The following is a 56183-nucleotide window of genomic DNA, read 5'->3' as shown; positions in this document are numbered from 1 at the left end:
GCGGGCTCCCATCCCCTCCCCTCCTACCTCCAGGCCGACAACCTCGGCCCCTGGGGCAACTACCTGCAGCAGGTCGACCGCGTCATCCCGCACCTGGGCAGCCTGGCGCGCTGGGCTGAGACGCTCAAGCGGCCCAAACGCGTGCTGATCGTCGACGTGCCCATCCACATGGACGACGGCACCGTGGCCCACTTCGAGGGCTACCGCGTGCAGCACAATGTCTCGCGCGGCCCGGGCAAGGGCGGTGTGCGCTTTCACCAGGACGTCACGCTGTCGGAAGTGATGGCCCTGTCGGCCTGGATGTCGGTCAAGAACGCGGCGGTGAACGTGCCTTACGGCGGCGCCAAGGGCGGCATACGCGTCGACCCCAAGAAGCTCTCGCGTGGCGAACTCGAGCGCATGACGCGCCGCTACACCAGCGAGATCGGCATCATCATCGGCCCCAACAAGGACATCCCGGCGCCCGACGTCAACACCAACGACCAGATCATGGCGTGGATGATGGACACCTATTCGATGAATACCGGCTCCACCTCGACCGGCGTGGTCACCGGCAAACCAGTCGACCTGGGCGGCTCGCTGGGCCGGCGTGAAGCCACCGGACGCGGCGTGTACACCGTGGGCGTGGAAGCGGCCAAACACATCGGCCTGGACATCGCGAGCTCGCGCATCGCGGTGCAGGGTTTCGGCAACGTGGGCGGCGTGGCGGGCAAGCTGTTTGCCGAAACCGGCGCTCGCGTCGTGGCCGTGCAGGACCACGGCGGCACGATTTACCGCGAGGCCGGCCTCGACGTGCCGGCGCTGCTCAAGCATGTGGAAGCCAACGGCAGCGTGGCCGGCTTCGCCGAGGCCGAAGTCATCGCCAACGACAAATTCTGGGACGTGGAGTGCGACATCCTGATCCCCGCCGCGCTCGAGCAGCAGATCACCGAAGCCAATGCCGGCCGCATCAAGGCGCGCATGATCATCGAAGGCGCGAACGGCCCGACCACGCCGGCCGCCGACGACATCCTGCACGACCGCAATATCCTGGTGTTGCCGGACGTGATCGCCAACGCCGGCGGCGTGACGGTCAGCTATTTTGAATGGGTGCAGGATTTCTCCAGCTTCTTCTGGGACGAGGAAGAAATCAACAAGCGCCTGGTCAAGATCATGAAAGACGCCTTCGCCGGCGTCTGGCACGTGGCGCAAGACCAGAAGGTCAGCCTGCGCACCGCGACCTTCATCGTGGCCTGCAAGCGCATCCTGCACACGCGCGAACTGCGCGGCCTCTACCCCTGATGGCCGAAGCGCCCAGCGGCCCTGGCGGGCGGCCTGCGATGGCCGCTTTTCGCTTGCCCGCGGCCGCGCTCTTTCTGGGTGCCTTGGTAGCGGCCCTTGCGGCGCTGCTGGGGCCTTTGCTCGACGGCCCGGCTGTCGCGCGCTGGACCGTGCAAAGCTACGAAGAAGAAAACCTGCGGGCGGCCTTCGCGCTGGTCGGCATTCGCCACCTGCCGATGTTCCTGCTCGCGGTGGCGGCCGGCAATGCCGTTTTCAGGCTGCTCAAAAGCACCTCGCCCGCGATGGTGGCGGTGAGCGCCCTGCCCTGGTTGCTCTACGTGGTTGTGACCGGCACGATGGAATCCATGGCCGTCGATGAAAGCCCGTTCAGCTGGATGGGCTACGAACCGGCCTATTTCATCTGGCCGCATTTCGTCGCCATCCCCCTGGGCCTGTATGCGGCCAGCCGCATGGTGCGGCGGCGCAGTGCAATGCCAGCGCCCGGCTGAGCGGCTACTGCAGCGTTTCCTTGAGCGCCGCCGGCAGCGGCAAGGGCATCACGTCAATGCCCTCTTCCAGCAATTCGGCGGCCTCACGCACGCTGGTCTGGCCGCGAATGCTGCGCGCCTCCTGCTCGCCATAGTGCATGCGGCGCGCCTCGTCGGCAAAACGCGTCCCCACGTCCTCGGTGTTGGCCAGCACATGGCGCACAGCCTGCAGGAATGCGGCCTGTTGGGCCTGGCTTACGCCGGACGGTGTTCCGGCGACCGCGGTCAGGCTGCGTGTCGCAGCGCCTTCTTCAGTCTTCACGACTGTCGAAGATGGCGGATGGCCGGAGACATCCGGGTCCTGGCGCCCGCCGAGGTTGAGCCGCGGCGCACTCGGGAGTTTTTGCACGCTTTTGTCGGCGCACATCGGGCATTCGACCAGACCGCGTGACAGCTGGCCCTGGAAATCGTCTTCGGACGCAAACCAGCCTTCAAACGAATGCTGGTGCGAACACTGGAGATTCAGGACTTTCATGCGCGGATTATCGCCCCGCAGTCACGAAGCGGCGGCTTGCCAGTCCAATGCCCATGCGCCCGACAGCACGTTCTGCAGCCAAAGCGTGCCGGTCAAGGTTTTTGCATCGGTCACCTGGCCGTTGGCGCACCAGGCCAGCAGCTCGGCGGGTGTGGCGGTGAAGACGTCGAGAAATTCGCCGGCATCGAGCTTGCGAGGGCCAGGCACCAGCCCGCGCGCGAACCAGATGTCGATGAACTCGGTGGAATAGGAAATCACGGGATGCAGCACGCCGGCCCGGGCCCACTCGCGTGCGCTGTAGCCGGTTTCCTCGAGCAGTTCGCGCTGCGCGCAGGCCAGCGAGTCTTCGCCGGGGTCGAGCTTGCCGGCGGGGAACTCGACCATGACGGCCTGCACGGGGTAGCGGTATTGGCGCTCCAGCACCAGGCGGCCGTCGTCGCCTTGGGCCACGATCATCACGGCGCCCGGATGGATGACGTATTCGCGCGTGGCCTGCGTGCCGTCGGGCAGGCCGACGGTGTCGCGCATGGCGTGCAGGAAGTGGCCCTTCAAAATCTCCGTGGAAGCCAGCCGGGTCTCCACAAGGTGCGCATCAGCCGGCTTGCCGGCGTCATCAGGGCCCGGCGGGGTTTTCATGGGCGGTGCTTGAAGAGATAGCGCCAGGTGAAACCGGGAAAGGCAAAGGTGATGAAGAGCGCGCCGGTGATGGCGTAAAACTCCCAGCCCTGCGGCGCGATCTGGCCGGTCCGCTGCTCGAGGTACAGGCCCAAGCCGCCGACGAGAAGGTACCAGACCACCATTTCGCCCAGGCGGATGCCGAGGTTCTTGGTCTGCTTCAGGGCGTAGACCGCGAACAGCCGGTTGCTGACAAAAGGCAGATTGGCCGCCAGCAGGGCCAGCAGCACGACCAGCCAGACCGAGGCCGTCTGCGTCATGAACCCAGGGATTTGACGATGCTGCTGATGGACTGCGAGCACAGCGTCATCAGGCCGCCGGGCAGCATGCCCAGGACCAGGATGAGCGCGCCGTTGATCGCCAGCACCACCTTGGCATCCGTCGGGCCGGAGACCGGCTGGGCGTTGTGGGCCAGCGGCGCGTCAAAGTACATGACCTTGACCACGCGCAGGTAATAAAACGAGCCGACCAGCGACATGACCACCGCGAAAACCGCCAATACGATATAGCTGGCCTGTTGCGACGAGATCAGCGCCTGCAGGACGGACAGCTTGGCATAAAAGCCCACCAGCGGCGGCAGGCCGGCCAGCGAGAACATGCTGATGGCCATGACGCCTGCGTACAGCGGGCTGCGTTGGTTCAGGCCGGCCAGGTCGACGATGTCCTCTGACTCGTGACCGGCGCGCGCCAGCAGCATGATGATGCCGAAGGCGCCCAGGGTGGTGAGCACATAGGTCAGGGCGTAGAACATCGCCGCGCTGTAGGCGGACTCGGTGTTGAGCTGGTTGCCGTTGACCACGCCGGCCAGCAGGCCGAGCAGCAGGAAGCCCATCTGGGAAATGGTCGAGAACGCCAGCATGCGCTTGAGGTTGGACTGGGCGATGGCAGCCAGGTTGCCGACCAGCAGCGAACCTATCGCCATCAGGGCCAGCATCTGCTGCCAGTCAATCGCCAGCGGCAACAAGCCTTCGACCAGCAGGCGGATGCAGATCGCAAAGGCCGCGAGCTGCGGCGCGCCGCCGATCAGCAGTGTCACCGCCGTGGGCGCGCCCTGGTAGACGTCGGGCAGCCACATGTGGAAAGGCACGGCCCCCAGCTTGAAGGCCAGGCCGGCCACGATGAAGACCAGGCCGAAAATCAGCACCTGGTGTTTGACCTGACGGCTGGCGATGGCGTTGAACACCTCGTTGAGGTCCAGGGAGCCGGTCGCGCCGTAGAGCATCGACAGGCCGTAAAGCAGGAAGCCGGAAGCCAGCGCGCCCAACACGAAATACTTCATGGCCGCTTCGGTGGCCGTGGCGTTGTCGCGACGCAGGGCCACCAGCGCATAGCTGGACAGCGTGAGCAGCTCCAGGCCCATGTAGATCACCAGGAAGTTGTGGCCCGAGATCATCACGAACATGCCCAGCAGCGCGAACAGGCTCAGCGTGAAGAATTCGCCGCCGCGCAACATCTCGCGGTCCGCGGCATAAGGCCGGCCGTAGACCAGCGTGATCATCACGGTGATACAGGCAAAACACTTGAGCCAGCCACCCATGGGATCGCTGACCACCATGTTGCCGAAACCGTAGAAAGTCTGCCCGCCCACCGCGTAGGCGGCTTCCATGGCGCCCACCACGGCCAGGGTCAATAGCGTGAGCACATAGGTGAGCGTGCGCTGGGGCGTCTTGACGCCCAGGTCCACCAGCGCGATCACGCAGGCCATGGTCAGGAGGACGAGTTCGGGGTAAACCGCGATCCAGGAGAGTTTGTCTATCATCTGAATTCTTTGTAGTTGCTCGGTCAGCTTTAGTTCAGCTTGGACGTCGCGACGTGCTTGAGCAGATCGGCGACCGACGTGTTCATCACGTCCGTGAAGGGCTTGGGATAAATGCCCATGTACAGCACGGCAATGGCCAGCAGGGCCAGCATCAGGAACTCGCGGCTGTTGATGTCGGTGAGCGCCTTGACGTCCTCATTGGCCACGGGGCCCAGGTAGACGCGCTTGTACATCCACAGCGTGTAGGCCGCGCCAAAAATAAGTGCCGTCGCCGCCGCGCCGCCTATCCAGAAGTTGTATTTGACTGCGCCCAGGATCACCATCCACTCGCCGACGAAACCGGCTGTGGCCGGCAGGCCGCAATTGGCCATGGCGAACAGCAGCGCGAAGGCCGCGAACTTGGGCATGGTGTTGACCACGCCGCCGTAGCTGGCGATCTCGCGCGAGTGGACGCGGTCATACAGCACACCGATGCACAGGAACATCGCGCCCGACACAAAACCGTGGGCAATCATCTGCACGATGCCGCCGGAGACACCCAGGTCGTTGAAGATGAAAAAGCCCAGCGTGACAAAACCCATGTGGGCCACCGATGAATAAGCCACCAGCTTTTTCATGTCCTGCTGAACCAGGGCCACCAGGCCGACGTAGATGACGGCGATCAGCGACAGCGCGATCATCAGCCAGGCCCATTCGTGCGCGGCGTCCGGGGCGATTGGCATGGAGAAACGCAGAAAACCGTAGGCGCCCAGCTTCAGCATGATGGCCGCCAGCACGGCGGAGCCGCCCGTGGGCGCCTCGACGTGCACGTCGGGCAGCCAGGTGTGGACCGGCCACATCGGCACCTTGACGGCGAAAGCCGCGAAGAAGGCGAAGAACAGCAGTGTCTGTATCGTGCCGCCCAGCGGCAGCTTGTGCCAGGTCAGGATGTCGAAGCTGCCGCCCGACTTGTTGTACAGGAAGATCAGCGCCACCAGCATCAGCAGCGAGCCGAGCAAGGTGTAGAGAAAGAACTTGAAAGCCGCGTAGATCTTGTTGGGGCCGCCCCAGATGCCGATGATGAGGTACATCGGGATCAGCGTGGCTTCGAAGAACACGTAGAACAGGATGCCGTCCAGCGCCGAAAACACGCCGATCATGAGCCCGCTCAGGATCAGGAAAGAGGCCATGTACTGGTTCACGCGCGTGGTGATGGCTTCCCAGCTGGCGATGATGACCACCACGTTGATGAAGGCCGTCAGCAGCACGAACCACAGCGAAATGCCGTCGACACCCACGTGGTAATTGACGTTGAAGCGCTGGATCCAGCTGCCCTTCTCGACAAATTGCATGGCCGAGGTGCCCAGGTCGAAGCCGCCGTACAGCGGCAGCGTGACCCCGAAACTGACGACCGCGCCTATCAGCGCGATCCAGCGAACGCTGCGCGCCTGCTCGTCACGGCCCAGCGCCAGCAGAACCACACCGAAAACAATCGGTGTCCAGATCGCAAGACTCAACAAACCCATTCTTGTTCTTCCTTGATTTTGTTGAACTGATCAGCGATTGAGCCAGACGAAATACGTCATCAACACAAACACGCCAATGATCATGCCGAAGGCATAGTGGTAGATGTAGCCGGACTGCAGCCGGCGGACCATGCCGGAGACCCAGCCGATCACCTTCCAGGAACCGTTGACCAGCGCGCCGTCGATCAGCTTCTGGTCGCCGCCCTTCCAGAGCGCGGTGCCGAGGGCGCGCGTTCCGCGGGCCAGCACGTTTTCATTGAACCAGTCGAAGTAGTACTTGTTCTCGAGCAGCGTGAAGATGGGCATGAACATGCGCTTGATCGCGGCGGGCAAGGCCGGGTTGATCATGTACATATACCAGGCCAGGACGGAGCCACTCAGGGCCAGCCAGAAGGGCGGCGCCATCAACCCATGCCGGGCCATCTGGACCGGGCCGTGGAACAGCTGCTTGAGCTCTTCCATGGCGGGATGTTTTTCAAGGTTCACGAAGATCGCGCCCTTGAAGAACTCGCCGTAGAGCATGGGTTCAATCGTCATGAAACCGATGACCACGGACGGGATCGCCAGCAGGATCAGCGGCACCGTCACCACCCAGGGGGATTCGTGCGGCTCGTGGTGCTCGCCATGATGGCCGTGGTCGTCATGGCCATGGTGGTGCGCGTCGGGGTTCTGGTCGTAGCGCTCCTTGCCGTGGAACACCAGGAAATACAGGCGGAAGGAATAAAAGGCCGTCACGAAGACGCCCGCCAGCACCGCGAAGTAGGCAAAGCCGGCGCCCGCCAGGTGGCTCTCATGGACGGCTTCGATGATGCTGTCCTTGGAGTAGAAACCCGCGAACAGAGGAGTGCCGATCAGGGCCAGCGTGCCCAGCAGCGAGGTGATCCAGGTGATGGGCATGTACTTGCGCACGCCGCCCATCCAGCGGATGTCCTGGTTGTGGTGCATGCCGATAATGACCGAGCCTGCCGCCAGAAACAGCAGCGCCTTGAAGAAAGCGTGCGTCATCAGGTGGAACACCGCGACGGAATAGGCCGAGGCGCCCAGCGCCACCGTCATGTAGCCCAGCTGCGAAAGCGTGGAATACGCGACCACGCGCTTGATGTCGTTCTGGATGATGCCGAGAAAGCCCATGAACAAGGCCGTGATGGCGCCAATCACCATGATAAAGCTGAGCGCGGTGTCGCTGAGCTCAAACAGCGGCGACATGCGCGCCACCATGAAGATGCCGGCCGTCACCATGGTTGCCGCGTGGATCAGCGCGGAGATAGGCGTCGGGCCTTCCATGGAGTCAGGCAGCCAGACATGCAGCGGGAATTGCGCCGACTTGCCCATCGCGCCTATAAAGAGGCAGATGCAGATCACGGTCACCAGCATCCAGCCGGTGCCGGGAAACTTGATGCTCGAAAGTTCACCGGCCTTGGCAAAAGCCTCACCGTAATTGAGCGTACCGGCGTAAGCGGCGATCAGGCCTATGCCGAGGATAAAACCGAAGTCGCCCACGCGGTTGACCAGGAAGGCCTTCATGTTCGCGAAGATGGCGGTCGGCTTGTTGAACCAGAAACCGATCAGCAGGTAGGACACCAGGCCCACGGCTTCCCAGCCGAAGAACAGCTGCAGCATGTTGTTGCTCATCACCAGCATCAGCATGGAGAAGGTGAACAGCGAGATGTAGGCGAAGAAACGGTTATAGCCCTCGTCCTCTTCCATGTAGCCTATGGTGTAGATGTGCACCATGAGCGACACAAAGGTCACCACGCACATCATCATGGCCGTGAGGCCGTCGACCAGGAAGCCGATTTCCATCTTCAGGCCGCCGACGTTCATCCAGGCGTAGAGCGTCTCGTTGAAGCGCGCGCCGTCGATGGCCACGCTCTTGAGCGTCATCGCCGAGATGATGAAGGCTACCAGCACGCCGAGGATGGTCAGGCTGTGCGACAGGCGGCGGCCTATCCAGTTGCCGCCGAAAGAGGTGCCGAGGATACCGGCCGCCAGGGCGCCGGCCAGGGGCGCAAGCGGGACGGCCAGCAGGGCCGATGCGGAGAGGGTTTGGCTCATCTTGTTTTTAGCCCTGGAGCGTGTTGAGTTCGTCTACGTTGATGCTGGACTTGTTGCGGAACAGCAGCACCAGGATGGCCAAGCCTATGGCCGATTCGGCCGCGGCGACGGTCAGGATGAAGAACACGAACACCTGGCCGGCCATGTCGTTCAGATAGTAGGAGAAGGCCACAAAATTCATGTTGACCGCCAGCAGCATGAGCTCGATGGCCATCAGCAGCACGATCAGGTTTTTGCGGTTCAGGAAGATGCCGATGACCGACAGCGCAAACAGCATCGCGCCCAGCGAAAGAAAATGTCCCAGGGTGAGCGTCATGCCTTCTTCTCCTCGGCGGCTGCGGGGGCCGCAACCACAACGGGTGCGGGCATCACGGATTTCATCTTGACCAGGCTCACGCGGTCAGCGCGCTTGACCCGGATCTGCTCTGAAGGATTCTGGTACTTGGAGTCTTTGCGCGCGCGCAGGGTCAGCGCGATGGCGGCAATGATGGCCACCAGCAGGATCACCGCAGCGACTTCCAACGGGTAGAGGTATTCTGAGTACAGCAGCTTGCCGAGCTCCTTGGTGTTGGAGACCTGCGCGCCTATCTGGCCCGCGGCGGTCGCGACTTTGGGTGGCTCACGAAAGCCGCCCATCAACACATAAGACATTTCCAGCGCGATGATGGCGCCGACGGAGCCGGCCAGAGGGAAATGTTTCCAGAAGCCCTTGCGCATGCTGTCGATGTTGATGTCCAGCATCATCACGACGAACAGGAAGAGCACCATCACGGCGCCCACATAGACGAGCACCAGCGTGATGGCAAGGAACTCTGCCTTGAGGAGGATCCAGACGGCGGACGCCTGGAAGAACGCCAGCACGAGGTAAAGCGCCGCATGCACCGGGTTGCGCGCGGTAATCACCTTGAATGCAGCAAACAGCAGCACCGCGGCGAAAACGTAAAAAAGACCTGTTTTAGCGTCCATGTTCTTGTGGATTCTTTCTTGGGCCAGCGGCTTGGGATTCAGCGGTACTTGGCATCTGCCGCGCGGTTCGCGGCGATTTCGGATTCATACCGGTCGCCCACGGCCAGCAGCATCTCTTTGGTGAAATACAGGTCGCCGCGTTTTTCGCCGTGGTATTCAAAGATGTGGGTCTCGACGATGGAGTCGACCGGGCAGCTCTCTTCGCAGAAACCGCAGAAGATGCATTTGGTCAGGTCGATGTCGTAGCGCGAGGTGCGGCGGCTGCCGTCTTCACGCACGTCGGACTCAATGGTGATGGCCAGCGCCGGGCAAACCGCTTCGCAGAGCTTGCAGGCGATGCAGCGCTCTTCGCCGTTTTCATAGCGGCGCAGCGCATGCAGGCCGCGAAAACGCGGGCTCAGCGGGGTTTTTTCCTCAGGGAACTGGACCGTGATCTTGCGGCTGAACATGTACTTGCCGGTCAAGGCCATGCCCTTGAACAGCTCGGTGAGCATGAAGCTCGACGCAAAGTCTTTGATGGAAGCTACGGCACTCATGATGATTTCCTGCGCAACTGAGTCAGATAAGGGGTGCTCGCGAGAGGCTCTGCCCCAGCAGGGGCCGCGGAACCGGCTTTGCCGGGCCGCAGGCGCAGCGCCCCCTCGGGGGGCAGCGCATTACACGAAGTGAAAAGCGTGGGGGCCATGTCTACTTCCAGATGTTGTAGGGGGTCTGCATCCAGGCGCCAACGACCACCAGCCAGACCAGGGTCACGGGAATGAAAATCTTCCAGCCCAGGCGCATGATCTGGTCGTAACGAAAGCGCGGGAAGGTGGCGCGCACCCACAGGAACATGGTGACCACCACAAAGGTCTTGGCGCCCAGCCAGATCCAGCCGGGGATGAAGCTCAGGGCTTCGACGGGAGGCAGCCAGCCGCCGAGGAACAGCAGCACGGCCAGGATGGCAACCAGCCACATGTTGGCGTATTCGGCGAGGAAGAACATCGCGAAGGCCATGCCCGAGTACTCGACCATGTGGCCGGCCACGATTTCGGACTCGCCTTCGACAACGTCAAACGGGTGGCGATTCGTTTCGGCCAGGCCCGAGATGAAGTAGACGACAAAGATCGGCAGCAGCGGCAGCCAGTTCCAGGACAGGAAAGTCCAGCCCTTGCTTGCCAGCATGCCCTTGCCCTGGCTCATCACGATGTCGGTCATGTTCAGGCTGCCGGACACCATGAGCACCACCACCAGGCAAAAGCCCATGGCGATTTCATAGCTGACCATTTGCGCCGAGGCGCGCATGGCGCCGAGGAAGGCGTATTTGGAGTTGGAAGCCCAGCCCGCGATGATCACGCCATAGACCTCCAGCGAGGTGATGGCCATCAGGAACAGCAGGCCGGCATTGATGTTGGCCAGCGCGATCTCGGGCCCGAAGGGAATCACGGCCCAGGCGGCCAGGGCCGGCATGATGGTCATGATAGGGCCGAGCACGAACAGGCCCTTGCTGGCCGCCGTCGGAATGATGATTTCCTTGGTCAGCAGCTTGAGCGCATCGGCGATCGGCTGCAGCAGGCCGAAAGGCCCGACGCGGTTGGGCCCGAGGCGAATCTGGGTGAAGCCGATGGCCTTGCGCTCCCACAAGGTGAGGTAGGCTACGAGGCCCATCAGCGGCAGCAGAACACAGACGATCTTGATGAGCGTCCACAGCACAGGCCATACGGTGGCCGGCCAGATGCCGCCCATCAAACCCTGGCCGAAGGCGAAGATTCCATCAATCATGCCGTCACTCCTTCGAGCCTGGCTTCGAGGCCGGCCGCCTGGCGGGCATCCGCCGTCAGCTGCAGCGATGTGGCGCGCCTGACCAGCCCGTCGAGCTGGTAAATGCTGGCCACGGCAGGCGCCTGGGCGGGAGCCGCCGACAGGTCGACAGCGGCCTGGGTGCCGTTGCCGAGCTTGTCCGCGGGAAGCTGCGCCGCATCGGCGCCGGCGACCTGCTTGAGCACGTCCTGCGAGGACTCGAAATCAAAACCGGGCAAGTCCAGCAGGTTGGCCAGCACGCGCAGCACCTTCCAGGCCGGACGGGTATCGCCCAGCGGCTTGACGACGGCGTGGAAACCCTGCACACGGCCTTCGGCGTTCACAAAGGTGCCGGGGGTTTCGGTGAAAGGCGCGATCGGCAGCAGCACGTCGCTAAAAGCCATGTTGGCCTTGAAGGGGCTCAGCGTCACGACCATTTGCGCGGCGTTGAGCGTGGATTTGGCCCTGGCGCCCACGGCCGAGTCGAACTCGGGTTCGTTGTTGAGCAGGATCACGGCCTTGAGCTGGCCGTCCAGCATCTGGCCTGCGTTGAGGCCCTTGCCTGCCGGCAAGGCGCCGGCCAGCTGGGCGCCCACGGTGTTGGCGGCTTCCGTGAGGTAACCCACGGTGGCGCCGGTCTGCACGGCGATCCAGTTGGCAAGCGCCAGCAGGCTGGAGGCCTTGGCGTGGTGCGCCGCGGCATTGCCCAGCAGGATGGCTTTGCGCTCACCACCCAGCAGGGACTTGGCGATGGCCTTGGCGGCATCGGTGGCATTGCCGGCTGCGGGCGCAGCGACGCCCTTGTCGGCGGCAATCGCGGCAGCCACATCGGCCAGGGCCTGGACCCAGGCTTCAGGCGCCGTTAGCAGGGTGTTGGCGACGGGCATAGCCCACGCGTCGGCGCTTGCCAGTTCGGCGGCGGAGTTGATGGTGCTCAGCGCCCCGCCCTTGCGAACGGCCTGGCGTATGCGCTGCGCGAACAGCGGGTGGTCCTTGCGCAGGTTGGAGCCAACCACCAGCACGCGCTGCAGCTGCGACAGCGAAGCGATGGAGGTGCCTAGCCAGCGGATGGCCGAAGGCGCGGCGAACTCGGCGTTGCGCAGGCGGTAATCGATGTTCTCGCTGCCCAGGCCGCGCATCAATGAGGCGGCCAGGTAGAGCTCTTCGAGCGTGCTGTGCGGGCTGGCCAGGGTGCCGATGCTGTTGGCGCCGTGGTCGACCTTGATCTGCTTGAGGCCGTTGGCCACGTATTCGAGCGCGGTCTGCCAGTCGACGGCTTTCCATTCACCGCCCTGCTTGAGCATGGGGCTGGTCAGGCGCTCGTCGCCGTTGAGGGCTTCGTACGAGAAGCGGTCGCGGTCGGCGATCCAGCATTCGTTGACGTCTTCATTTTCGAGCGGCACGACGCGCATGACCTTGTTGCTCTTGACCTGGACGATCAGGTTGGCGCCGGTCGAATCGTGCGGGCTGACCGACTTGCGGCGCGACAGTTCCCAGGTGCGGGCGCTGTAGCGGAAAGGCTTGCTGGTCAGCGCGCCGACCGGGCAGATATCGATCATGTTGCCGGACAGCTCGGAGTCCACCGACATGCCGACGAAGGTTTCGATCTCGGCGTGCTCGCCGCGGTGCGACATGCCGAGTTCCATCACGCCGGCCACTTCCTGGCCGAAGCGCACGCAGCGCGTGCAATGGATGCAGCGGCTCATCTCCTGCATGGAGATCAGCGGGCCGACGTCCTTGTGGAAGACCACGCGCTTTTCTTCTTCGTAGCGCGATTCGCTGCCGCCGTAGCCGACAGCCAGGTCCTGCAACTGGCACTCGCCGCCCTGGTCGCAGATCGGGCAGTCCAGCGGGTGGTTGATCAGCAGGAACTCCATCACGCCCTTCTGGGCCTTGATGGCTTTATCGTTCTTGGTGCGCACGATCATGCCCTGGGTGACGGGCGTGGCGCAGGCCGGCATGGGCTTGGGCGCCTTCTCCACGTCGACCAGGCACATGCGGCAGTTGGCGGCAATGCTGAGCTTCTTGTGATAGCAAAAGTGCGGAATGTAGGTGCCGGCTTTTTCAGCCGCATGCATCACCGTGCTGCCCTCAAGCACTTCCACCTTCTGACCGTCGAGTTCTATTTCAACCATATTTTTTCTTTCCGGGACTCAGGCTTGCGCGGCGGCCGAAGCCTGGGATGCGGGAGCCTGGTGGGCTGGCGTCTTGATCATGGCTTCAAACTCATGGCGGAAGTGCTTGATCATGGCGCGCACCGGCATGGCCGCAGCATCGCCGAGTGCGCAGATAGTGCGGCCCTGGATGTTGTCGGCCACCGAGTTGAGCAGGTCCATGTCGGTCTGCTTGCCGTGGCCGTTGTGGATGCGGTCCACGACGCGCCAGAGCCAGCCCGTGCCTTCGCGGCAAGGCGTGCATTGCCCGCAGGATTCGTGCATGTAGAAATAGGACAGGCGCTTGAGCGACTCGACCATGCAACGGCTGTCGTCCATCACGATCACCGCGCCCGAGCCCAGCATAGAGCCGGCCTTGGCGATGGAGTCGTAGTCCATGGTGCATTCCATCATGATGGAAGCCGGCAGCACGGGCGCCGAAGATCCGCCGGGAATCACGGCCTTGAGCGTGCGGCCCTTGCGCACGCCGCCGGCGAGTTCGAGCAGCTTGGAGAACGGCGTGCCCATGGGCACTTCGTAGTTGCCGGGCAACTCGACGTCGCCCGAGACCGAATAGATCTTGGTGCCGCCGTTGTTGGGCTTGCCGCATTCGAGGTAGGCCTGGCCGCCGTTGCGGATGATCCAGGGCACAGCCGCGAAGGTCTCGGTGTTGTTGATGGTGGTGGGCTTGCCGTAGAGGCCGAAGCTGGCCGGGAACGGCGGCTTGAAGCGCGGCTGGCCTTTTTTGCCTTCGAGCGATTCGAGCAGCGCGGTTTCTTCGCCGCAGATGTAGGCGCCGAAGCCGTGCGAAGCATGGAGCTGGAAGCTGAAGCCGCTGCCGAAGATGTTGTTGCCCAGCAGGCCGGCGGCGCGCGCTTCTTCCAGCGCTTCTTCAAAACGCTGATAGGTCGCGAAGATTTCGCCGTGGATGTAGTTGTAGCCGACGCTGATGCCCATGGCGTAGGCGGCGATCGCCATGCCTTCGATCACGCTGTGCGGGTTGTACTGCATGATGTCGCGGTCTTTGCAGGTGCCCGGCTCGCCCTCGTCCGAATTGCAGACCAGGTATTTCTGGCCCGGAAACTGGCGCGGCATGAAGCTCCACTTGAGCCCGGTCGGGAAACCCGCGCCGCCGCGGCCGCGCAGGCTGCCGGCCTTGACTTCAGCAATCACCTGGTCGGGCGTCATGCCCTCGCCGCCGTCCTGCTTGAGTATCTTGCGCAGGGCCTGGTAGCCGCCGCGGGCTTCATAGTCCTTGAGGCGCCAGTTGCTGCCGTCGAGGTCAGCGAGGATTTGCGGGTTGATGTGCCGGCCGTGGAAGCAGGTCTGCACGCCGGTGGCCGAGAACTGGGACAGCACGCTCTGCGCGGCTGCGCTGTTAGGAGTCAGGGGTGCGAGCGTCATGGTTGCTTTGCCTCGGCGGATTGAAGGCCTTCGATGAGCTGGTCCAGCTTCTCGTTGCTCATGAAGCTGCACATGGTGAGGTCATTGACGAGCATCACCGGGGAATCCGCGCAGGCGCCCAGGCATTCGGACTGCTGCAGCGTGAAAAGGCCGTCGGCGCTGGTCTCGCCCATGGCGATGCCGAGCTTGTGCTCCAGGTGCTTGAGCGCCTTGGCGCCGTCGCGCAGCTGGCAAGGCAGGTTGGTGCAGACGTTGAGTTTGTACTTGCCAACGGGGCGCTGGTTGTACATGTTGTAGAAGGTGGTGACTTCGTGCACGGCGATCGGCGCCATGCCGAGGTATTCGGCCACGACCTTCTCGCTTTCGGCGCTGACGTAGCCGTGCTCTTCCTGCAGGATGGTCAGGCAGGCCATGACGGCCGACTGTTTCTGGTCCGCGGGGTATTTGGCGACTTCGCGGTCGAAGCGCGCTCTGGTTTGTTCAGAAATCATGGGGACTACCGGTCAATTTCACCGAACACAATATCCATGGTGCCGATCACGGCGACGGCGTCGGCGATCATGTGGCCGCGCGACATTTCGTCCATGGCCGCGAGGTGCGGGAAACCCGGCGGACGGATCTTCAGGCGATAGGGCTTGTTGGCGCCGTCGCTGACGATGTAGATGCCGAACTCGCCCTTGGGGTGCTCGACCGCCGCATAGGCTTCGCCTTCGGGCACATGGAAGCCTTCGGTGAAGAGCTTGAAGTGGTGGATCAGCTCTTCCATGTTGGACTTCATGGATTCGCGGTCCGGCGCGGCGACCTTGTGGTTGCTGGTGATCACGGGGCCGGGGTTCACGCGCAGCCAGTCGACGCACTGCTTGATGATGCGGTTGGACTGGCGCATCTCTTCGACGCGGACCAGGTAGCGGTCGTAGCAGTCGCCGGTCTTGCCGACCGGGATGTCGAAGTCCATCTTGTCGTAGACGTCGTAGGGCTGCTGCTTGCGCAGGTCCCAGGCGAAACCCGAGCCGCGGAGCATGGGACCGGTAAAGCCGAGGTTCAGGGCGCGCTCGGGCGAGACGACGCCGACACCGACGGTGCGCTGCTTCCAGATGCGGTTGTCGGTCAGCAGGGTTTCGTATTCGTCGACGTAACCGGGGAACTTGTTGGTGAAGTCCTCGATGAAGTCGAGCAGCGAGCCCTGGCGGTTTTCGTTGAGCGCAGCAATGGCCTTGGCGTTCTTGACCTTGCTGACGCGATACTGCGGCATGCTGTCGGGCAGGTCGCGGTAGACGCCGCCCGGACGGAAGTAGGCCGCGTGCATGCGCGCGCCGGAGACGGCCTCGTACATGTCGAACAGCGCCTCGCGCTCGCGGAAGCAGTAAATCAGGATGTTCATCGCGCCGCAGTCGAAACCGTGCGCGCCCAGCCACAGCAGGTGGTTGAGCAGGCGCGTGATTTCGGCGTACATCACGCGGATGTATTGCGCGCGCACCGGCACGTCGACGCCCAGCAGCTTCTCGATGGCCAGGCAGTAGGCCTGCTCGTTGGACATCATGGAAACGTAATCCAGCCTGTCCATATAGGGCAGCGACTGGATGTAGGTCTTGCTTTCGGCGAGTTTTTCGGTGGCGCGGTGCAGCAGGCCGATGTGCGGATCGGCGCGCTGGATCACTTCGCCGTCAAGCTCTAGCACCAGGCGCAGCACGCCGTGCGCTGCGGGATGCTGCGGTCCAAAGTTGAGCGTGTAGTTTTTGATTTCAGCCATGTGGGTATCTCTTGCCGGCGCTGCTTATTGCAGGCCGCCGTAGTTGTCTTCACGGATCACACGAGGAGTGATCTCACGCGGCTCGATGGTGACCGGCTGGTAAATCACGCGCTTCTGCTCGGGGTCGTAACGCATCTCGACGTGGCCAGAGGTCGGGAAGTCCTTACGGAAAGGATGGCCGATGAAACCGTAATCGGTCAGGATGCGGCGCAGGTCGTTGTGGCCTTCAAAGATGATGCCGTAGAGGTCGAAGGCCTCGCGCTCGAACCAGTTGGCCGAGTTCCAGATGCCGTTGAGCGAATCCACCACGGGGAAATCGTCATCAGGGCAGAACACCTTGAGGCGCACGCGCTGGTTGAGGCTGACCGACAGCAGGTGCGACACCACGCAGTAGCGCAGGCCGTCGTACTGGCCGTCCCGGTATTCGGAATAGTCGACGCCGCAGAGATCGATCAGTTGCTCGAAGCGGCAGCCGGGCGCATCGCGCAGCGTGGTGGCGGCCGCGAGGTAGTCGGCGGCGGAGACCGTGAGGGTAATTTCACCCAGCGCAGTCTTCAGGCTTTTGACCTTGTCGCCGAGGACGGCATGAATCGTTTCGGCGAGTTGCTCCATGGACACGGGAGAAGAGGACATGCCTTATGCCCTCGCAATCGTGTTGGTGCGGCGGATTTTCTGCTGCAGCTGGATGATGCCGTACATCAGCGCTTCGGCCGTGGGCGGGCAGCCGGGCACGTAGACGTCCACCGGCACGATGCGGTCGCAGCCGCGCACCACGGAATAGCTGTAGTGGTAGTAGCCGCCGCCGTTGGCGCAGGAGCCCATGGACAGCACCCAGCGCGGCTCGGACATCTGGTCGTAGACCTTGCGCAGGGCCGGGCCCATCTTGTTGCACAGCGTGCCGGCCACGATCATCAGGTCGGACTGGCGCGGGCTGGGGCGGAACAACATGCCGAAGCGGTCGAGGTCGTAGCGCGCCGCGCCCGCATGCATCATCTCGACGGCGCAGCAGGCCAGGCCGAATGTCATGGGCCAGAGCGAACCCGTCTTGGCCCAATTCACCACCGAGTCGTAACTCGTGGTCATGAAGCCTTCGTTGAAAACACCTTCAAGTGACATACCCGTACCTTTGTGGCGAGACCCGCCTAGAGAACCCTCGGGATTCTTAGCTTCTTATTCCCAGTCCAGCGCACCCTTTTTCCACTCGTAGACAAAGCCCACGACCAGAATGCCCAGGAAAATCATGACCGACCAGAAACCGACGGGGCCGATTTCCTTGAGCGCCACGGCCCAGGGAAAGAGGAAGGCGATTTCGAGGTCAAACAGAATGAAGAGGATGGCGACCAAGTAGTAGCGCACATCGAATTTCATGCGGGCATCTTCGAAAGCCTCGAAGCCGCATTCGTAAGGGGAATTTTTTTCGCTGTCGGGGCGCACGGGGCCCAACAAACGCCCCAGGACCTGGGGCACCACGCCGACACCCACACCGACCAGAATGAACAGGAGAACAGGAAGGTATTGATCGAGGTTCATCGTGGATTCAACTTCTGAAAAGCCACCTGCGCGGTTTGTTCAGCTTGCCGTTTAAGGCGACAGCATCGCCGGAGCGCTGCTGCCGATGCTTGTTCTGGTGCGGACGGCGAGACTCGAACTCGCACACCTTTCGGCACTACCCCCTCAAGATAGCGTGTCTACCAATTTCACCACGTCCGCGGTATTTAACTGACTGGATGGCATGAGGAAACCTTGCGGTTTTGGCTTTCCAGGCAGTCATAGAGTTTACCCTGAAATACCGCCTCCCCCGACGAGAGGCGGCAGCAAAAACACGTTATTTCGTCGGGATTTGCGCGGCGCCCGATGCGGCGGGCGCGGGTGCCGCTGGAACCGCGGCGCTGCCGCTCGCGGGTGCCGTGGTCGCGGGAATTTGGGCCGCGCCGGAAGCCGCGCCGGCGGGTGCCGGTGCACTCACCCCAGTGCCTTCCAGGACGCTGGAACCACTGCGCGGCAGCGAGCTGCCGCCGAAGTAAGCAAGCAGCAAGGTGCATGCAAAAAACAGCGCCGCGAGGACACCGGTGGTGCGCGACAGGAAGTTCGCGCTGCCGCTGGCGCCGAACAGGCTGCCCGAGCCGCCGCTGCCGAACGCCGCGCCCATGTCGGCGCCCTTGCCGTGCTGCACCAGGATCAGGCCAATCATGCCGAGCGCCGACAGCATTTGCACGGCGAGGACAATGGTCAATACTACGTTCATATCTACTCCTAAATTAATAGCGTTCTGCGCTCGTTACTTGCGGGCTGCAGCAATAATGGTCAAAAAATCGGGGGCTTTGAGCGAGGCGCCGCCAATCAGGCCGCCGTCGATGTCGGGCTGAGCCAGCAGCGTTGCCGCATTGGCAGCGTTCATGCTGCCGCCGTACAGGATTTTCACACGCGCGAACTGGTCCGTGGCGGCCTTCAACTGGGCGCGCAGCACCGCGTGCACGGCCTGAGCCTCTTCGGGTGACGCGGTCTTGCCGGTGCCTATGGCCCACACGGGTTCATAGGCCACGACGATTTCGCTGATGCAGTGGCCGTTGGTGTGGATCACCGCGGCCAGCTGGCGCTTGACGACTTCTTCGGTGTGGCCGGCCTCACGCTCGGCCAGCGTCTCGCCCACACAGACGATGGGCGTGATGCCCGATGCCAGCGCGGCTTTGGCTTTTTCGGCCACCAGCGCATCGCTTTCGCCGTGGTACTGGCGGCGCTCCGAATGGCCGACGATGGCAAAGCGGCAGCCGAAATCCTTGAGCATGGCGGCGCTCACCTCACCCGTGTAAGCACCCGAAGCTTGCGCCGAGACATCCTGCGCGCCCAGTTCGATGGACGCGAGGCCGGCCTGCGCGGAGTGCATAGCCTGCACCTGCGCCAGATAAGGCGCGGGAACGCAGACCGCCACTTCGCAAGCGGCAGGCGCGGCGGCCAGGCCTTGCGACAGTGCGTCCAGCAGGGCCGCGTTGGCGGCCAGGCTGCCGTTCATCTTCCAGTTTCCCGCAATGAGTTTTTTCATCTTTGGCTCACCAGGTCAAAACAATTTTGCCGATATGTGAATTCGACTCCATCAGCGCATGGGCTTTGGCCGCATCGGCCGCCGCAAATGTGCTGTGGATGACGGGCTTGATCCGGCCCGCCGCAAGCAGGGGCCAGACTTTTTCCTTCAGCGCTTTTGCAATCGCCGCCTTGAACTCGATGGAACGCGGACGCAAGGTTGAACCGGTGATGGTCAGGCGCTTGCGCAGCACCAGGCCGGCATTGAGCTCGGCCTTGACGCCGCCTTGCACCGCGATGATGACGAGGCGGCCGTCTTCGGCCAGGCACTCGACTTCACGCGCCACGTAGCTGCCGGCCACCATATCGAGAATGACGTTGACGCCCTGCCCTTGGGTCAGCTTTTTCACCTCTTCGGCAAAGTCGCTGTCCTTGTAGTTGATGGCGTGGTCAGCCCCCAGGGCGATGCAGGCCGCGCACTTGTCGTCACTACCGGCCGTGACCAGCACCGTGGCGCCCATGGCCTTGGCGATCTGGATGGCGGTGACGCCGATGCCGCTCGAGCCACCCTGGATCAGCAGGGTTTCACCCGGCTGCAGGTGGGCGCGCTCGAACACATTGCTCCAGACCGTGAAGAAGGTCTCGGGCAGCGAAGCCGCTTCGATGTCGCTGAGGCCCTCAGGCACCGGCAGGCATTGCCCAACGGGCGCGATGCACAGTTCGGCATACCCTCCGCCCGCCACCAGCGCGCAGACACGGTCGCCGGGCTTGAGGCCGGCAGCGGCCATAGCTTTCGCATCGCCGGAGACGATCACGCCGGCCACTTCAAGGCCCGGGATGTCGGACGCGCCCGGCGGCACGGGGTAGTTCCCCATACGTTGCAGCACGTCGGGGCGGTTCACGCCGCTGGCGCTCACGCGAATCACCACCTCTCCGGCGCCGCCGGTGGGTTCCGGGCGGACGCCCAGACGCAACACCTCGGGCGCGCCGTAGGAGGTAATTTCAACAGCTTTCATGGGGTATGCAGTTCATTTGCACCGCCGGCGCCCGATGCACGGGTGCCGGCGGCAGCAAAATCCGTCGCAGGAAGGATCAGCCGCGGTCCTGGTCCTGGGCCGGACGGTCCAGCAAGGCCTTCATCGACAGCTTGACGCGGCCTTTTTCGTCGGTCTCAAGAACCTTGACCTTGACGATCTGGCCTTCGCTCAGGTAGTCGGTGACCTTCTCGACGCGCTCGTGGGCGATCTGGCTGATGTGCAGCAGGCCGTCCTTGCCGGGCAGCAGGTTGATCAGGGCGCCGAAGTCCAGGATCTTGGTGACCGGGCCTTCGTAGACCTTGCCGATTTCGACTTCAGCGGTGATCTCGGCGATGCGGCGCTTGGCCTCGTCGGCCTTGGCGCTGTCGTTCGAGGCGATGGTGATGGTGCCGTCTTCCTCGATGTTGATCTGCGTGCCGGTTTCTTCGGTCAGCGCGCGGATGACGGCGCCGCCCTTGCCGATCACGTCGCGGATCTTCTCGGGGTTGATCTTCATGACGTAGAGGCGCGGCGCGAAGTCGGAGACTTCAGCCTTGGCCTCGCCCATGGCTTCCTGCATCTTGCCCAGGATGTGCATGCGGGCTTCCTTGGCCTGGGCCAGCGCGACCTGCATGATTTCCTTGGTGATGCCCTGGATCTTGATGTCCATCTGCAGCGCGGTGATACCGAAGGTAGTGCCCGCAACCTTGAAGTCCATGTCGCCCAGGTGATCTTCATCGCCCAGGATGTCGGTCAGCACGGCGAAGCGGTTGTCTTCCTTGATCAGGCCCATGGCGATGCCGGCCACGTGGGCCTTCATCGGCACGCCGGCGTCCATCAGCGACAGGCAGCCGCCGCAGACCGAAGCCATCGACGAGGAGCCGTTGGACTCGGTGATTTCAGACACCACGCGCATGGTGTACGGGAATTCTTCCTTCGTGGGCAGCACGGCGATCAGTGCGCGCTTGGCCAGGCGGCCGTGGCCGATTTCGCGGCGTTTCGGGCTGCCGACGCGGCCGGTTTCGCCGGTGGCGAACGGAGGCATGTTGTAGTGCAGCATGAAGCGGTCTTCGTAGTCGCCGGACAGCGCGTCGATGCGCTGCGCGTCGCGCTCGGTGCCCAGCGTGGTCACGACCAGCGCCTGGGTTTCGCCGCGCGTGAACAGGGCCGAGCCGTGGGTACGGGGCAGCACGCTGTTGCGGATTTCAATCGCGCGCACGGTGCGCGTGTCGCGGCCGTCGATGCGGGGTTCGCCGGCCAGGATCTGGCTGCGCACGATCTTGGCTTCGATGTCGAACAGCATGCCTTCAACGGCCACGCCGTCGAATTCCACACCGTCGGCCTTGAGTGCCGCCATGACGTCGGAGGTCACCACGCGGCAGGCTTGCGTACGGGCTTGCTTGGCGCGGATCTGGTAAGCGGCTTGCAGCTTGGCGCCGGCGAGTTCGTTGACCTTGGCGATCAGCGGCTCGTTCTTGGGGGGGGCTTTCCAGTCCCAGACCGGCTTGCCGGCGTCGCGCACGAGTTCATGGATCGCGTTGATGGCGATGTTGCCCTGCTCATGGCCGAACACCACGGCGCCGAGCATGATTTCTTCGGACAGCTGCTGGGCTTCGGACTCGACCATCAGCACGGCGGCTTCGGTGCCGGCCACGACGAGGTCCATCTTCGAATCCTTGAGCTGGGTCTTGCCGGGGTTCAGCACGTACTGGCCGTCGATGTAGGCCACGCGCGCGGCGCCTATGGGGCCGTTGAACGGGATGCCGGAGATCGACAGGGCGGCGCTTGAGGCGATCAGCGCGGGAATGTCGCCTTCGACTTCAGGGTTCAACGACAGTACGTGGATCACGACCTGCACTTCGTTGAAGAAGCCTTCGGGGAACAGCGGGCGGATCGGGCGGTCGATCAGGCGGGAGGTCAGCGTTTCGAATTCGCTGGGACGGCCTTCGCGCTTGAAGAAGCTGCCGGGAATGCGGCCGGCGGCATAGGTTTTCTCAAGGTAGTCGACGGTCAGGGGGAAGAAGTCCTGGCCGGGCTTGGCGTCGGTCTTGGCGACCACGGTGGCCAGCACCACGGTGCCGTCCATGTCAACGACGACGGCGCCGCTGGACTGGCGGGCGATTTCGCCGGTTTCCATCGTGACCTTGTGCTGGCCCCACTGGAAGGATTTGGTGACTTTGTTGAAAATGCTCATGTTCTTATCTCCACTAAATTCACACGCTTGAGGCAGCGCGGGAGGCCCGGAGCGGCGGCTGGCTGAACACGATGCCATTCCACAAAATGCCTGGGATCAGCGGTCTGACCGGGGCTTTTTTTGTGGAATGACACAGCGCGTGCTCGTTTTGCCTTGCTCCGAAGTAAAAAGCGCCTGAGCTAGTGAACTAACTCAGGCGCTTTCAAATCGTTTTTACCGATTACTTGCGCAGGCCAAGCTTGGCGATCAGCGCGGTGTAACGGTCGGCGTCTTTGGACTTCAGGTAGTCCAGCAACTTGCGGCGGCGGCTCACCATGCGCAGCAGGCCGCGGCGGCCGTGGTGATCCTTGGCGTTGGCCTTGAAATGGGGGGTCAGTTCGTTGATGCGGCCGGTCAGCAGCGCCACTTGAACTTCAGGGCTGCCGGTGTCGCCGGCGGCACGTGCGTTGGCCTGAACGATTTCGGCCTTGATTGATTTTGCAATCATGTTTTCTCTTTCTTGCACCGAGGTGCGCTTGCGAGCGAAGCAGCGTTCCCGACATGGGACTTGAATAAACCGCTTTCGTCGTGTTCCGGCAAGCAAAAAGCCAAAAATGGCCTCAAACTGCGCAGAGCCTTGGATTATAGCCGGAGAACCAGGTTACGGTCCAAGCCAGCGTTCCAGCCGTTCCACCCCCTGCCCCAGCCTGGCCACATCCTGGCTGGCGAAACACCAGCGCAACCAGCCCTGAGCTTCGGGCCCAGGATTGACCATGAAGGCATTTCCGGGCGCCAGGCCCAGGCCGGCCTCCACGACCAGGCGTTTGGCGGTCTCCAGGGAGTCGCCGAAGCGGGCTTGGTCTTCCAGGCGGAAAAAGGCGTACATACCGCCCTTGGCCGGGGCCAGTTGCACGCCCGGCACAGCCTGCAGCAGCGGCACCAGGGTGTCGCGGCAGGTTCTGAGGTGGGCCACCACGCGCGGCGTGATGTCGGCCGTGCGCTCAATAGCCACCTGCCCGGCCCGCTGCACAAACACCGGCGCGCAGGAGGTGTTGAACTCCACCAGCTTGCCCATGTGCGGCGTCATGGCGGCCGGCATCACCAGCCAGCCCAGGCGCCAGCCGGTCATCAAAAAGCTCTTGGAGAAGCTGTGAACCACCACCAGGCGGTCCTCAGGCGCCGCAATGTCCAGGAAACTCGGCGCACAGCCATTCGGGGTGGGCTCGTAATACAGCCGTTCGTAGACCTCGTCGGCCAGTATCCAGGTGCCGGTTTTGCGGCAGTGCGCCAGGATGGCTTCCTGCTCGGCGCGCGCCAGGGTCCAGCCCGTGGGGTTGTTGGGCGCGTTGACGATCAGCAGCTTGGTCGCCGGCGTGATGGCGGCCAGCAATTCGGCCAGGTCGAGCCGCCATTCGCCCGACACCGGCCTGAGGCTGACGCATTTGACCCGTGCGCCCATGATGGCCGGCTGGGCCGTCAGGTTGGGCCAGACCGGCGTCACCGCCACCACCTCGTCACCCGCATCGACCAGCGCCTGGACGGCCAGCATCAGCGCATTGACGCCGCCCGACGTGACCGCGATGCGTTCGGCCGTGATCGGCGCGGCGCCCGGGCAGCGCAGGCCCGTGGCATAGCCCGCAATCGCGTCGCGCAGCTCGGGCAGGCCCAGGTTGTGGGCGTAAAAGGTCTCGCCCTGCTGCAGCGAGGCGGCCGCCGCGTCACGGATAAAGGCCGGTGTGACCTCGTCACTCTCGCCAAACCAGAACTTGAGCACGTCGCTGCGCCCCATGCCCGCATTGGCGACCTGGCGGATCATCGACTCTTCAAGGTTTAAAACGGCCTGTCTCATGGAAATGTTCGATCTGCCTGCCGGCGTCAGTCAATAAGAAAAGGAATAAAAGCTCAGGGCCGGACCATCTTGCAGCTGCTGGGCTGCTCGGCCCGCTCGGGCGAGATCGTCTTGATGACGCGAAAGCCGTAACCTGAGCCTTCCACGTCGAACTTCACGCCCGGCGAGCCCTGCTTGCCCATCAGCGCCACCAGCAGCGGTTGCTGGAACTGGTGGTCCAGCGCACGCATCGCGCCCTGATGGCCCGCGAAAGTGACGGCGCCGCGCTCCAGCTGCGCCGCCAAAGCGCCGGCCTCGGCGCTGCCGGCCTTGTCCAGGCTTTGGGCCAGTGCCTCAACCATCAGCTGCATGCGCATGTGCACATAGTCGTCCTGCGGTTTGGGGAAACGCTGGCGGAAGGACTGGTAAAAGGCCTCGGACTGCGCACCCGCCTCGTTCGGGAACCAGTCGGCCACGGCCACCACCTTGCCCACGCCGGCATCGCCCAGCGCGCCCGGCACGCCCAGCGCATTGCCGTAGAAGGTGTAGAACTTGCCCTCGTAGCCCACTTCCTTGGCGGCCTTGATCAGCAAGGTCAGGTCGTTGCCCCAATTGCCGGTGAGCACCGCCTGCGCGCCGCTGGCCTTGATCTTCACGGCATAGGGGATGAAATCCTTGACGCGGCCCAGCGCGTGCAGCTCGTCGCCCACGATCTGCACATCGGGACGCTGGGTGGCCAGCTGCTTGCGCGCCTCGCGCAGCACTGCCTGGCCGAAGCTGTAGTCCTGGCCGATCAGGTAAATGCTTTTGAGCGCCCTGTCGTCCTTGAGCACGTCCATGAGCGCCGCCATGCGCATGTCGGCGTGCGCGTCAAAACGGAAGTGCCAGTAGCTGCATTTTTCGTTCGTCAGGACGGGGTCGACCGCCGAGTAGTTCAGGAACAGCACGCGTTTTTTCGGCTCGCGCTCGTTGTGTTTGTTGATGGCGTCGATCAGCACCGCCGCGATGGCCGACGAATTGCCCTGCGCGATGATGGTCACGCCGTCGTCGATCGCCGAGCGCAAGGCCGCCAGCGCTTCTTCGTTCTGGCCCTTGCTGTCGTAGCGCTCGACCACCAGGTTGCGCGGCCCGCCGGCCAGCTTGACGCCGCCGCGCGCGTTGACGCGCTCGGTGGCCCAGACCAGGTTGCGGAACACCGCTTCGCCGGTGTTGGCGAAGGCGCCCGACAGGCTTTCGATGAGCGCGATGCGAACCGGCGGCTGGCCGGCGGTTTGCGCGCCGGCCCCCACGCAGGCGCAGAGACATAGGGCCATGAACAGGCGTTTCAAGTGTTTGTGCATAAAAAAATAGATCCCTGCTTTCGCTTGATTTCGCTTGAATAAAACGGCGGCACACCTAACTGGTGTGCATGCGGCAATCACGGTGAACGCCGCGCAGTGTAAGGGGAAACCGCCCCTTGTTAACCCATCAAGGAATCGCCATGTTTTACTCTCTCGCCAACCGCCCCGCTCGCGCCCTTCATCGCCACTATGCACCCGTCGTGAGCAACGGCGCACTCGAAAAATTCCTCAACGACACCTTCACCTCGCTCTCCGACACCGGCGCCGCCAAAGCTGCCAGCGTGGAAGACCTTGAGAAGGCCTACAGCCTGCAGCTCGACGTCCCCGGCCTGGCCCGCGAACAACTGGATATCGGCATCGAAGGCGACGTGGTCCGCGTGTCCAGCAAGGAAGATGCTCCCCGCAAGATCAAGGCTGCCTGGCGCTTCCCGCTGGAAATCGACACCGCGAACAGCAGCGCCAAGCTTGAGAACGGCGTGCTGACCCTGACGCTGGGCAAGAAAGTCCCGGTGAGCAACGTCACCCACCTCGACATTCAGTAATCGAAGCACCCCGGGTTGCGGGCGGCACGGCTCAGGCCGGTTCCGCCTGCAATTCAGCAAGATTCCAGCGCGGCTTCACGTCAAAGGTGTAGCTGCGCTTTAGCGCTTCAAGCCCGGCTTGCAAGCGCATGCCCGCAGCCAGCGCGATCATGGCGCCGTTGTCGGTGCACAAATGCAGTTCGGGGTAATGCACGCGAATGCCGCGCTGCTTGCACACCGCATTGAGCTGGCTGCGCAGCAGCGCATTGGCCCCAACGCCGCCGGCCACCACCAGCCGCTTGAGCCCGGTTTGCGCCATGGCGGCCAGTGATTTTTTGACCAGCACTTCAACGATGGCCGCCTGCGTGGCCGCAGCCAGGTCAGCCTTGCGGCTTTCCAGTTCCGGCCCCAACTTTTTGGCCTGCGTCAGCACGGCGGTCTTGAGCCCGGCAAACGAAAAATCCAGGTCCCCGCTGTGCAGCAAGGGCCGCGGCAGCTTGAAAGCCGCGCCGTCGCCCCCCTCGGCCAGCTTCGACAGGTGCGGGCCGCCCGGGTAAGGCAGGCCCATGAGCTTGGCCGACTTGTCAAAGGCTTCGCCGGCCGCGTCGTCAATGGTTTCGCCCAGCAGCTCGTAGCTGCCAACACGGTCCACCCGCATCAGTTGCGTGTGCCCGCCGGAGACCAGCAAGGCCACAAAAGGAAACTCGGGCGCATCAGCGCTCAGGAAAGGCGACAGCAGGTGGCCTTCCAGGTGGTGCACACCCATGGCCGGCTTGCCCAACGCCGCCGCCAGCGAACAGGCCACACCGGCCCCCACCAGCAGTGCCCCCGCAAGGCCGGGCCCGCGCGTGTAAGCCACCACGTCGACCTGCGCCAGGCTGCTGCCCGCCTCGGCCATGACCTGGTGCGTCAGGGGCAAGACGCGCCGGATGTGGTCCCGGCTCGCCAGCTCAGGCACCACACCGCCATAAGCCTGGTGCATGTCGATCTGGCTGAACAAGGCATGCGACAACAGGCGCGGCACAGCGCTGCCGCTGGCATCCACCAGCGCCACACCGGTTTCATCACAACTCGATTCGATTCCAAGAACTAACATCATTCGAGTGTAAGGTTTAGAAGAATCACCCTCCCCCGTCCAGGCTCACTACGTGTAGCCCGTTCCCCCCTTAAGGGGGCGGCGCCTGGGGCCGGCAAAGCCGGACCCGCGGCCCCCACTGGTGAAATACCCCCTACTGGTTATGCCCACTGAATTCTTAAACCCAGCTCGAGCCGCGGAACCGGCTTCGCCGGGCCGCAGGCGGGCGGCCCCCTCGGGGGGCAGCGACCCACACGAAGTGGGGGAGCGTGGGGGCACGTTTCTTGCACTTACGGCTCCATGACACCGTCCCAATCCCTGCGCCTTGTCATCATCGCCCCGGACCTGCTGGAGTCCGTATCCGATGACGCCCATGCGCGGGAGCTGGCCGAGCGCTCGCGCCAGTTGCGCATCGGCCTGCTGGAAAACGGTTACAACATCGTCGCGGTACTCCCGGCGGACACCTTCCTGGACGAGCGCCTGGCGCAGCTGCAGCCCGACATGATCATCGTGGACGCCGAAAGCGAAGCCCGCGACTCCCTGGAGCACGTGGTGATGGCGACGCGGGACGCCCGCCGGCCCATTGTGCTGTTCACCAATGACAACGACACCAGCCACGTCAAGGACGCCGTCGCCGCCGGCGTGTCAGCCTATGTGGTGGCCGGCCTGTCCCCGGACCGCATCCGTCCCATCCTGGACGTGGCCATGGCGCGCTTTGAGCACGAGCAGGGCCTGCGCAAGGAACTGGCGCACGCCAAGACCGAGCTGCACGAGCGCAAGGTCATAGACCGGGCCAAGGGCATGCTGATGCAGCGCCAGGGTCTCTCGGAGCAGGCCGCCTACGAAAAGCTGCGCAAGGCCGCCATGGACAAGGGCCTGCGCCTGGGCGAGGTGGCCCAGCGCATGCTGGACGTCCTGGACCTGCTGGGCTGATCCGCCGGCCGGATCACCCCAGGCACCCTCAATTGGTGCAGCGCACAAATCAGGTGCACCTATCGGGATCCACATCGCGGCGCTTCGCCCATGTGAGGTTTTTTTCAGGGAGTGCGTGATTGCAAGCACAAGAAGACTTCCCTGGCATCTCCACTCTCTAGAACAACTCTTTTGGCAACGTTGGCCAACCCTGGCACAGCTTTTGCAATGCCCTAGGCACTGGTCAATGATGGCCATCCGGCACAGCACTTCAACGGCGAAGTGTGTGGTGCCCCAAGGAACAAAGGCGTTCGCACCCTGCATCACGTTTGACGTGGCTGCCCGGGTCGAGCGCCTTTTTTGTTTTTGTCTTTTGCTTTTTTACCTGGAGCCGACACATGACTGAACTGCTGAAATCTTCGCTGACACGCCGCACCGTGCTGCAGGCCGCGGCCGTGGGCGCCGTGGGCATCAACCCCGCCCTGCGCGCCGCCGTGTATGCGCAGGGATCGGACGCGCCCGAGAAAAAGGAAGTCAAGATCGGCTTCATTCCCCTGACCGACTGCGCCTCGGTGGTGATGGCCTCGGTGCTGGGCATAGACCAGAAATACGGCGTCAAGATCATCCCGACCAAGGAAGCCAGCTGGGCCGGCGTGCGCGACAAGCTAGTCAACGGCGAACTGGATTTCGCCCACGTGCTTTACGGCCTGGTCTACGGCGTGCACATGGGCACGGCCGGCCCCAAGAAGGACATGGCCGTGCTGATGACGCTCAACAACAACGGCCAGGCCATCACGCTGTCGAAGAAGCTCGCCGACAAGGGCGCTGTCGACGGCGCGGGCCTGGCCAAGCTCATGGCCAGCGACAAGCGCGAATACACCTTCGCCCAGACCTTTCCCACCGGCACGCACGCCATGTGGCTGTACTACTGGCTGGCCGCCAACGGCATCAACCCGATGAAGGACGCCAAGGTCATCACCGTGCCGCCGCCGCAGATGGTGGCCAATATGCGCGTGGGCAATATGGACGGCTTCTGCGTGGGCGAGCCCTGGGGCCACCGCGCCATCATCGACGGCATAGGCGTGACCGCAGTGACCACCCAGGACGTCTGGAAGGATCATCCCGAAAAAGTGCTGGGCACCACCGCCGACTTCGTCAAGAAATACCCCAACACCGCGCGCGCCGTCACCGCCGCCATCATCGAGGCCGGCAAATGGATTGACGCCAGCCTCTCCAACAAGAACAAGATGGCCGAGACCGTGGCCGACAAGAGCTACGTCAACACCAGCGTCGACGCCATCAACCAGCGCATCCTGGGCCGCTACCAGAACGGCATGGGCAAGACCTGGGACGACCCCAACTACATGAAGTTCTACAACGACGGCGCGGTGAGCTTCCCGTACCTCTCCGACGGCATGTGGTTCCTCACGCAGCACAAGCGCTGGGGCCTGATCAAGGAGCATCCCGACTACCTGGGCATTGCCAAGCAGATCAACCACATCGACGTCTACAAGCAGGCAGCCACGGCCGCCAAGGCCAGCGTTCCCAAGGAGATCATGCGCAGCAGCAAGCTGATGGACGGCACGGTCTGGGACGGCAAGGACCCGAAAAAGTACGCCGACAGCTTCAAGGTTCACGCCTAGCCCCGCGCCCCGCCACCCGCCCACCGAACCTTCCACCCCACGCAAAGAGGTCACGCCATGGTCAGTGCCGTATTCCACAGCCCGCTCGAGGCCGCGCCCGCGGCCCGCGGCGGCGACAAAGCCCGAGCCCGGGATACCGGCGCCCTTCCATCGGCGCCCGCCGCCAACGACATGACAAATCCCATCACCCCTTCCCCCGCAGTGCAGGCGGCCGCCGCTACCCCGCCGGCGCGCGCGCCCTGGGACGCCTCGTTTCTCTGGCTGGCCCTGCTGCCGCCGGTGCTGGGCCTGGGCCTGCTGGTGCTGGTGTGGGAGCTGGTCTTCATGGGCACGGGCGGCAGCATTCCTTCGCCCAAGGACACCTTCGCGCAGGCGGTTCAGATCTTCAGCGACCCCTTCTACAGCAAAGGCCCCAACGACCAGGGCGTGGGCTGGAACGTGCTGTCCTCGCTCAAACGCGTGGCCATGGGCTTCGGCATGGCGGCCGTCGTCGGCATTCCGGTCGGTTTCATGATCGGGCGCTTCAACTTTTTGAGCCGCATGTTCAACCCGCTGATCAGCCTGCTGCGCCCGGTCTCGCCGCTGGCCTGGCTGCCGATAGGCCTGCTGGTCTTCAAGGGCGCCAACCCGGCCGCCATCTGGACCATCTTCATCTGCTCCATCTGGCCCATGATCATCAACACCGCCGTCGGCGTGCAGCGCGTGCCGCAGGACTACATGAACGTGGCGCGCGTGCTCAACCTCAGCGAATGGAAGATCGTCACGAAAATCCTCTTCCCCGCCGTGCTGCCCTACATGCTGACCGGCGTGCGCCTGGCCGTCGGCACCGCCTGGCTGGTGATCGTCGCGGCCGAGATGCTGACCGGCGGCGTCGGTATCGGCTTCTGGGTCTGGGACGAGTGGAACAACCTCAACGTCAAGAACATCATCATCGCGATCTTCGTGATCGGCATCGTCGGCCTGGTGCTGGAGTTCGCCCTGATCAAGCTGGCCACGGCCTTCACGTTTGAAGAAGTCAAGAACTGATCTCGAAAGGAACCAAGCCATGACATCCTTCACCACCAAGTACATCGAGATCCAGGGCGTCGAGCAGACCTTCAAGACCCGCAAAGGGCCGTTCCGTGCGCTGCAGAACATCAACCTGACGGTCGCCAAGGGCGAGTTCGTCGCGCTGATCGGCCATTCGGGCTGCGGCAAGTCCACGCTGCTGAACCTGATCGCCGGCCTGACGACGCCCACCGAAGGCAGCCTGCTGTGCGCCAACCGTGAGATCGCCGGGCCCGGGCCCGAGCGCGCCGTGGTGTTCCAGAACCATTCGCTGCTGCCCTGGCTGACCTGCTTTGAAAATGTCTACCTGGCCGTCGAGCGCGTCTTCTCGGCGACTGAAAACAAAGCCCAACTCAAGGCCCGCACCGATGCCGCGCTGGCCATGGTCGGGCTGACCGCGGCGGCGCAAAAGCGCCCGGGCGAAATATCGGGCGGCATGAAGCAGCGCGTCGGCATCGCGCGCGCGCTGTCCATGGAGCCCAAGGTGCTGCTGCTCGACGAGCCCTTCGGCGCGCTGGACGCGCTGACCCGCGCCAAGCTGCAGGACGAGCTGCTGCAGATCGTGGCGACCACGCAGAGCACGGTGGTGATGGTGACCCATGACGTCGACGAGGCGGTGCTGCTCTCGGACCGCATCGTGATGATGACCAACGGCCCCTCGGCCACGATCGGCGAAATCCTGCAGGTCGAACTGCCGCGGCCCCGCTCGCGCGTGGCGCTGGCCGAGGACATCCGCTACCTGGGCTACCGCAAGGCCGTGATCGATTTTCTCTACACACGCCAGGGCCACGTCGAAAAAGCGGCCTGACAGAGCCCACGGGAACCCGCGCCGCGTAAGGGCGCGGCGACCGCCACAAAAAAACGCATAGGGAGGGTTTCCATGTCTGCTGTTTTGCCTGTTCGAGGCGCCGACAGAATCGTTGTCCCCCAGGGCACGCGCACCGCGCCTTCGCAAGGCCTTGCCTCGCTCGGAAAGTACCGCGAAATCATCATCGCGGTCGCCTTCTTCCTGCTGTTCGACCTCGGGGTGCTGGTCCTGAACTTCTACACCTCGTTCAAGATCGACCAGGACACCGTGGCCATCAACCTCTCGGGGCGCCAGCGCGTCGTCTCGCAACGCGTCGCGCGCACCCTGCTGGAGCTTGACGCCATGCGCGTCTCGGGCGCAGCCTACAAGCCCGAAACCCTGGCGGAGCTGCGCGCGGGCGCCAAAATCTTCCAGGTGTCGCAACTGGCGTTTCGCGATGGCGGCACCATTCCGGGCGGCGACGGCAAGCCGGTCTACCTGGAGCCCGTGGTGTCCAGCCGCGGCCGTGAGCTCGAGGAAAAGGTGGAGCTGGTCTGGAAGCCCTACTTCGCCCTGCTCCAGCCGCTGCTGGCCGGCGACAACTTCACGCAGCAGGAGCTGGCCGCCGCGCTGGCCTACAGCCAGGCCCACAACATCCAGCTGCTGGGCGCGGCCAACGACTTCGTGACCGAAACGCAGCAGATTGGCGCATCGCGCGCCAGCGTGCTGCGCATGGTGCAGACCGGCGGCATCGTGCTGGCCCTGCTGAATTTTGCCTTCATCCTGTTCAAGTTCCTGAGGCGCCTGAAAATCTCCGACGCCGCGATTGAAGCGGCGACCGAGGAAACCCGTGAAATCCTCACCAGCGTCCGTGAAGGCCTGTTCCTGCTGACGCCGGGGCACCAGCTCGGCTCCCAACTGTCCCTTTCGACCCACGCGCTGTTCGGCAAGACGTTGGCGCCGGGTCAGAATTTCTTCGAGGTGCTGTCCACGCTGGTGTCCGCCAAAGCCCTGACCGATGCGCGCGACTATGTCGAGCTGCTGTTCTCGCCGCATGTGAAGGAGCAACTGGTCCAGGGCATCAACCCGCTCTCCGAAGTCGAGCTCACCGTCAGGAACCGGCTGGGCCAGGACACGGCCCGCTACCTGTCCTTTCACTTCAATCGGGTGCAGGACGGCGCCGCCGTGCGGCACCTGCTGGTCACCGTGCAGGACATCACGCAGAAGGTCGAACTTCAGGCCAGGCTGGCCGGCGAGCGCCAGCGCTCGCAAAAAGAGCTGTCCATGATGCTCAAGGCCTTCGAGACCGAGCCGGCCATGATGCGGGCCTTTGTCGAACGCGCCGAAGCCTCGCTGCTGGAAGTCAACGACCTGCTGCGCAGCACCTCTTCGGCGGCCTCCGAAGTCCAGGTGCTCAAGGCCGTGGACGGCGCCTACCGCCGCATCCACGCCTTCAAGGGCGACGCCGCTTCCCTGGGCCTGGAAATCCTGGCCACGCTGGCGCACCAGTTTGAGAGCGAACTGCAAAAACTCAAGGACACCGGGGCGGCCACCGGCGATGCCCTGCTGGCCCTGCCGCTGCCGCTGGAAGACCTGCTGTCCAAGGTAGGGGCCTTCAAGGCCCTGAGCCGCAAGCGCTCGGGCGACAGCGCGCCGTCCGGCGCAGGCGACTCGCCCCAGGGGCTGCATGCGGCGCTCGCGCAACTGGCGGCCGAGGTGGCCGCTGACTGCGGCAAACGCGTGAACACCGACCTGCGCATGGCCGGCGCGCCTGAAATACCGCGGGCCAAGATGGACCTGGTGCGCGAGATCGCCATCCAGCTGCTGCGCAACGCCGTGGTGCACGGCGTGGAAACGCCCGCCGCGCGGCAGGTCGCCGGCAAGGCCGCCGAGGGACAGGTCAGCGTGGCGCTGGGCCCGGACGAGGCCGGGCAGTGGCAGCTCACCGTTCGCGATGACGGCGCCGGCCTGAGCGCCGGCGACGTGCGGCGCCGCCTGCTGGAACTGGGCTGGTACAGCGCCGAGCAGTTGCAGAGCTTCAGCGACAAGCAGATCGTCGCGAACATCTTCAAGCCCGGGTTCTCCACCGCCGACGGAACGTCCCGGCATGCCGGCCGCGGCGTCGGCCTGGACCTGGTGCAAGCCAACGTGCAGAGCCTGGGCGCGCGCCTGCTGTTGTCCAGCACGCCCGGCCAGCACACCGAGTTCCGGGTCGTGTTTTCCTGAGGCCGCATGACATGACCCACATCCAAAACCCACCTCAATCGCAAAAGGAGGCTCACCATGCGACTGCTGATTGTTGACGACTCCAACATGATCCGCACGCGCATCTCGCGCGTGGTGCAAAACGGCGGCATCAAGGGCATCGTGCTCGCGGGCCTGGCCAAAAACGGCCACGAAGCCGTTCGGCTGGCCCGGGCCACGCGGCCCGAAGTCGTCACCATGGACCTGACCATGCCCGAGATGGACGGCATCGAATGCATTTCCGCGCTGCTCAAGCTGGACCCGACGGTCAAGATCCTGGTGGTCAGCGCGCTCAGCGACAAATCGACGGCCATCCAGGCGCTCAAACTGGGCGCGCGCGGCTTTGTCGCCAAACCTTTCACCGATGAAGAGCTGCAGATGGCATTGCTCGACATCGCCGACATGCGTTAAGGAAGACCGCCGTGGCCACACTCAACGAAACCGACCTCAAGCTGTTTGTCGATTCGATCCGGCATTACCTGAAAGTCACGACCCGGCAGGAGCCGCAGATCACCTCGGCCTACCTCGGCACGGGCGATATCGAAGGCTTTGAATTCAACGGCATCGTGGCTTTTTCAGGCAGCCACAACGGCCATGTGATGGTCTCCATGCCGGGCAAGCTGGTGCGCGAGATTTTGCTGCTGCAGCATGAGACCGACCTCAGCGACGGCAACCTGCTGGACGCGGTGGGCGAGATCGCCAACACGCTGGCCGGCAACGCGCGAAAGGCCCTGGGGTCCGAGCTGCAGATCTCGGTGCCGGTCAAGATGCAGGGCACGCAGGGCATGAAAGCCCGGGTGCGCACCCGCCCCTATGTCATCACCCTGCGCTGGAACCACTATTCGGCCATGGTGTGTGTCGATATGGACCGCAAGAACTGAATACCCGCCAGGGCCTGCCAGGGCGGCCTTGGTGCACGAATTTTGTGCGGCGCACCAAAATAAACAGGAACCAAGGCCAAAATCGCGCTTCAAGGGTGCGTTTTGCATGCCCCACGGTGGCACCCTTTTTGCACTGATTCTGTGAATCAACCATCTTCACAGAAAGAACTTGCACCATGGCGGGGTTTCGTAGTTTTCTCAAGGCCGGTCACGCGCCCACGCTGGGGGCGGCGTTTTTTTACTTCGCCTTCTCATGTTGCATCTGGGTCATGAACGGGGCCATGGCGCCCTTTATTTCCGAGACCTATAACCTTTCGCCCACCCAGAAGGGCGTGATGCTCTCGGTGCCCATCTTCGCCGGCGCGCTGATGCGCTTTCCGCTGGGCGTGCTGGCCCAGTACATAGGCCGAAAAAATGCCACGCTGGTGGAAATGGGCCTGATCATGGTGGCGCTGCTGTTCGGCTACTTCGTGGTCGACTCCTACAGCAGCCTGCTCGCCATGGGCGTGCTGCTCGGCATCGCCGGCGCCAGCTTCGGCGTCGCGCTCAGCCTGGGCTCCGGCTCCTTCCCGCCGCGCTACAAGGGCCTGGCCATGGGCCTGGTCGGCGCCGGCAACGTCGGCACCGCCGTCTCGGTGCTGGTGGCGCCCGCGCTGGCCCAGCGCTTCGGCTGGCAGTCGGTCTACGGCATCGCCGCCGTGGCCATGCTGCTGCCGCTGATCGCCATGATCGTGTTTGCCAAGGAACCCGACGACGTGGACAGCCATGCCACGCTGCGCGAACACGTTGCCTGCCTGTTCGAAAAAGACGGCTGGGCCTTCAGCCTGATCTACGCAGTGAGCTTCGGCGGCTTCATCGGCCTGGCCACCTTCCTGCCCTCCTATTACTACGACCAGTTCGGCGTCAGCAAGGTGCAGGCGGGCCAGTTGTCCATGCTGGCGGCCTTCATGGGCGCCGCGCTGCGCATTTTCGGCGGCTGGATTTCCGACCGCTGGGGCGGCGTCAACACCCTGAGCGTGGTGCTGCTCACCATCGCCGCCACCCTGGTCGCCTGCGGCCTGGCCGGCGGCTCTCTTGTGGCCACCACGCTGCTGGTGATGCTGTGCTTTGCGGCCCTGGGCGCGGGCAACGGCGCGCTCTTTCAACTGGTGCCCCTGCGCTGGCCCCTGGCTACTGCGGTGGCCGGCTCCATGATCGGCGAGATCGGTGCGCTCGGCGGTGGGTTGGTGCCCAATGCCATGGGGGTGTCCAAGCAATATGCGGGTACTTATATGTGGGGGTTCTTCTTTTTTGCTGCGTTGGCTTTGGGGATGCTTGTTATGTTGCGGGTTATGCAGATTCGGTGGACTCGGACTTGGGCTGAGAAGGGTGGGCGTGCTCGCGGCGCGTGAAGAGAGGCCAGGTCTTGCTCCGACGGAGTGCTCTTCTCTTGGTTCCGCTGGCCGGGGGTTGCCCGGCGGCAAGTAACTTTCTTTTGCTTCGCCAAAAGAAAGTCACCAAAGAAAAGGCGACCCGCAGTCTGGGTCCCTACGCTTCGCTACGGGCAACCTGCGGTGCTCGAGCCAAGCGGGGTCCGGCTAAACTCGCTTCGCTCAGACAACGCCGGCCCTGATCCGCTTGTCTCTGCGCTCCTCGGCCCAGCCAGGACGGGGCAAGCGGGAGCGGGGACAAAGACATAAAAACCAAGAAGATAAATACAACAAGGACTCGCCGTGGCGAGTCCTTATTTCTTTAAGTATTCGGGTTCCTGTCTTCGGCTGTTTGGTATTCATTCCCCACCCCTTGTGGATGCGCCGAGGAGCGCAGGTTCAGGCGGATCAGGGATCGCGTTGTCTGAGCCGAAGGCGAGTTTAGCGAGACCCCGCCTGAACCGAGCACCGCAGGTTGCCCGTAGCGAAGCGAAGGGACGCAGCAACCAGGGTCGCCTTTTCTTTTGCTTACTTTTCTTTTGGCGAAGCAAAAGAAAAGTGAGTAGCTGCCGGGCTACCCCCGGCCAGCAAAACTCAGAAGAGCGCGCACCGCCGGAGCAAGACCCGGCCCCCCATTACCTTGGCAAAAACAACAACCAATAAATCAACAAAACATTCACCACCACACTAACCGCCAACAACAACTTCCACAACATCACCGGATCCCGCTCAATCAAGGGAGTCCCCTGCGGCGCGGTGAGCGGCCGCGAAGCACCCCGCTCCAGCGCCAGCAACAGCTCTTCGGCGGTTTCGAAGCGCCGGCGCTTGTCGCGCGCCACGGCCTTGAGCACCACGTGGTCCAGCCAGATCGGTACTTCGGGGTTGATGCGGCTGGGCGCGACGGGGTCGCGGTAGTAGCGGCCGGCCTGGTAGGGCAGCACCTCGCCGTACGGCAGGCGGGCGGTCAGCAGCTGGTACAGGGTGACGCCCAGCGCGAACAGGTCACTTTGCGCGTCGGGCAGTTCCTCGGGGCCGTCAGCGGCGGCGGCGCTGAAGCCCCATTGCTCGGGGTTGATGAAGCTGGGGGTGCCCGCGTGCAGCTTGCGCATGGCTACGGGTTCGCGGCCGCTGAGCGCCACGCCCAGGTCCAGCAAGCGCAGCACGCCGTCTTCGCCCTGGTGCAGGTTGGCGGGCTTGATGTCGCGGTGGATCACGCATTGGCGGTGCAGCCGTCCCAGCGCGCGCGCCACCTGGGTGGCCACGCCCAGCACCTGCTCGACGCTGAATTTGTGCCGGCGGTCCAGCTGCTGCTGGAGTGTCTCGCCGCTGTGCCAGTCATACAGCAGGTAAAACGCGCTGCGCTCCTGGCCGTTCGGCAGGCGGTCGTGAAGGTTGACCAGGTGCGCCGCCGCCCTGCCCGACTGCATGCGCAAGGCCAGCCAGGCTTCGTGGGCCAGCATGGCGCGTTCTTCTTCGTCGTGCGAGCGGGCGGGGTTCAGGGTCTTGAGGGCATACAGCACCCGCGTGACGGGGTCGCGCACCTGGTAAAGCACATTGATGCCGTTGTCGGCCACCGGGGCGGTCACGGCCAGGCCGTCCATCACATCGCCCACCTTCAGGCGCGGCGGAATGGGCAAGGTCTGCGCGATGCGGGTCACGTCCTGCAGCGTTGCATCCAGCAGGCCGCGCACGCGCACCACCACGGCCGTCACGTTGTCGTCGCTGCCGGCGGCCAGGGAGGCGTCCACCAGGCCCTGGCTGGCCACCTGGGCGCCGCCGGCCTCCTGGAGGCCGGCGAAATCCTTCAGCCGCGCGTCGCGCAGCACGCCGTGCACACCGTCGGTGACGAGGACGAACACATCGCCCACCTGCAGGTCGCCCTGCATGTAGTCGACCACCACATGGTCTTCGGCGCCCACGGAACGCAGCAGCTGGTGCTTGAAATCGGGATGGTTGACGGCGTGGTCGTGCGTGAGCTGCTGCAGCGTGCCGCCGCGCACCAGATAAGCCCGCGAATCGCCCACGTGCGCCAGGGTGTAGGACTGCCCGCGCAGCACCAGCGCCGTGAGGGTGGTCAGGCCCATGGCCGGCTGGCGCCGGCGGTTGATGCCAGCCAGCCAGGCATTCTGCGCGCCGATGATGCGGTCCAGGGCCACCGTGGTGTCCCAGGTCTCGGGCGTGCCGTAGTAGTCGCGGACCAGGCTGGTGACGGTGGTTTGCGCCGCTTCGCGGCCCATGCCGCCGGTGCTCACGCCGTCGGCGATCGCGACGATGGAGCCCATGCCCTCATAGCCGGGCTCGGGCAGCATGGCCGCGCAGAAATCCTCGTTGCTGCTTTTGCGGCCTGCGAGGGTTGCGAAGCCAATGTCCAGATCAAATGCCATGCACCAATGTAAGCAAGTTCAATGCCCGATATTGGTGCATTGCAGCAATCAGCTCATGCACACAAAGGGTGAAGGCTAACCGACCAACATCTGCATGCTGCGCTCGTACTGCACCGAAAGCTGCTCAAAGACGTCGAGCAGTTCTTCACTGGCGGTGGCCAGCCCTTCAAGGCGCTTGGCGTCTTTGCCTTTGGCGATGCTTGCTGCGCCTGCTCGCATCTGCGTCCAACCCGCAGCCGCCTTGTCGAGCGACGCACGAATCTCTTTACTGGTCAGCGGGATGTCGTTGAGGTACTGCAGCGCCTTCTCGAATGCCGCCTGCGACTCGGCCATGCCCGCCTCACTGCGTTGCGAGACGGCAGCACCGCCCAAGGCCTGGAGCAGCGCGTATTTCGCGAAACGCTGGCTCAGCATGCGCTGGCGCCCGGCCAGGTTGAGCATTTGCAGCGGCGGCATGGCGCCGGCGTTTTCCAGGCTGCCGGTCATGCGTTCGGCTTCCTGCAGCAGCAGTTCGGCCAGCTCATCCAGATGCGCCATCTCACCGGCGGCTGGACTCCCTTGCAAGGCAGGCTTCAGGCGGGTCCAGGTCACCGTGACCTGCCCCAGCAAGTCGCCAAAAGTGGGCTGCGACAGGCTTTTGCCGAGGGCGGCGATGTTGGCGTCGATGCGCAGCACCGACTCCTTCAGCAGCTCCGTCACGCGTTCGGCCTGCACCCCAGCCAGCCGCAGCAGGGCCAGCTTGACCAGGCGCTGCGACAGCATGCGCAGCTGGCCGGAGCGGTTGACGTCTTCGGCGAAGCGCGCCGAATGGATGATGTGCTGCGACACCTGGCCCAGGCGCTGGTTGGTGTGCATGGAGGCCGTCCGCAGGATCTGGAAGGCATCGTCGTCGGACACCTGGCGGGCTCGCATCAGGATGCCCTTGGCGCGGTCCACCACCTTGCGCTCTTCCAGCCGGCTGGCGACATCCTTGATCTGCCCTTGCAGGGCCTGCTCGCGCTGAAAGCGTGCCTGGGCCAGATGGATCAAGGGCCGCAGGCGCTGCGAGCCGTAGCCGTTGACCACATAAGCATGAACACCCACTTCCAGGGCGCGCGTGATCTTGGCGGCATCGCTGTCGGTGGTCAACACGATCACCGGGCATGGGGCGGTGTCACTGACCACCTGCAGCAGCCTGAACAGGTCTTCGCCCGGCAGCGCATCGTGGCAAATCACCACATCGGGTGCCTGGCGCAACACCTCTTGCACCAGTTTGCTGCGCTCGCTGACGACCGCCAGGACCTGGATGCCGGCCGCTTCCAGGTCAGCTACCAGCGGATTGCCGCCGGCGGGGCCGTTGAGGTGTACCAATGCGGAAGTCATACAAATCAATAGGTTGAGAGGGAAAACAGGGTAAATCAGAACGCAAGTCGCGGGCCATGCGCCGGTTGCAGCCGGCGGTGCGCATCGCAAGCCAATGATATGGCACAAGTTTTGCATTAGCCATTGCGGGCGTAACGACGCGCCCGACCTTAGCGAATGCACTGCGGGTCCTGCGTACAACGACGTACGTAATGGTGTGCCTCATACCGGGCTTTAAGCCCGGGTCCCTGTTTGACCGGGAGAGAGCATCATGAATTTCACCTTGTTTCCGACAAGCCGGACCGGCTTGCAAGCCCCGACAGGCCGCGTGGACGCGTGCGTGCGCGACCTGCGCAGCACGGCCGTGGCATGACGTTTGCACCTGAATATTGAATCCACTGGAGTAGCCCCATGAAAAAATCAAAACTGGTGATGGTCGGAAACGGCATGGCCGGCGTGCGCACCCTGGAAGAATTGCTCAAGGTCGCCCCCGACCTGTATGACATCAGCGTCTTCGGCGCCGAGCCCCATCCCAACTACAACCGCATCCTGCTGTCGCCCGTGCTGGCCGGCGAGCAGACGCTGGACGAGATCGTGCTGAACTCGTGGGACTGGTACAAGGACAACCACATCACGCTGCATGCCGGCAAAAAAGTGGTGGAAATCGACCGCATCAAGCGAGTGGTGCGCGCCGAGGACGGCACCGAAGAGGAATACGACCGCCTGCTGATGTGCACCGGCTCCAACCCTTTCATCCTGCCGGTGCCGGGCAAGGACCTGGCGGGCGTGATCGCCTACCGGGACATCGCCGACACCAACGCGATGATCGACGCGGCGAAGAAATACAAAAAAGCCGTCGTCATCGGCGGTGGCCTGCTGGGCCTGGAAGCCGCCAACGGCCTGATGCTGCGCGGCATGGAGGTCACCGTGGTCCACGTGATGCCCTGGCTGATGGAGCGCCAGCTCGACGACGTGGCGGGCAAGCTGCTGCAGAAATCACTGGAAGACCGCGGCCTCAAGTTCCTGATCGGCGCGCAGACCCAGGAGCTCACCGGCAACGACGAAGGCCGCGTGAAGTCCATCAAGTTCAAGGACGGCAGCGAAGTGGCCACCGACCTCGTGGTCATGGCGGTGGGCATACGCCCCAACACCCAGCTGGCCGAGTCCATGCGCCTGCACTGCAACAAGGGCATCGTCGTCAACGACACCATGCAGACAGTCACCGACGCGCGCATCTATTCGGTGGGCGAATGCGCGGCGCACCGCGGCATCGCCTACGGCCTGGTCGCGCCGCTGTTTGAACAGGCCAAGGTGGCGGCCAACCACCTGGCTCAGTTCGGCATTGGCCGCTACTCGGGTTCGCTGACGTCCACCAAGCTCAAGGTCACCGGCATAGACCTGTTCAGCGCCGGCGAATTCATGGGCGGCGACGGCGCCGAGGAAATCGTGATGAGCGACCCCTTCGGCGGCGTCTACAAAAAGCTGGTGATCAAGGACGACAAGCTGGTCGGCGCCTGCCTCTACGGCGACACGGTGGACGGCAGCTACTACTTCAAGCTGCTGCGCGACGGCCGCAGCGTGGCCGACATCCGCGACAAGCTGATCTTCGGCGAGTCCAACCTCGGCGACGCCGGCCACGAAGGCCAGAACAAGGCCGCGCTGATGTCCGACGACGCGGAGGTCTGCGGCTGCAACGGCGTCAACAAGGGCGCGATCTGCAAGGCCATCAAGGAAAAAGGCCTGTTCACGCTTGATGAGGTGCGCAAGCACACCAAGGCCAGCGCTTCCTGCGGCTCCTGCACCGGCCTGGTCGAGCAGATCCTGATGTTCACGGCCGGCGGCGACTACTCGGCCACGCCCAAGCTCAAAGCCATGTGCGCCTGCACCGACCACGGCCACCAGGCGGTGCGCGACGCGATCCGGGCCAACAAGCTGCTCAGCATTTCGGACACCTTCAAATTCATGGAATGGAAGACGCCCAACGGCTGCGCCACCTGCCGCCCGGCCGTCAACTACTACCTGATCAGCACCTGGCCCAAACAGGCCAAGGACGACCCGCAAAGCCGTTTCATCAACGAGCGCAGCCACGCCAACATCCAGAAGGACGGCACCTACAGCGTCATTCCACGTATGTGGGGCGGCGAGACCACGGCCAGCGAACTGCGCCGCATCGCCGACGCGGTCGACAAGTACAAGATCCCGACCGTCAAGGTCACGGGCGGCCAGCGCATCGACCTGCTGGGCGTGAAAAAAGAGGACCTGCAGAACGTCTGGAAAGACATCGGCATGCCCTCCGGCCACGCCTACGCCAAGGCCCTGCGCACAGTGAAGACCTGCGTGGGCAGCGAATGGTGCCGCATGGGCACACAGGACAGCACGCAGATGGGCAAGGACCTGGAGCGCGCGATGTGGCGCATGTACGCGCCGCACAAGGTCAAGTTCGCCGTCAGCGGCTGCCCGCGCAACTGCGCCGAATCCGGCATCAAGGACGTCGGCATCATCGGCGTCGATTCGGGCTGGGAAATGTACATCGCCGGCAACGGCGGCATCAAGACGGAAGTCGCCCACTTCTTCACCAAGCTCAAGACCGCCGCCGAGGTGCTTGAATACACCGGCGCCTTCTGCGAGCTCTACCGCCAGGAAGGCTGGTACCTGGAGCGCACGGTGCATTACGTGAACCGCGTGGGCCTGGACTACGTGAAGAAAAAAATCCTGGAAGACCACGAAGGCCGCAAGGCGCTGTGGGAGCAGTTGCAGTTCGCGCTCGACGGCGAACCGGATCCCTGGTTCGACCTGAAAGAAGCGTCCGTGGACACCCGCCAGTTTGAAAAACTCGCTCCCGCCTAACCGCTTCATCGCTTGCTCGCCCAAAGCCCGAATTGAGAGATCACTATGTCTGAATGGAAAAAAATCTGCCTGGTCACCGACATCCCGGTGCTTGGCTCGCGCCGTGTTTCGCGCGCGAAAGGTATCGACGTGGCCGTGTTCCGCAATGACCAGGACCAGGTGTTCGCCTTGCTGGACCGCTGCCCGCACAAGGGCGGCCCGCTGTCGCAGGGCATTGTGTTCGGCACCAGCGTGGCCTGCCCGCTGCACAACTGGACCATAGGCCTGGCCGACGGCTGCGCCAGGGAGCCCGACGAGGGCTGCACCCCCAAGTTCAGCTGCAAGGTGGAAACCGGCCAGGTCTTCCTGGACGCCACCGAGCTGGACACGCTGGCGCTGGATCTGCAGCCGCCCCGCGCCGGCCCGGGTGCCTCCGCGGGCGCACTCGGCGATGAAAGCTTCAGCGTGCAGGCGCCTCACACGGCATAAGCGAAAACACAAGAACGAGGCCCGGTAACTATTCCATGACTGAAACCCGATCAACGTGCCCCTATTGCGGTGTCGGCTGTGGAGTGATTATTGAATCGCAAGGCGACGAGATCACCGGCGTTCGCGGCGACCCGGATCACCCGGCCAATTTCGGGCGCCTGTGCACCAAGGGCTCGACGCTGGCGCTGACCGCCTCAGCCGCCGTCACGCGGCAGACGCGCCTGTTGCAGCCCATGCGGCGCGAGCACCGGCATGAGGCGCCCCAACCGGTGTCCTGGGACAGCGCGCTGGGTTTCGCCAGCGAAAGTTTTGCGCAAATCATCCGCGACCACGGCCCCGATGCAGTGGGCTTTTACATTTCGGGCCAGTTGCTGACCGAGGACTACTACGTCTTCAACAAGCTGGCCAAGGGCCTGATAGGCACCAACAACGTCGACACCAACTCGCGCCTGTGCATGAGCAGCGCGGTCGCCGGCTACAAGCAGACGCTGGGCGCCGATGCGCCGCCCGCCTGCTACGACGACGTGAACCATGCGCAGTGCATCTTCATTGTCGGCAGCAACACGGCCTACGCGCACCCCATCCTGTTCCGGCGCATAGAAGAAGCCAAGGCCGCCAACCCGGCGCTGAAGATCATTTTTTGCGACCCGCGCCGCACCGATACGGCCGAGATCGCCGACCTCTACCTGGGCATACAGCCCGGCACCGACGTCTCGCTCTTCAACGGCATGCTGCACATCATGCTGTGGGAGGGCTGGACCGACGCGGCCTATATCGCGGCGCACACCACGGGTTTTGACGCGCTCAAGGCCACGGTGCGCGACTACACGCCCGACCTGGTGGCCGAGACCTGCGGCATCAAAAAAGAAGACCTGCTCGCCGCGGCCAGGCTGTTCGCGACCTCGGCTGCCACGCTGAGCCTGTATTGCCAGGGCCTGAACCAGTCCAGCAGCGGCACGGCGAAAAACGCGGCCCTCATCAACCTGCACCTGGCCACCGGCCAGATCGGCAAGCCCGGCGCCGGGCCGTTCTCGCTGACCGGCCAGCCCAATGCCATGGGCGGGCGCGAGGTCGGCGGCCTGGCCAACCTGCTGAGCGCGCATCGCGACCTGGCCAATCCCGAACACCGCGCCGAAATCGCTGCCTTGTGGGGCGTGCCCTCAGTGCCGGAGAAACCCGGCAAGACCGCCGTCGAGATGTTCCAGGCCGCCGCCGACGGCGAGATCAAGGCCTTGTGGATAGCCTGCACCAACCCGGCCCAGTCCATGCCCGACCAAGCCACGGTGCGCCGCGCACTGGAGCGCGCCGAACTGGTGATCGTGCAGGAGGCATTTGCCACCACGTCCAGCTGCGACTATGCCGACCTGCTGCTGCCCGCCACCACCTGGGGCGAAAAAACCGGCACGGTGACCAACAGCGAGCGCCGCATCAGCCGCGTGCGGCCGGCCGTTGCCGCGCCCGGGGAAACGCGCCATGACTGGGCGATTGCAGTGGACTTCGCGCAGCGGCTGGAGGTTTTGCTGAAGGCGGCGGGTTCCCGTCCCGGCCTTCCATCTCCGGAAGAGAACGTCAGTGAGGCCCCACCCCTTCCGCGCCCCACCCTTTTCCCCTACCCCCTGCAAGATGCCGCCCTCGCCGTGGAGGTCATCTGGAACGAACACCGCGAATCCACCCGCGGCCGCGACCTGGACATCACCGGCCTGAGCTACGCGCTGCTCGAGGAAGAGCCGCGGCAGTGGCCCTTCAAGCCGGGCGACACGGCGGGCAAGGCCAGGCTTTATGAAGACGGCGTCTTTCCCACCGCCGACGGCAAGGCCCGCTTTGCCAACACCGTCTACAAACCTGTGGCCGAGCCGCGCGAATCACGTTATCCGTTTTCGCTGACCACCGGCCGGCTGCGCGACCAGTGGCACGGCATGAGCCGCACCGGCACGCTGGGCCGGCTGTTCGGCCACGTGGCCGAGCCCTCTGTGCAGATGAATGCACAGGACATGGCGCGCCGCCTGCTGAAAGACGGCGACCTGGTGTACGTGACCTCCAAGCGCGGCTCCATCGTGGTGCCGCTGCAAGCCTCGCCCGAAGTGGCGGTCAGCCAGGCCTTTATCGCCATGCATTGGGGCGAGGAGTATTTGAGCGGCCAGTCCACCAGCGGCACACCGCTGGCCGGCGTGAATGCGCTCACCACCTCGGCCTATTGCCCGAGCTCCAAACAACCCGAACTCAAACACGCGGCGGTCAAGATCCTGAAGGCCGAGATGCCCTGGACATTGCTGGCAATGGCGTGGCTGCCGGAGGGCGACGTGTTGACAGCGCGCGAACAGCTCAAGCCCCTGATGGCGCAATTCCCTTTCACCAGCTGTGTGCCGTTTTCGAACAACACACCACTGGCCGATCGCGGCCGTGAACGCAGTGGCGTGCTATTTCGCGCCGCAAGCCATGAAACGCCGCCCGACGAAATACTGGTGGCGCTGGAACGCATCTTTGGCCTGGATGCGCCGGACGTGCTGCGCTATGCCGATCGCAAAAAGGGCCAGCGCCGCACCATGCGGCTGGTGCGCAACGGTGGAGACGCCCACCTCGCGGGCTTTGTGCTGGCCGGGGACACCAGCGCCCAGGCCTGGATCAGGACCCTGCTGCAAGACGAGCTGGCCGCGCAATCGTATGGCCGCCTGCTGCTGCTGCCCGGCGCCAAGCCGCCGGTGGCGGTGCAGTCGCGCGGCAAACCGGTCTGCACCTGCTTTAACGTGAGCGACATGGCCATCGATGAGCATCTGGCCTTGCTCGGCCGGGGCGGCGGCGGTGGTGGCCACCTGGGCACCGACGAAGAGAAACTGGCTTCACTGCAAGCCACGCTCAAATGCGGCACCAATTGCGGCTCCTGCGTACCAGAACTCAAACGCCGGGTGCGCTCGGCGCGCAACGACGCTGTGGCCCCAGCGCCGCGCACCGTGATCCCGATCCGGCAGCTCGTTTAAGCTCATAACAAGAAGTTATCTGCATTCGCGGACAATCAGGTTTATGGGTATTAGCCAGTACATCAAGGAAATCGGGCGCGGCAAGGACGGCGCCCGCGCCTTGACGCGCGAGCAGGCCACCGACCTGATGGGCCAGGTGCTGGACGGCACGGTGACCGACCTTGAAATCGGCGGCTTTTGCCTGGCCATGCGCATCAAGGGTGAAACGCCCGAAGAAATGGCGGGCTTTCTCGACGCGTTGCACCAGCGCCTGGCGCATTTCCCCGCGACCGAAACCCCCACTGTGGTGCTGCCCAGCTACAACGGCGCGCGCAAGCTGCCGGTGCTCACACCCCTGCTGGCCCTGCTGCTGGCCCGTGAAGGCGTGCCGGTCCTGGTGCACGGCACGCCGACCGAATCGAGCCGGGTGTTCGCCTCGGAAGTGCTGCAGGCCCTGGACATCCATGCACTGTCAGCCGTACGCAAAATCGGCCTTGGCGAGGCGGTCTTCGCGCCGACCGAGTTGCTGCTGCCATCCCTCAAGCGCCTGCTGGACGTGCGCCGCGCCGTGGGCCTGCGCAACCCGGCGCACAGCCTGGTCAAGATCATGAGCCCCTGCCTGGGCAAAAGCCTGGTGGTGAGCAGTTACACCCATCCGGAATACGCGGTATCGATGGCGCAGACTTTTGAGCTGACCGGCGCCAACGCCATGCTGCTGCGCGGCACCGAAGGCGAAGGCGTGGCCGATGCGCGCCGCATGCCGCAGATGGAGGCCTTCATCAGCGGAAAGCGTTCGCTGCTGCAGGAAACCCAGGCCGGCACGCTGGCTTCCCTGCCCGAGCTGCCCAAGACGGTGGACGCCGCCGCCACCGCGGCCTATATTCAATCGGTGCTGGCTGGCGACAAGCCGGTTCCGCCGTCGATTGCCCGGCAGGTGGAACATATCTTGCTGCTGTTGCCTCAAATCAAATAAACCACCATGACCCACGGAAAAGTCACCCTTGTCGGCGCCGGACCCGGCGACCCGGAACTGCTGACGCTCAAGGCCTTGAAGGCCATCCAGCGCGCGACCGTGCTGCTGGTGGACGACCTCGTGAGCGACGAGATCGTGGCCTTCGCCGCCTCCGGGGCGCGCATCGTCTACGTGGGCAAACGCGGCGGCTGCAAGTCCACGCCCCAGGCTTTTATTGAAAAACTCATGCTGATGGCCGCGCGTGAAGGCGAGGACGTGGTGCGGCTCAAGGGCGGCGATCCCTTCATCTTCGGCCGCGGCGGTGAAGAGGTCGAACACCTGCGCGAGGCCGGCATCGAAGTGGACGTCGTCAACGGCATCACCTCAGGCCTTGCCGCAGTCACTTCGCTGGGCGTGCCGCTCACGCACCGCCAGCATGCGCACGGCGTGGTCTTCGTCACCGGCCATGCAAAACCCGGCGACAGCGGCACCGACTGGAGAGCGCTGGCCGCCACCGCGCACAGCGCGCGCCTCACGCTGGTGATTTACATGGGCGTCAGCGGTGCGGAGCGCATCCAGGACGAGTTGCTGTCGGGCCTGCCGGCCGCCACGCCGGTCGCCGTGATCCAGAATGCGTCGCTGGCCACGCAGCGCCACATCACCACCACCCTGGGCGAGCTGGCAACGGCGATACGCGATGCCGGCATGGCCAGCCCGTCCGTCATCGTGGTGGGCGACGTGATCAGCGGCGTGACACTAGCCGCCGCGCATCCCGACGCAGTCCGCGCGGCCTGAAGGCGGGCCCTGCGTCACACCGCTGTCACGCGCGGTGCCTAAGCTCCCGGTCTTTCGACTGGAGCTTTCATGTCTCACCGTTTTCTGGCCGGCGCGCTGCTGGTGCTCACCGTGGCCTGCGCGCAGGCGCAAAGCTTTTCGTTTGGCCTGTGGGGCGACATGCCCTATAAAAAGGCCGGCGACGACCCGAAAATCCCGGCATTGCTCAAAAGCATCAACCAGTCGGACATTGCTTTTTCGATCTACGACGGCGACATCAAGGACGGCAGTTCCAAATGCACCGACGATATCTACGCCTCGGCGCTCACCATGTTCGGCGAGTTGAAAAAACCCGTGGTCTACGTACCCGGCGACAACGAATGGACGGACTGCCATCGCCTGAACAACGGCGGCTATGACGGCCTGGAGCGCCTGGCCTACTTGCGCAAGACCCTGTTCCCGACCACCCGCAGCCTGGGCAAGCGCACCATGGCGCTGGTCCACCAAGCCCCGCTCGGCGAAAAATTCGTCGAAAACACCCGCTTTGCGCACCAGGGAATCGTGTTTGCCACACTCAATGTGCCGGGCAGCAACAACAACAAAATCCTGGACGAAAAAGACTGCACGCAAAAAAGCGCGCGCACCGCAGCGCAGTGCGAAGCCTCGAATGCCGAATACCTGGAGCGCGACGCGGCCAATGTGCGCTGGATGCAGGAGGCTTTCGCCCAAGCCAAGGCCGCCAAGGCCCGCGGCCTGGTGCTGGTCATCCAGGCCGACCCGGGCTTTGACCTGCCCGAAACCGAAGACATGGACGAAAGCCAGGCCCCCGGCGTCAGCGGCTACCGCAACTTCATCAGCAACATCGTCGCCGAGACCGAGCAGTTCGCCGGCCAGGTGCTGCTGGTGCACGGCGACACGCATTTCTTCAAGGTCGACAAGCCGCTCTACAGCCCCACCAGGCTGCTGCCCAACCTCACCCGCCTGCAGACCTTCGGCAGCCCGCTGATCCACTGGGTGCGCGTCACCGTGGAGCCGAAAAACCCCAACGTCTTCACGATCCATCCGGTCATCGTGAAACAGTAAAAATCCGCAAGCCGGTCCGCCTGGGGGCGGGCCTGCCCGGCTTGCGGCGTGCGCGGCTACACTCCCGAAGTCAAAAACAACAGCAGAGGGAAAGACGCGATGCTCGACAAACTCAACGACTTGACGGAAAGCCACGGCGAACTGCGCCGCGGCAAGGGCATCATGAGCGGCGTGATCGCGCTCAGCCTCGGCGTGCTGTGCTTCCTGGGCGTGCTGGCCTTTCATTTCCCCGAATACCTGACCACGCCCGAGCTGCGCAGGAGCTACAACGTCGACATCATCCGCATCGTGATGTTCACCTCGCTGGTGATCGCCGGCGGTATCTCGCTGGTCAACATCATCTTCAACCGCTCGCGCTGGCTGGCCGGCGCCGCCTTCCTGCTGGTGGTGGCCACCGCGCTGCTGGGCGGCCACAAGGTGCCGGTGAACGACTTCGCCGACAACACGCCCTACATCGGCTTGGACTGGTTCATCCTGGACCTGCTGGGCTCCTCGCTGATCTTCATCTTTATCGAAAAGCTGTTCGCGCTGCGCAAGGACCAGCCGGTGTTTCGCGCCGAGTGGCAGACCGACCTCCACCATTTCATCGTCAACCACATGATCGTGGGCTTCGTGCTGCTGGCCACCAACCTGCTGGTGCACAAATTCTTCGGCTGGGCCGCCAATGACGGCATCCGCGGCTGGGTGCAGGGCCTGCCTTTCTGGGGCGGCGTGCTGCTGATCGTGCTGGTGGCCGACCTGGTGCAGTACTGGACGCACCGCGCCTACCACGAGGTGCCCGTGCTGTGGCGCCTGCACGCCGTGCACCACAGCGCCAAGAGCATGGACTGGCTGGCCGGTTCGCGCCAGCACATCCTGGAACTGCTGATCACCCGCACGCTGATCCTCGCGCCCATCTACGTGTTCGGTTTTTCCAAGGAAGTGATAGACGCCTACATCGTGATCGTCGGCTTCCAGGCGGTGTTCAACCATGCCAACGTCAGCGTGCGCCTGGGCCCGCTGCGCTACATCATCGTCACGCCCAACTTCCACCACTGGCACCACAGCCAGGACCAGGAAGCGCTGGACCGCAACTACTCGGCGCACTACGCCTTCATCGACTACCTGTTCGGCACGGCCGTCAAAAGCACCAAGCTCTGGCCCGAACGTTATGGCGTGCTCGGCGACTACGTGCCCAACGGTTTCCTCAAGCAGCTCAAGTTTCCGTTCACCTGGAAGCCGTGAACCTGGCGCCATGGTTCAGGGATGGATTTGACACATCAATTTGACGCCGTCGTGATAGGCGCTGGCGCCGCCGGTCTGTTCTGCGCGGCCCAGGCGGGCCAGCGCGGCCTCAAGGTGCTGCTGGTGGACCACAGCGAAAAAGTCGCCGAAAAAATCCGCATCTCGGGCGGCGGCCGCTGCAACTTCACCAACCGCGACGCCACACCCGCGCAGTTCCTCAGCGAGAACCCGCACTTCTGCCGCTCGGCGCTGTCGCGTTACACGCCGCAGGACTTCATCGCCCTGCTACAGCGCCACAACATCCCTTTCCACGAAAAGCACAAGGGCCAGCTGTTCTGCGACCGCTCGGCCGAAGACGTGATCAACATGCTGCTGGCCGAATGCGAGGCCGGAAACATCACGCGCTGGCAGCCCTGCGGCATCCAGGGCCTGAAGGGCCCCCAAGAGGCGGGCGGCCACTACGAACTTCAATGCGACCGCGGCCTGGTCACGGCGCCGCAGGTGGTGATCGCCACCGGCGGCCTGTCAATTCCCAAGATAGGCGCCACCGATTTCGGCTACCGCATCGCGAAACAATTCGGCCTGCGCCTGGTGGAGCCGCGCGCCGCGCTGGTGCCGCTGACCTTTGACGGCGAAGCCTGGGCGCCCTATGCCCAGCTGGCCGGCCTGGCGCTGCCGGTGCTGATCGAAACCAGCCCGGCCGATGCGACGCCCAAACAGCGCAAAAAAGCCGTGCTCTTCTCGGAAGACCTGCTCTTTACCCACCGCGGCCTGAGCGGCCCGGCCGTGCTGCAGATTTCCAGCTTCTGGCGCGAAGGCCAGCCGATAAGCATCAACCTGGCCCCCGGCGTGGACCTGCCGGCCCTGCTGCTGCGCGCCAAAGCCAGCTCCAAAAAACTGATCGCCAACGAACTGGCCACCCTGGTGCCCAGCCGCCTGGCCGACGCCTGGGCCAGCACCGACCCGGCGCTGCAAAAACCCGTCAGCGAGGCGACCGATAAAGCGCTGCTAGGCCTGGCCGCGCGCCTGTCGGACTGGCAATTGACGCCGAACGGCTCCGAGGGCTACCGCAAGGCTGAGGTGACTGTCGGCGGTGTCGACACGCGCGACCTGTCGTCGCAAACCCTGGAGTCGAAGCAGCCGGGGCTGTACTTCATCGGTGAAGTGGTGGATGTGACCGGCTGGCTGGGCGGCTACAACTTCCAGTGGGCCTGGGCCTCCGCGCACGCCTGCGCGCAAGCGCTGGCACCGGCGCACTAAGCCTGTTGGGCCTGCTGGGCCAGCTTCCACTCGCGCGGTGACTGGCCGCTTTGCGCCTTGAAGGCGCGCGACAGCGCCGCCTCGCTGCCATAACCGACCTCCGCGGCAATCAGCTTGAGCGGCCGGTCGCGGCGCAGCGCCTGCTGCGCCAAGCCCACCCGCCAGCGCTGCAAATACACGCCGGGCGTGCAGCCGACCGTATCGCGGAACTGGTTGGCGAACACACTGCGCGACATGCCCGCATGATCGGCAAGCGCCTCCAGGCTCCACTCTTGCCCGGGGCTCTGGTGCATCGCGACAAGCGCGTGGCGCAGGCGCGGGTGCGAGAGCCCCGCCAACATGCCGGAGCGGGTTTCGCCGCTTTCCATCAGGTGCCGCAGCACCTGGATCAGCACCACATCAAAAAGCCGGTCCAGCAGCGCCTGCCGGCCGCAGCGCTGCTCAAAAGCCTCTTCAAACAGTAGTTGCAGGACGCCGGCGGCGCCCTCGATCTGCGCCAGCGGCAGGCACACAAAGGACGGCAGCGCCGCAGCGATCGGGTTGGCGGCGCCGCCCTCAAAGCGCAGGTGCGCACACACAAAGTCGGCGCCGTGCCGACTATCCGTGATGAAACGGTGCGCCATCGGCCGTGGGTAAAGCAGCAGGCAGGGGCCGCTGACACGCATCACCTCGGCGCCGCCATGGCTGATGCCGACCTCGCCGCTGCGCACGAGGTGAAGCTGGCCGGTGCCCTCCTCTTCGCCCAACTCGTTGACGCCGCAAAGTGCGCCCGAATGGAACACATTCGCGCTCACAGAGAAATGCCGTAGCAGGGCTTCAAGCCGATCGCTCATAAATACTCCAGATCAATTTTTTAGGATTATTAAGCACTTATCGTATTTTTCAAAGCGTAAAGTTCGTTCTGTCGATTCCGACTTGTTGCAACCCTTTCAAAGGAACACCATGAACGCTCTCACCCGTATCGCCGCCGCCACCGCACTGGCCGCCGCCGTCACCGCCAGCCCCGCGATGGCCGAAGACGCCGCCGCGCCGCAACCCGCGGCGTCCGCCGCACGCAGCGCCAGCTACGTCACCACCCCGGACGGCGTGCAAATTTATTACAAGGACTGGGGCCCCAAGAATGGCCCAGTGGTGAGCTTCAGCCACGGCTGGCCGCTCAACTCGGACAGCTGGGAATCGCAGATGATCTTCCTGGCCTCAAAAGGCTACCGCGTCATCGCCCATGACCGGCGCGGCCACGGGCGCTCCAGCCAGCCCTGGGACGGCAACGACATGGACCACTACGCCGCCGACCTCGCAGCGGTGATCGACACGCTGGGCGTGAAAGACGTGACGCTGGTGGGTTTTTCGACCGGCGGCGGCGAGGTGGCGCGTTACATCGGCCGTTACGGCACCGCGAAGGTCAAAAAAGCCGTGCTGGTCAGCGCCGTGCCGCCCCTGATGCTGAAGACGGCGGCCAACCCGGGCGGCCTGCCGATCGAGGTGTTTGACGGCATTCGCCAGGGCGAACTGGCCAACCGTTCGCAGCTTTACCTGGACATCGCCTCGGGCCCGTTTTTCGGCTTCAACCGCCCCGGCGCCAAGGTCTCGCAGGGTTTGATCCAGTCGTTCTGGGTTCAGGGCATGCAGGCGGGCCACAAGAACACCTATGATTCGATCGCGGCCTTCTCGGCCACCGACTTCACCGAGGACCTCAAGCGCTTTAACGTGCCGACCCTGGTGATCCACGGCGACGACGACCAGATCGTGCCCATCGACGCCTCCGGCCGCGCCGCCGCGAAACTCGTGAAAAACGCCAGGCTGATCGTCTACCCCGGTGCACCGCACGGCCTGGCCGACACCCACAAGGAGCGGCTCAACCAGGATTTGCTGGCTTTCATCAGAGAGTAAACCCACCCCCGTCCAGGCTCACTGCGTGTAGCCTGTTCCCCCCTCAAGGGGGCGGCGCCTGGGGCCGGCAAAGCCGGACCCGCGGCCCCCACTGGTGAAATCCCCTGCACTGGTTGCGCCTCTGGCTCTTCAAGCCAGCATGGGCCGCGGATCCGGCTTTGCCGGGCCGTAGGCGCTGTCCCCTGCAAGGGGAAAAGGGCTACACGCAGTGAGCCCGATAGGGGTTTGCCAATTATTCGGCTTTGCCGGGCCGCAGGCGGGCGGCCCCCTCGGGGGGCAGGGAGTTACACGAAGTGAACGACCGTGGGGGTGGTATATAATCCAAGGCTTTGCTAGCAAACCCGTGCCTGGCCTGATCCTGATCAGATCGATAAAGGCGCACCTTTTGGATCAATTGAACAATGACCACCATCCGTGTAAAAGACAACGAGCCCTTTGACGTGGCTCTGCGCCGTTTCAAGCGCACCATTGAAAAACTCGGTCTGCTGACCGACCTGCGCGCCCGCGAGTTTTACGAAAAGCCAACGGCAGAGCGCAAGCGCAAGAAGGCAGCCGCCGTCAAGCGCAACTACAAGCGTATCCGCTCGATGCAGTTGCCCAAGAAGCTGTACTAATCCTTTAGTACCGCCTCACGGCAACAAAAAGCCCGCACGAGGACGCTCTGCGGGCTTTTGTGCTTTCTGGCACCAGCCTTTCCCTATTCCCGCCCCTCAGGAGCCCCGAATGTCAGCCCTCAAAGACCAGATCACCGAAGACATGAAGACCGCCATGCGCGCCAAGGACAGCGAGCGCCTGGGCACCATACGCCTGCTGCTGGCCGCCCTCAAGCAAAAAGAAGTCGATGAGCGCGTGGTGCTGGACGATGCCGCCGTGGTCGCCATCGTCGACAAGCTCATCAAGCAGCGCAAGGACTCGCTGGAAGCCTTCCAGAAGGCCGAGCGCAAGGACCTGGCCGACAAGGAAGCTGCCGAACTGGTGGTGCTGCAGGCCTACCTGCCCGCGCGCCTGAGCGCCGATGAAGTCGCCGCCGCCGTGAAAGCCATCGTGGCCGAGCTGGGCGCCAGCGGCCCCGGCGACATGGGCAAGGTCATGGGCGCGGTGAAAGCCAAACTGGCCGGCAAGGCCGACATGGGCCAGGTTTCGGCCGCCGTCAAGGCCGCGCTGGCAAGTTAAGCCCCCACGGTCGCTCACTTCGTGTAGCTTCCTACCCCCCTGGGGGCCGCTGCGCCTGCGGCCCGGCAAAGCCGGTTCCGCGGCCCCTGCTTGGCTTAAAACGTCCCTCGTCAGGAGCCCGCGACCTTCATGCGGTTGATGAGAATCGAGCCTACGGTTTTGGCGCCATAGTTGTACGCATCCGCGCCCACTGCCTCAATGCCCATGAGCATGTCCTTGAGGTTGCCGGCAATCGTGATTTCCTCGACCGGAAAGGCGATGCGGCCGTTTTCGACCCAGAAGCCCGAAGCGCCGCGCGAGTAGTCGCCGGTCACGTAGTTCACGCCCTGGCCCATGAGTTCGGTCACGAAGAGGCCGCGGCCCAGCTTGCGCAGCATGGCGTCCAGGTCGTCCGCCGGGCGGGTCAGGCGGCTGGTCAGCACCAGGTTGTGCGAACCGCCGGCATTGCCGGTGGTGCGCATGCCCAGCTTGCGGGCCGAGTAGGTGCTCAGGAAGTAGCCTTCGACACGGCCACCGGCCACCACCTTGCGCGCCTGGGTCTTCACGCCCTCTTCGTCGAAGGGCGCGCTGCCCTTGCCTTTGCGCAGGTGCGGGTCTTCGTTGATGTCGATGTGTTTCGGGAAAGCCGCCTTGCCCAGGCTGTCGGCCAGGAAGGTGCTCTTGCGGTACAGCGCGCCGCCGCTCACGGCCTGCACAAAGCCGCCCAGCAGGCCTGCGGCCAGCGGCGACTCGAACAGCACCGGGCACTGCGTGGTCGGGATCTTGCGGCTTTTCAGGCGCGCCAGCGCACGCTCGGCGGCGTAGCGGCCCACGGCCTCGGGGCGCGCCAGTTCAGCCGCGTCGCGCATGGAGCTGTACCAGGCATCGCGCTGCATCTGGTCGCCCTTGCCGGCAATCGGCGCCACCGAGATACTGTGGCGCGAACTGGCATAACCGCCGCGAAAGCCCTTGGTGTGGGCGCTGAAAAAATGGCTTTGCTGGGCCGACACGCCCGCGCCTTCGCTGTTGGTGATCAGGCGGCTGGTGCCCAGGGCGGCGGCTTCGCATTTCAGGGCCAGTTGTGCGGCCTGTTCGGAGTTTATGGACCAGGGGTGGAACAGGTCCAGCTCCCGGTGCACACGCGCGATGTCGCGGTCGTCGGGCAGGCCCGAGGTTTCGTCTTCCGCGGTGAAGCGCGCGATGTCGTAGGCCGCTTTCACGGTCTGCTCGATGGCGGCCTTGGAGAAATCGCTGGTCGCGGCATTGCCGCGCTTTTTGCCGATGTAAACCGTGATGCCCAGCGATTTGTCGCGGTTGCGTTCCACGTTTTCGAGCTCGCCCTTGCGCACGCTGACCGACAGGCCGCAGCCTTCGGAAGCCTCGGCCGCGGCATCCGTGGCACCCAGTTTTTTGGCGTGGCCCAGCGCGGTGTCGACGAGGTCTTCGAAAAAATCGCGGTGGTAGCTGAAGCCGCTTTCGGGCTGCTGGGAGGGACGGGAAGCGGCGCGCTTTGCAGCGCCGGAACGAGAGGAAGCTTTTTGGGTCATATGGGTAGCTATGATACTGACTGCCATGAACAACAAGACTCCCAAGGCCATCAAGGGCTACTGGTCCAACGGACGCTTCGTCAA

The 56183-nt window shown here is 64.1% G+C and carries 52 protein-coding genes and 1 tRNA gene (2 of these 53 cut by a window edge); 23 read left to right on the top strand and 30 right to left on the bottom strand.

Annotated features, from left to right (window positions below; translation table 11 throughout):
• On the top strand, positions 1-1281 hold the 3' portion of the coding sequence (locus AC1D0O_RS18445) for a Glu/Leu/Phe/Val family dehydrogenase (protein WP_477654945.1). 33 nt of this gene lie to the left of the window's left edge; only the last 1281 of its 1314 coding nucleotides appear in the window; its start codon lies beyond the left edge, outside the window; it ends in the stop codon at positions 1279-1281.
• Between the two features lie 38 nt (positions 1282-1319).
• Positions 1320-1769 carry a hypothetical protein gene (locus AC1D0O_RS18440; RefSeq protein WP_477654944.1) on the top strand — a complete coding sequence of 150 codons (450 nt, stop codon included), beginning with the start codon at positions 1320-1322 and terminating at the stop codon, positions 1767-1769.
• Between the two features lie 4 nt (positions 1770-1773).
• On the opposite strand, the gene AC1D0O_RS18435 is transcribed toward AC1D0O_RS18440, so the two are convergent.
• The 25 genes from AC1D0O_RS18435 to AC1D0O_RS18315 all read right to left on the bottom strand — a co-directional run bounded on the left by AC1D0O_RS18435 (position 1774) and on the right by AC1D0O_RS18315 (position 25704).
• A complete protein-coding gene (locus tag AC1D0O_RS18435; protein ID WP_477654943.1) occupies positions 1774-2283 on the bottom strand; it encodes a DUF1178 family protein in 510 nt (169 codons plus the stop codon).
• 21 nt (positions 2284-2304) lie between these two features.
• Positions 2305-2919 (bottom strand): NUDIX domain-containing protein, encoded by a 615-nt coding sequence (locus AC1D0O_RS18430; RefSeq protein ID WP_477654942.1) that lies wholly within the window; start codon positions 2917-2919, stop codon positions 2305-2307.
• Positions 2916-3218, bottom strand: a complete 303-nt coding sequence (locus AC1D0O_RS18425; RefSeq protein ID WP_477654941.1) for a DUF2818 family protein — start codon at positions 3216-3218, stop codon at positions 2916-2918. Before AC1D0O_RS18425 ends, AC1D0O_RS18430 begins: the two co-directional genes overlap by 4 nt.
• Positions 3215-4717, bottom strand: coding sequence for an NADH-quinone oxidoreductase subunit NuoN (gene nuoN / locus AC1D0O_RS18420; protein ID WP_477654940.1), 1503 nt, complete (start codon positions 4715-4717; stop codon positions 3215-3217). The genes AC1D0O_RS18425 and nuoN overlap by 4 nt, the downstream gene beginning before the upstream one ends.
• A gap of 29 nt (positions 4718-4746) precedes the next feature.
• Positions 4747-6222, bottom strand: a complete 1476-nt coding sequence (locus AC1D0O_RS18415; protein WP_477654939.1) for an NADH-quinone oxidoreductase subunit M — start codon at positions 6220-6222, stop codon at positions 4747-4749.
• A 30-nt stretch (positions 6223-6252) separates the two neighbouring features.
• Positions 6253-8277: an NADH-quinone oxidoreductase subunit L gene (gene nuoL / locus AC1D0O_RS18410; RefSeq protein WP_477654938.1), complete on the bottom strand. Its 2025-nt coding sequence runs from the start codon at positions 8275-8277 to the stop codon at positions 6253-6255.
• Positions 8278-8284: 7 nt separating this feature from the next.
• Positions 8285-8593 carry an NADH-quinone oxidoreductase subunit NuoK gene (gene nuoK / locus AC1D0O_RS18405; RefSeq protein WP_007864437.1) on the bottom strand — a complete coding sequence of 103 codons (309 nt, stop codon included), beginning with the start codon at positions 8591-8593 and terminating at the stop codon, positions 8285-8287.
• Entirely contained in the window at positions 8590-9243 is a 654-nt protein-coding gene (locus AC1D0O_RS18400; RefSeq protein WP_477654937.1) for an NADH-quinone oxidoreductase subunit J, read from the bottom strand. The genes nuoK and AC1D0O_RS18400 overlap by 4 nt, the downstream gene beginning before the upstream one ends.
• 38 nt (positions 9244-9281) lie before the next feature.
• On the bottom strand, positions 9282-9779 hold the full coding sequence (nuoI, locus tag AC1D0O_RS18395) for an NADH-quinone oxidoreductase subunit NuoI (RefSeq protein ID WP_477654936.1): 498 nt from the start codon (positions 9777-9779) through the stop codon (positions 9282-9284).
• A 151-nt stretch (positions 9780-9930) separates the two neighbouring features.
• On the bottom strand, positions 9931-11004 hold the full coding sequence (gene nuoH / locus AC1D0O_RS18390; RefSeq protein WP_477654935.1) for an NADH-quinone oxidoreductase subunit NuoH: 1074 nt from the start codon (positions 11002-11004) through the stop codon (positions 9931-9933).
• Positions 11001-13157 (bottom strand): NADH-quinone oxidoreductase subunit NuoG, encoded by a 2157-nt coding sequence (gene nuoG, locus AC1D0O_RS18385; RefSeq protein WP_477654934.1) that lies wholly within the window; start codon positions 13155-13157, stop codon positions 11001-11003. The genes nuoH and nuoG overlap by 4 nt, the downstream gene beginning before the upstream one ends.
• Positions 13158-13175: 18 nt before the next feature.
• Positions 13176-14579 carry an NADH-quinone oxidoreductase subunit NuoF gene (gene nuoF / locus AC1D0O_RS18380; RefSeq protein WP_477654933.1) on the bottom strand — a complete coding sequence of 468 codons (1404 nt, stop codon included), beginning with the start codon at positions 14577-14579 and terminating at the stop codon, positions 13176-13178.
• The gene (gene nuoE / locus AC1D0O_RS18375) at positions 14576-15070 is read right to left on the bottom strand and encodes an NADH-quinone oxidoreductase subunit NuoE (RefSeq protein ID WP_436155273.1); all 495 of its coding nucleotides are present in this window, start codon (positions 15068-15070) and stop codon (positions 14576-14578) included. The genes nuoF and nuoE overlap by 4 nt, the downstream gene beginning before the upstream one ends.
• A gap of 5 nt (positions 15071-15075) precedes the next feature.
• Positions 15076-16329: an NADH-quinone oxidoreductase subunit D gene (locus AC1D0O_RS18370; protein WP_436155274.1), complete on the bottom strand. Its 1254-nt coding sequence runs from the start codon at positions 16327-16329 to the stop codon at positions 15076-15078.
• Positions 16330-16353: 24 nt separating this feature from the next.
• The gene (locus tag AC1D0O_RS18365; protein WP_436155275.1) at positions 16354-16962 is read right to left on the bottom strand and encodes an NADH-quinone oxidoreductase subunit C; all 609 of its coding nucleotides are present in this window, start codon (positions 16960-16962) and stop codon (positions 16354-16356) included.
• Positions 16963-16965: 3 nt separating this feature from the next.
• Complete coding sequence (locus AC1D0O_RS18360) at positions 16966-17445, bottom strand: NuoB/complex I 20 kDa subunit family protein (protein WP_007864469.1); 480 nt, start codon at positions 17443-17445, stop codon at positions 16966-16968.
• A 54-nt stretch (positions 17446-17499) separates the two neighbouring features.
• Positions 17500-17859, bottom strand: a complete 360-nt coding sequence (locus AC1D0O_RS18355) for an NADH-quinone oxidoreductase subunit A (protein ID WP_007864471.1) — start codon at positions 17857-17859, stop codon at positions 17500-17502.
• Between the two features lie 95 nt (positions 17860-17954).
• Positions 17955-18039, bottom strand: a tRNA-Leu gene (locus AC1D0O_RS18350).
• Between the two features lie 115 nt (positions 18040-18154).
• On the bottom strand, positions 18155-18574 hold the full coding sequence (gene secG, locus AC1D0O_RS18345; RefSeq protein WP_477654932.1) for a preprotein translocase subunit SecG: 420 nt from the start codon (positions 18572-18574) through the stop codon (positions 18155-18157).
• 33 nt (positions 18575-18607) lie between these two features.
• Entirely contained in the window at positions 18608-19369 is a 762-nt protein-coding gene (gene tpiA / locus AC1D0O_RS18340; RefSeq protein WP_477654931.1) for a triose-phosphate isomerase, read from the bottom strand.
• A gap of 7 nt (positions 19370-19376) precedes the next feature.
• A complete protein-coding gene (locus tag AC1D0O_RS18335; RefSeq protein ID WP_477654930.1) occupies positions 19377-20363 on the bottom strand; it encodes an NAD(P)H-quinone oxidoreductase in 987 nt (328 codons plus the stop codon).
• Between the two features lie 76 nt (positions 20364-20439).
• Positions 20440-22557: a polyribonucleotide nucleotidyltransferase gene (gene pnp, locus AC1D0O_RS18330; protein ID WP_477654929.1), complete on the bottom strand. Its 2118-nt coding sequence runs from the start codon at positions 22555-22557 to the stop codon at positions 20440-20442.
• Between the two features lie 220 nt (positions 22558-22777).
• A complete protein-coding gene (rpsO, locus tag AC1D0O_RS18325) occupies positions 22778-23044 on the bottom strand; it encodes a 30S ribosomal protein S15 (protein WP_436155280.1) in 267 nt (88 codons plus the stop codon).
• A gap of 153 nt (positions 23045-23197) precedes the next feature.
• On the bottom strand, positions 23198-24385 hold the full coding sequence (locus AC1D0O_RS18320; RefSeq protein WP_477654928.1) for a pyridoxal phosphate-dependent aminotransferase: 1188 nt from the start codon (positions 24383-24385) through the stop codon (positions 23198-23200).
• 53 nt (positions 24386-24438) lie between these two features.
• Positions 24439-25704: a branched-chain amino acid ABC transporter substrate-binding protein gene (locus AC1D0O_RS18315; RefSeq protein WP_477654927.1), complete on the bottom strand. Its 1266-nt coding sequence runs from the start codon at positions 25702-25704 to the stop codon at positions 24439-24441.
• Between the two features lie 140 nt (positions 25705-25844).
• Between AC1D0O_RS18315 and AC1D0O_RS18310 the strand changes: the two genes are divergently transcribed.
• Positions 25845-26246, top strand: coding sequence for an Hsp20/alpha crystallin family protein (locus tag AC1D0O_RS18310; protein WP_477654926.1), 402 nt, complete (start codon positions 25845-25847; stop codon positions 26244-26246).
• Between the two features lie 31 nt (positions 26247-26277).
• On the opposite strand, the gene tsaD is transcribed toward AC1D0O_RS18310, so the two are convergent.
• Positions 26278-27321 carry a tRNA (adenosine(37)-N6)-threonylcarbamoyltransferase complex transferase subunit TsaD gene (tsaD, locus tag AC1D0O_RS18305; protein WP_477654956.1) on the bottom strand — a complete coding sequence of 348 codons (1044 nt, stop codon included), beginning with the start codon at positions 27319-27321 and terminating at the stop codon, positions 26278-26280.
• A 279-nt stretch (positions 27322-27600) separates the two neighbouring features.
• Here tsaD and AC1D0O_RS18300 point away from each other — a divergent pair, with 279 nt between their 5' ends.
• The 8 genes from AC1D0O_RS18300 (at position 27601) to AC1D0O_RS18265 (ending at position 36205) form a co-directional block, all read left to right on the top strand.
• On the top strand, positions 27601-28233 hold the full coding sequence (locus AC1D0O_RS18300; protein ID WP_477654925.1) for an ANTAR domain-containing response regulator: 633 nt from the start codon (positions 27601-27603) through the stop codon (positions 28231-28233).
• A 377-nt stretch (positions 28234-28610) separates the two neighbouring features.
• The gene (locus AC1D0O_RS18295) at positions 28611-29855 is read left to right on the top strand and encodes a CmpA/NrtA family ABC transporter substrate-binding protein (RefSeq protein WP_436155286.1); all 1245 of its coding nucleotides are present in this window, start codon (positions 28611-28613) and stop codon (positions 29853-29855) included.
• A gap of 57 nt (positions 29856-29912) precedes the next feature.
• Complete coding sequence (ntrB, locus tag AC1D0O_RS18290) at positions 29913-30881, top strand: nitrate ABC transporter permease (protein WP_477654924.1); 969 nt, start codon at positions 29913-29915, stop codon at positions 30879-30881.
• Between the two features lie 19 nt (positions 30882-30900).
• Positions 30901-31710, top strand: coding sequence for an ABC transporter ATP-binding protein (locus AC1D0O_RS18285; RefSeq protein ID WP_477654923.1), 810 nt, complete (start codon positions 30901-30903; stop codon positions 31708-31710).
• A 72-nt stretch (positions 31711-31782) separates the two neighbouring features.
• Positions 31783-33915 carry an ATP-binding protein gene (locus AC1D0O_RS18280; RefSeq protein ID WP_477654922.1) on the top strand — a complete coding sequence of 711 codons (2133 nt, stop codon included), beginning with the start codon at positions 31783-31785 and terminating at the stop codon, positions 33913-33915.
• A gap of 57 nt (positions 33916-33972) precedes the next feature.
• Positions 33973-34344: a response regulator transcription factor gene (locus tag AC1D0O_RS18275; protein ID WP_436155290.1), complete on the top strand. Its 372-nt coding sequence runs from the start codon at positions 33973-33975 to the stop codon at positions 34342-34344.
• A gap of 11 nt (positions 34345-34355) precedes the next feature.
• The gene (locus AC1D0O_RS18270) at positions 34356-34814 is read left to right on the top strand and encodes a chemotaxis protein CheX (protein ID WP_477654921.1); all 459 of its coding nucleotides are present in this window, start codon (positions 34356-34358) and stop codon (positions 34812-34814) included.
• Between the two features lie 176 nt (positions 34815-34990).
• Complete coding sequence (locus AC1D0O_RS18265) at positions 34991-36205, top strand: MFS transporter (RefSeq protein WP_477654920.1); 1215 nt, start codon at positions 34991-34993, stop codon at positions 36203-36205.
• A 653-nt stretch (positions 36206-36858) separates the two neighbouring features.
• Here AC1D0O_RS18265 and AC1D0O_RS18260 read toward each other — a convergent pair.
• Both AC1D0O_RS18260 and AC1D0O_RS18255 read right to left on the bottom strand, forming a co-directional pair.
• On the bottom strand, positions 36859-38607 hold the full coding sequence (locus tag AC1D0O_RS18260; RefSeq protein WP_477654919.1) for a bifunctional protein-serine/threonine kinase/phosphatase: 1749 nt from the start codon (positions 38605-38607) through the stop codon (positions 36859-36861).
• A 75-nt stretch (positions 38608-38682) separates the two neighbouring features.
• Positions 38683-39969, bottom strand: coding sequence for a type IV pili methyl-accepting chemotaxis transducer N-terminal domain-containing protein (locus tag AC1D0O_RS18255; RefSeq protein WP_477654918.1), 1287 nt, complete (start codon positions 39967-39969; stop codon positions 38683-38685).
• A gap of 390 nt (positions 39970-40359) precedes the next feature.
• Between AC1D0O_RS18255 and nirB the strand changes: the two genes are divergently transcribed.
• The 8 genes from nirB (at position 40360) to AC1D0O_RS18215 (ending at position 51510) form a co-directional block, all read left to right on the top strand.
• On the top strand, positions 40360-42795 hold the full coding sequence (gene nirB, locus AC1D0O_RS18250; protein WP_477654917.1) for a nitrite reductase large subunit NirB: 2436 nt from the start codon (positions 40360-40362) through the stop codon (positions 42793-42795).
• A 45-nt stretch (positions 42796-42840) separates the two neighbouring features.
• A complete protein-coding gene (gene nirD, locus AC1D0O_RS18245) occupies positions 42841-43263 on the top strand; it encodes a nitrite reductase small subunit NirD (protein WP_477654916.1) in 423 nt (140 codons plus the stop codon).
• A 35-nt stretch (positions 43264-43298) separates the two neighbouring features.
• Positions 43299-46238 (top strand): nitrate reductase, encoded by a 2940-nt coding sequence (locus AC1D0O_RS18240; RefSeq protein WP_477654915.1) that lies wholly within the window; start codon positions 43299-43301, stop codon positions 46236-46238.
• A gap of 43 nt (positions 46239-46281) precedes the next feature.
• Positions 46282-47190, top strand: a complete 909-nt coding sequence (gene ybiB, locus AC1D0O_RS18235) for a DNA-binding protein YbiB (protein ID WP_477654914.1) — start codon at positions 46282-46284, stop codon at positions 47188-47190.
• Between the two features lie 6 nt (positions 47191-47196).
• Positions 47197-47964 (top strand): uroporphyrinogen-III C-methyltransferase, encoded by a 768-nt coding sequence (cobA, locus tag AC1D0O_RS18230; protein WP_477654913.1) that lies wholly within the window; start codon positions 47197-47199, stop codon positions 47962-47964.
• 69 nt (positions 47965-48033) lie between these two features.
• Positions 48034-49026, top strand: a complete 993-nt coding sequence (locus AC1D0O_RS18225; protein ID WP_477654912.1) for a hypothetical protein — start codon at positions 48034-48036, stop codon at positions 49024-49026.
• A gap of 99 nt (positions 49027-49125) precedes the next feature.
• Complete coding sequence (locus AC1D0O_RS18220; RefSeq protein ID WP_477654911.1) at positions 49126-50250, top strand: sterol desaturase family protein; 1125 nt, start codon at positions 49126-49128, stop codon at positions 50248-50250.
• Between the two features lie 27 nt (positions 50251-50277).
• Positions 50278-51510, top strand: coding sequence for a BaiN/RdsA family NAD(P)/FAD-dependent oxidoreductase (locus AC1D0O_RS18215; protein WP_477654910.1), 1233 nt, complete (start codon positions 50278-50280; stop codon positions 51508-51510).
• Here the strand turns inward: AC1D0O_RS18215 and AC1D0O_RS18210 are convergent.
• Positions 51507-52343, bottom strand: coding sequence for a cupin domain-containing protein (locus AC1D0O_RS18210; protein WP_477654909.1), 837 nt, complete (start codon positions 52341-52343; stop codon positions 51507-51509). The two genes, AC1D0O_RS18215 and AC1D0O_RS18210, sit on opposite strands and share 4 nt — an antisense overlap.
• 109 nt (positions 52344-52452) lie before the next feature.
• Here AC1D0O_RS18210 and AC1D0O_RS18205 point away from each other — a divergent pair, with 109 nt between their 5' ends.
• The 3 genes from AC1D0O_RS18205 (at position 52453) to AC1D0O_RS18195 (ending at position 54573) form a co-directional block, all read left to right on the top strand.
• Complete coding sequence (locus tag AC1D0O_RS18205) at positions 52453-53400, top strand: alpha/beta fold hydrolase (RefSeq protein ID WP_477654908.1); 948 nt, start codon at positions 52453-52455, stop codon at positions 53398-53400.
• Between the two features lie 401 nt (positions 53401-53801).
• Positions 53802-54014 carry a 30S ribosomal protein S21 gene (gene rpsU, locus AC1D0O_RS18200; RefSeq protein WP_007872347.1) on the top strand — a complete coding sequence of 71 codons (213 nt, stop codon included), beginning with the start codon at positions 53802-53804 and terminating at the stop codon, positions 54012-54014.
• A 109-nt stretch (positions 54015-54123) separates the two neighbouring features.
• Complete coding sequence (locus tag AC1D0O_RS18195) at positions 54124-54573, top strand: GatB/YqeY domain-containing protein (protein WP_477654907.1); 450 nt, start codon at positions 54124-54126, stop codon at positions 54571-54573.
• 110 nt (positions 54574-54683) lie between these two features.
• Here AC1D0O_RS18195 and pmbA read toward each other — a convergent pair whose 3' ends face one another.
• A complete protein-coding gene (gene pmbA / locus AC1D0O_RS18190; protein ID WP_477654906.1) occupies positions 54684-56099 on the bottom strand; it encodes a metalloprotease PmbA in 1416 nt (471 codons plus the stop codon).
• A gap of 25 nt (positions 56100-56124) precedes the next feature.
• On the opposite strand from pmbA, the gene yjgA reads away from it, so the two are divergent.
• A protein-coding gene (gene yjgA, locus AC1D0O_RS18185) for a ribosome biogenesis factor YjgA (protein WP_477654905.1) crosses the window boundary here: on the top strand, positions 56125-56183 show its start. 550 nt of this gene lie beyond the right edge of the window; only the first 59 of its 609 coding nucleotides appear in the window; its start codon is at positions 56125-56127; its stop codon lies beyond the right edge, outside the window.

The sequence above is a fragment of the Polaromonas sp. P1_F2 genome, from assembly GCF_056405735.1.
Note: the sequence above shows the minus strand (reverse complement) of the source record. Positions and strands in the feature narration are given on the sequence as shown.

Excerpts from the sequence above, each read along its gene's own strand:
- AC1D0O_RS18440 (WP_477654944.1), top strand. The coding sequence starts at position 1,320 with ATGGCCGCTTTTCGCTTGCCCGCGGCCGCGCTCTTTCTGGGTGCCTTG.
- AC1D0O_RS18435 (WP_477654943.1), bottom strand. The coding sequence starts at position 2,283 with ATGAAAGTCCTGAATCTCCAGTGTTCGCACCAGCATTCGTTTGAAGGC.
- AC1D0O_RS18430 (WP_477654942.1), bottom strand. The coding sequence starts at position 2,919 with ATGAAAACCCCGCCGGGCCCTGATGACGCCGGCAAGCCGGCTGATGCG.
- AC1D0O_RS18425 (WP_477654941.1), bottom strand. The coding sequence starts at position 3,218 with ATGACGCAGACGGCCTCGGTCTGGCTGGTCGTGCTGCTGGCCCTGCTG.
- nuoN (WP_477654940.1), bottom strand. The coding sequence starts at position 4,717 with ATGATAGACAAACTCTCCTGGATCGCGGTTTACCCCGAACTCGTCCTC.
- AC1D0O_RS18415 (WP_477654939.1), bottom strand. The coding sequence starts at position 6,222 with ATGGGTTTGTTGAGTCTTGCGATCTGGACACCGATTGTTTTCGGTGTG.
- nuoL (WP_477654938.1), bottom strand. The coding sequence starts at position 8,277 with ATGAGCCAAACCCTCTCCGCATCGGCCCTGCTGGCCGTCCCGCTTGCG.
- nuoK (WP_007864437.1), bottom strand. The coding sequence starts at position 8,593 with ATGACGCTCACCCTGGGACATTTTCTTTCGCTGGGCGCGATGCTGTTT.
- AC1D0O_RS18400 (WP_477654937.1), bottom strand. The coding sequence starts at position 9,243 with ATGGACGCTAAAACAGGTCTTTTTTACGTTTTCGCCGCGGTGCTGCTG.
- nuoI (WP_477654936.1), bottom strand. The coding sequence starts at position 9,779 with ATGAGTGCCGTAGCTTCCATCAAAGACTTTGCGTCGAGCTTCATGCTC.
- nuoH (WP_477654935.1), bottom strand. The coding sequence starts at position 11,004 with ATGATTGATGGAATCTTCGCCTTCGGCCAGGGTTTGATGGGCGGCATC.
- nuoG (WP_477654934.1), bottom strand. The coding sequence starts at position 13,157 with ATGGTTGAAATAGAACTCGACGGTCAGAAGGTGGAAGTGCTTGAGGGC.
- nuoF (WP_477654933.1), bottom strand. The coding sequence starts at position 14,579 with ATGACGCTCGCACCCCTGACTCCTAACAGCGCAGCCGCGCAGAGCGTG.
- nuoE (WP_436155273.1), bottom strand. The coding sequence starts at position 15,070 with ATGATTTCTGAACAAACCAGAGCGCGCTTCGACCGCGAAGTCGCCAAA.
- AC1D0O_RS18370 (WP_436155274.1), bottom strand. The coding sequence starts at position 16,329 with ATGGCTGAAATCAAAAACTACACGCTCAACTTTGGACCGCAGCATCCC.
- AC1D0O_RS18365 (WP_436155275.1), bottom strand. The coding sequence starts at position 16,962 with ATGTCCTCTTCTCCCGTGTCCATGGAGCAACTCGCCGAAACGATTCAT.
- AC1D0O_RS18360 (WP_007864469.1), bottom strand. The coding sequence starts at position 17,445 with ATGTCACTTGAAGGTGTTTTCAACGAAGGCTTCATGACCACGAGTTAC.
- AC1D0O_RS18355 (WP_007864471.1), bottom strand. The coding sequence starts at position 17,859 with ATGAACCTCGATCAATACCTTCCTGTTCTCCTGTTCATTCTGGTCGGT.
- secG (WP_477654932.1), bottom strand. The coding sequence starts at position 18,574 with ATGAACGTAGTATTGACCATTGTCCTCGCCGTGCAAATGCTGTCGGCG.
- tpiA (WP_477654931.1), bottom strand. The coding sequence starts at position 19,369 with ATGAAAAAACTCATTGCGGGAAACTGGAAGATGAACGGCAGCCTGGCC.
- AC1D0O_RS18335 (WP_477654930.1), bottom strand. The coding sequence starts at position 20,363 with ATGAAAGCTGTTGAAATTACCTCCTACGGCGCGCCCGAGGTGTTGCGT.
- pnp (WP_477654929.1), bottom strand. The coding sequence starts at position 22,557 with ATGAGCATTTTCAACAAAGTCACCAAATCCTTCCAGTGGGGCCAGCAC.
- rpsO (WP_436155280.1), bottom strand. The coding sequence starts at position 23,044 with ATGATTGCAAAATCAATCAAGGCCGAAATCGTTCAGGCCAACGCACGT.
- AC1D0O_RS18320 (WP_477654928.1), bottom strand. The coding sequence starts at position 24,385 with ATGAGACAGGCCGTTTTAAACCTTGAAGAGTCGATGATCCGCCAGGTC.
- AC1D0O_RS18315 (WP_477654927.1), bottom strand. The coding sequence starts at position 25,704 with ATGCACAAACACTTGAAACGCCTGTTCATGGCCCTATGTCTCTGCGCC.
- AC1D0O_RS18310 (WP_477654926.1), top strand. The coding sequence starts at position 25,845 with ATGTTTTACTCTCTCGCCAACCGCCCCGCTCGCGCCCTTCATCGCCAC.
- tsaD (WP_477654956.1), bottom strand. The coding sequence starts at position 27,321 with ATGTTAGTTCTTGGAATCGAATCGAGTTGTGATGAAACCGGTGTGGCG.
- AC1D0O_RS18300 (WP_477654925.1), top strand. The coding sequence starts at position 27,601 with ATGACACCGTCCCAATCCCTGCGCCTTGTCATCATCGCCCCGGACCTG.
- AC1D0O_RS18295 (WP_436155286.1), top strand. The coding sequence starts at position 28,611 with ATGACTGAACTGCTGAAATCTTCGCTGACACGCCGCACCGTGCTGCAG.
- ntrB (WP_477654924.1), top strand. The coding sequence starts at position 29,913 with ATGGTCAGTGCCGTATTCCACAGCCCGCTCGAGGCCGCGCCCGCGGCC.
- AC1D0O_RS18285 (WP_477654923.1), top strand. The coding sequence starts at position 30,901 with ATGACATCCTTCACCACCAAGTACATCGAGATCCAGGGCGTCGAGCAG.
- AC1D0O_RS18280 (WP_477654922.1), top strand. The coding sequence starts at position 31,783 with ATGTCTGCTGTTTTGCCTGTTCGAGGCGCCGACAGAATCGTTGTCCCC.
- AC1D0O_RS18275 (WP_436155290.1), top strand. The coding sequence starts at position 33,973 with ATGCGACTGCTGATTGTTGACGACTCCAACATGATCCGCACGCGCATC.
- AC1D0O_RS18265 (WP_477654920.1), top strand. The coding sequence starts at position 34,991 with ATGGCGGGGTTTCGTAGTTTTCTCAAGGCCGGTCACGCGCCCACGCTG.
- AC1D0O_RS18260 (WP_477654919.1), bottom strand. The coding sequence starts at position 38,607 with ATGGCATTTGATCTGGACATTGGCTTCGCAACCCTCGCAGGCCGCAAA.
- AC1D0O_RS18255 (WP_477654918.1), bottom strand. The coding sequence starts at position 39,969 with ATGACTTCCGCATTGGTACACCTCAACGGCCCCGCCGGCGGCAATCCG.
- nirB (WP_477654917.1), top strand. The coding sequence starts at position 40,360 with ATGAAAAAATCAAAACTGGTGATGGTCGGAAACGGCATGGCCGGCGTG.
- nirD (WP_477654916.1), top strand. The coding sequence starts at position 42,841 with ATGTCTGAATGGAAAAAAATCTGCCTGGTCACCGACATCCCGGTGCTT.
- AC1D0O_RS18240 (WP_477654915.1), top strand. The coding sequence starts at position 43,299 with ATGACTGAAACCCGATCAACGTGCCCCTATTGCGGTGTCGGCTGTGGA.
- ybiB (WP_477654914.1), top strand. The coding sequence starts at position 46,282 with ATGGGTATTAGCCAGTACATCAAGGAAATCGGGCGCGGCAAGGACGGC.
- cobA (WP_477654913.1), top strand. The coding sequence starts at position 47,197 with ATGACCCACGGAAAAGTCACCCTTGTCGGCGCCGGACCCGGCGACCCG.
- AC1D0O_RS18225 (WP_477654912.1), top strand. The coding sequence starts at position 48,034 with ATGTCTCACCGTTTTCTGGCCGGCGCGCTGCTGGTGCTCACCGTGGCC.
- AC1D0O_RS18220 (WP_477654911.1), top strand. The coding sequence starts at position 49,126 with ATGCTCGACAAACTCAACGACTTGACGGAAAGCCACGGCGAACTGCGC.
- AC1D0O_RS18210 (WP_477654909.1), bottom strand. The coding sequence starts at position 52,343 with ATGAGCGATCGGCTTGAAGCCCTGCTACGGCATTTCTCTGTGAGCGCG.
- AC1D0O_RS18205 (WP_477654908.1), top strand. The coding sequence starts at position 52,453 with ATGAACGCTCTCACCCGTATCGCCGCCGCCACCGCACTGGCCGCCGCC.
- rpsU (WP_007872347.1), top strand. The coding sequence starts at position 53,802 with ATGACCACCATCCGTGTAAAAGACAACGAGCCCTTTGACGTGGCTCTG.
- AC1D0O_RS18195 (WP_477654907.1), top strand. The coding sequence starts at position 54,124 with ATGTCAGCCCTCAAAGACCAGATCACCGAAGACATGAAGACCGCCATG.
- pmbA (WP_477654906.1), bottom strand. The coding sequence starts at position 56,099 with ATGACCCAAAAAGCTTCCTCTCGTTCCGGCGCTGCAAAGCGCGCCGCT.